Origin of the sequence: Bacillus hominis (assembly GCF_030348325.1) — a bacterium.
In the GTDB taxonomy this organism is placed as follows: Bacteria; Bacillota; Bacilli; order Bacillales; family Bacillaceae_G; genus Bacillus_A; species Bacillus_A hominis.
On sequence record NZ_JAUCFS010000005.1, the window covers coordinates 535686 to 593356 of the forward strand.

Here is a 57671-nt window from a genome sequence, read left to right on the forward strand (position 1 = left end):
GAAGCCATTAAGTAAATTGAACAAAGTTAGAGTATTAGATTTAATTGGTAATAAGATTGAAGATATTAAACCGCTATTTACAATGGCGTCTCTAGGTAATTTGTATGTAGCTAATAATAATATTAGTGATTTAACAGGAATGGAACAGTTAAATAAAGTAAAGGAATTATGGATTGGAAATAATAATATTACTAATCTTGAATCTATTAGTAGAATGGAGAGCCTTACTAACCTTGCAGTGAGTGATGCAGAAATTACAGATATTACACCGCTAGCTAAAATGAAAAACTTACAATCACTTGATTTAGAAGAAAATTATATTTCGGATGTTTCATCACTTAGTGGGCTAACTAATTTATACGAACTTAATTTAAGTTCAAATGAAATTTCTGATGTAAGACCTATTCAAGAGTTTGGAAAGCGTTTTGTCGTTCAAGTTCACAGACAAAAAATCTTTTTGAATGAAGGCGTAGTAAATGAAGATAGTAAAATTCCTATATACGATTTAAATGGCGAATCTCTTCAAAGTATTAAATGGATCAGCGAGGGGGGAACACAAAATAATGGTTTTGTAAAATGGGACAGCCCTGGAGAAAAATCATATGAGTTTAATTTAGAAACAGGCTCTTCAGAGAATAAATTACGTTTTAATGGAACTGTTATTCAAAAAATAGTTGAAAATCAAGAGGGGACGAATGTTGTTCAAGACAAGGAATTACAACGATATATTAATAAAAATAATTTGAATAGAACTGATTTAGAAGCTCCTATTACGAAAGAGGATTTATTAACGATTAAAACATTTAAGATAACTAATGGGCAGGGTAACGGTATAAAAGATGTCTCTGGCATAGAGTTTATGTCGAATTTAGAAAGTTTAGAGTTAGAAAACTTAGAGTTGAAAAATATAGCATTTATCTCGAATTTGAGAAGTTTGAAATCTGTAAGTTTAGCACATAATCAAATCGAAAATATTGAACCATTTTCTAAACTAGAGAAGTTGGAGAAATTAAATATAAGCAATAATAATGCGAAAAATATTGAACCATTATTTAAAGTCAATTCATTGAAAAAATTAACGGCCTCAAATAATAAAATTAATAATGATACTATACAAGGAATACAACAATTAAAAAACCTATCCGTATTAATATTAAACGATAATGAAATTAGTAGTGTAGAAGCAATTAGTGAAATAAGTATGTTGAATGAACTAGAACTAATAGGGAATCAAGTAGTGGATATTGAACCATTAAGTAAATTGAAAAATCTACAATGGTTAAATTTATCAGATAATCGGATTAAGGATATATCAATCTTTGCTTCGATGTTAGATTTAATTAGCTTAAAACTTCCTGGAAATGAGATTCAGGATATAAGACCGATTATACAATTGTCTCAATGGTCAACAATCGATATTAGAAGGCAAAAAATTTTTTTAGATGACGCACAAGTAAATCAAAAAGTGAAAATCCCTGTATATGATGTGGAGGGGGAACCGCTTGAGGATATTACATTAAAAAGTGAGAGTGGCACATTTAATGAGGACGAGAGTACAATCGTATGGAGTACTCCAGGAGAAAAGAAATACGATTTTGTTTTTGATGGAACGGAGTATTACGGGCTTGGTATATGGTTTAGTGGTGAAGTTATACAGAATATAGTAGAGGAACTGGAAGCAAAAGAAGAAGTGAAAGAACCAACAAAAGAAATTGAAGAAGCAAAAGAAGAAGTGAAAGAACCAACAAAAGAAATTGAAGAAGCAAAAGAAGAAGTGAAAGAACCAGCAAAAGAAGTTGAAGGGCCAAAAGAAGAAGTAAAAGAATCAGCAAAAGAAGTTGAAGAAACGAAAGAAGAAGTAAAAGAACCAACAGTAGAAGTTGAAGGGCCGAAAGAAGAAGTAAAAGAACCAGCAAAAGAAGTTGAAGGGCCGAAAGAAGAAGTAAAAGAATCAGCAAAAGAAGTTGAAGGGCCGAAAGAAGAAGTAAAAGAATCAGCAAAAGAAGTTGAAGGGCCGAAAGAAGAAGTAAAAGAACCAGCAAAAGAAGTTGAAGGGCCGAAAGAAGAAGTAAAAGAACCAGCAAAAGAAGTTGAAGGGCCGAAAGAAGAAGTAAAAGAACCAGCAAAAGAAGTTGAAGAAACGAAAGAAGAAGTAAAAGAATCAGCAAAAGAAGTTGAAGGGCCAAAAGAAGAAGTAAAAGAACCAGCAAAAGAAGTTGAAGGGCCAAAAGAAGAAGTAAAAGAATCAGCAAAAGAAGTTGAAGAAACGAAAGAAGAAGTAAAAGAATCAGCAAAAGAAGTTGAAGAAATGAAAGAAGAAGTAAAAGAACCAACAAAAGAAGATAATCAAGTTGGGCCAGTGAAAATCGTAGGGCAAGAGAGTGCGAAAGAAAAAGATTCAAATAAACAACATGCTAATAAGCAAGAGGGAAATAAGAAGTCTTTAGCAGCAACTGGTGGCCACGCTAACACAGCGACTTTACTTTCTGGATTAGCACTTGTTCTTTCAGCGTTAAGTATGTTTGTATTTAGAAAGAGATTATTTAAGAAATAAAAAACGTTTTATATAATTATTATATAAAATAATTATATGAGTTTTTGAGAAGACTTGATCATAGCAATTTCATGTTGAAATATGCTTATAATCAAGTCTTTTTGAATAGGGGAAGGATATTAATACGAGGATGTTTCGATCGCTTAAATAATGGAGCTAATGCCGCAAAAATTATAAGCCCTTTTCGCTCACTATATGTTCAAAATGTATGAAGAAATAATATGAAATATTGCATTTTATATCATTTCATCCAGATAATATGTTAACCTTTAATGGAATATAATAATGGTGATGGGACGTACTCATTATCAGTAAAATAAGCGTTTTTCCAATGTATGTTTAACTTTACTTTTTGTGGAAAATAGTATATTATATAGATATATAACATATCGGTTATTTTCTAGGAGGAGCCTGTCACAATAGGTTTCTCCTGTTCTTTTTTAGAGACCTGTCTTACAGGTTTTTCTTTAAAGGTTAAATAACTGAAAATTGAGAATGACAATCTTTGAAAGAGGTGAGGCATACACATAACAAAAAAGTGATTGTTTAAGAAAGGGGGATAAGAAATGGTCTTGTTTGGTTATCCACTTGAAACAATTTATTTATATGGATTTATTATTGCTACTATACTCACTGTTATTTATATTTTCTTTGGAGATATATTTGAATCAATATTTAGTTTTGGGGGCGGGTCTGTATCCGTTGTTACTTTATTACTTAGTTTCTTCGCCATGTTATGTGGACTTAGTTATATAGGAGAATATTTATTTTCCTTTAATAGTATTATTATTTTCGCTGGTTCATTTGCTATATCTTTTATTGGTGTTTTCATAATGAAAATATTAATTTTAAAGCCGATTGCAGAAGCAGAACAAAACACTGTGCAACGTATGGATGAATTTATTGGCTGCAAGGGAGAAGTCATTACGACAATTCCTACAAAAGGGTTTGGAGAAGTATTAATATCCTCTAAATTCGGAAGTAATGCAATTCCAGCTAAAACAGTTGGAAAAAAGGATATTTCACAAGGTACTGAGGTTATTATCGAGGGAGTCCAAGATGGTGTTTTGCTTGTACAGAACATCGCTTATTCTTTAAAAAAACCAAAATTATAAGGGGGAATTCACATGACGATTCCATTAATTATCGGTGGAGTGTTACTCGCAATTTTAATTCTACTCATTTTAGTATTCATTACGAAGTATCGAACAGTTGGCCCAGATGAAGCATTAATCGTTACAGGGAACTGGCTTGGTGGTGGGAAAAACGTTGTTACCACTGATGATGGAAAGAAGATTAAGATTATTCGTGGTGGCGGTACTTTCGTAGTTCCAATTATGCAAAGAGGAGAGCCTCTTAGTTTATTAAACTACAAGTTAGAAGTTGGAACACGTGATACGTATACGAAACAAGGTGTACCAATTACAGTAAACGGTGTTTCTATTATTAAAGTAGGATCGACAATTGAAGAAGTTTCTACAGCAGCTGAACAATATTTAGGAAAAGAAACGGAAGAGTTAAAAATAGAAGCAAAAGAAGTTTTAGAAGGGCATCTACGTGCTATCTTATCTTCTATGACAGTAGAAGATGCTTATAGTAATAGAGAGCAATTCGCACAAAAGGTACATGAAGTAGCTTCTACTGATTTGAAGAAGATGGGTCTTCGCATCGTTTCCTTTACAATTAAAGAAATAATGGATAAAAATGGTTACTTAGATGCACTTGGTCAGCCACAAATTGCAATGGTTAAACGTGATGCAACAGTTGCGAATGCAGAGCGTGAAAAAGAGGCACGTATTGAAAAAGCGCGTGCAGAAAAAGAAGCGAAAGAAGCGGAATATCAACGTGATGCACAAATCGCTGAAGCTGAAAAACATAAAGAATTAAAAGTACAATCTTATAAGAGGGACCAAGAACAAGCTCGTGCAGATGCGGACCTTTCTTACGAATTACAGCAGGCGAAAGCACAACAAGGTGTTACAGAAGAGCAAATGCGAGTTAAAATCATTGAGCGTGAGAAACAAATTGAATTAGAAGAAAAAGAGATTGCGCGTCGTGAAAAGCAATACGATGCAGAAGTAAAGAAAAAGGCAGATGCAGATCGCTATGCTGTTGAACAATCAGCCGAAGCAGAAAAAGTAAAACAAATGAAAAAAGCAGATGCGGATCAATATAAAATTGAAGCTGAAGCGAGAGCACGTGCAGAAGAAGTACGTGTTGAAGGTTTAGCAAAAGCGGAAATTGAAAAAGCACAAGGTCAAGCGAAAGCAGAAGTACAGAAAGCGCAAGGTACAGCAGAAGCAGATGTCATCAGATTAAAAGGTTTAGCAGAGGCCGAAGCGAAGCAAAAAATTGCAGAGGCGTTTGAACTATATGGGCAAGCCGCGATTATGGATATGGTTCTTAAAATGCTTCCAAGTTATGCAAAAGAAATTGCAAGCCCACTTGGTAACATTGATAAAATTACAGTGGTTGATACAGGCGGAAGTGGAAAGAATAGCGGTGCTGGAAAAGTTGCAGGGTATGCGACTGATTTAATGGCAACGATGCAAGAAACATTAAAAGCTTCTTCTGGTATTGATTTAAAAGAGCTATTAGAAGGATTTGCGGGCAAAGGTGCCGTGCAGCAGTTATCGAATGATAAACCTGTTGTATCTGTAGTAGAAGGTGAGAAAAAAGAAGTAGAGAAAGATAAGGAATAGTAAGGTGAAAAGCCCCTCTAGTAAATAGATACTAGAGGGGCCTTTTTGTGTTTATAGGACTCTCTGCTAACACTAAGGCAGAGTAGTGAATAATGATATAAAAGTAAAGAAATAAATGTGGTATGATTAAGTTGAAAAGTCTGTATATTCTTTGAATTCTATCTTCAGTAATGTTAGGGGAATGCTTTTGAAATTGAAGAAATTGAAACTACAACCGAGAATTACATTAACTATTAGTACACTTATTCTTGTTGTATTGCTGTTAACGAGTTATTTATTTTACTATATATTATCTGAAACAGTAGAAGAGCAAATTGGAAAAAGGGCGTTGCATGTTGCGAAAACAGTTGCTGCTATACCGGAAATTCAGGAAGCTTTTCAACAAGAAAATCCAGCTTCTATTATTCAGCCAATTGCAGAAAAAATTCGAATCGAAACAGATGCTGACTTTATTGTAGTTGGAAATAAAGATGGTATTCGTTATGCACATCCTAAGCGAGATAAAATAGGAGAAGCTATGGTGGGCGGAGATAACAAAGGGGTTCTATTAGAAGGGAAATCTTATGTTTCGAAAGCAACGGGGTCATTAGGGCCTTCATTACGCGGAAAAGTCCCAATTCGCAATCAGGATAATGAAATTATTGGTGTAGTATCTGTTGGTTTTTCAATGGATGATATTCATGGAGCGATAGAAGTGTATGGAAAGCGTGTGTTTTGGATTACAATAACAGGTCTGTTTATTGGGATAATTGGCTCTGTATATTTAGCAAAAAGTATTAAGCGAATGATGTTTGGAATGGAGCCAGAAGAAATTTCATCTTTATACGAGGAGCATAGTACAGTTATTCAATCTGTACGTGAAGGGATTGTGGTAATCGATAAAAATGGAATGGTTAGTTTAGTAAATCAAGCGGCATACGATATCCTTTCTTTAGATAAACAACAAAATATAATGGGAGAATTTATTTTAGATGTTATTCCTAATTCATCGATACTAGATGTACTTCAAACCGGAGAAGAACAATTTGATCGCCAATTAAATATAAAGGGGCAGGATGTTATTGCTAATCGTCTACCTATTAAAGTTAATCATAAAGTAACTGGTGTAGTATCCAGCTTACGCCTGAAATCTGAAATGGATCAATTAACAGCAGAATTGTCTCAAACGCGGCAATATACAGAGGCATTGCGGGCACAAACGCATGAATATAATAATTTGTTGTATACGCTTTCAGGTCTTATCCAATTAGAGTCGTATGAAGATGCTTTAGAGCTTATTCATAAGGAAACGGCAGTATATCAAGAGTTCGTTCAATTTATTATGAAACGAATTCAAAATCCGTGGTTAGGTGGGATTTTAATCGGATTTTATAATAGGGCGCGAGAGTTGAAGATTGATTTTATGTTAGATCGGGAAAGTAGTTTAGAAAAGTTAAGTCCGCATATTGAGAGTAATTACGTTGTTTCTATTTTAGGGAATTTAATCACGAATGCATTTGAAGCAATTGAAAGAAATCACGAGCATGATAAGAAAGTAAGAATGTTTGTAACAGATATTGGAGAAGAAATATTAATCGAAGTGGAAGATTCAGGACAAGGTGTTCATGATGAAATAATTACAAGCATATTCTATAAAGGTTTTTCGACGAAAGCGGGCGAAAAACGTGGATATGGATTAGCGAAAGTGAAAGAGTTAGTGGAAGGTTTAAATGGAAGTATTGCGATTGAAAAAGGGGATTTAGGTGGTGCTTTATTTATCATTGCATTACCGAAAGAGAGAGGCGAATTGTAATGAATGAGGGGATTGAAGTATTGATTGTAGAAGATGATATTCGGATTGCGGAAATTCATCGTCGTTTTACTGAAAAAATTGAGGGGTTTAAAGTAATTGGAACAGCAACGACTGGGGAACAGGCGAAAGAATGGTTAGAGTTTGTAAAGCCACAACTCGTTTTATTAGATGTATATTTACCTGACATGCAAGGGACCGAACTCGTCACATATATTAGGCATAATTTGCATGATACAGATATTATTATGATTACAGCCGCATCAGAGACGGATGTAGTGCGGCATGCTTTACGAGGTGGAGTAACAGATTATATCGTAAAGCCACTTACATTTGATCGGTTTAAAACAAGTTTAGAAAGTTATCAAAAGAAGATTACGAAGTTAAAGAAAAATGCTCAATTATCTTCAGAACAGATTGAACATCTATGGTCCCAAAGAGGGGTGCAGGCAAACCAAATAGAATATGCGCCAAAAGGAATCGACCCTTTAACGTTAGCAAAAATAAAAAAGCATATGTTAACTGTTAATGAGGAGGGAATTACTGCAGAGATGCTAAGTTCAATGGTAGGTGTAAGCCGGTCAACTGCGAGGCGCTATTTAGAGTATTTGATCTCTGGAAAGAAAGTACATGCGGAGCTTATATATGGAAGTGTGGGGAGACCAGAAAGAAGGTATTTCCGCTTTTCTTCATAGGGGACTTTCACAACAATAAAAACAGTAGAGGATTACATTTCCTCTACTGTTTTTCCTAATTTCATCTTATATTGGAATAATCCCAATTACAATTCCAGTAATCAGCATCACCATTGTAGTTCCAACCGCCCACAATAAAGTAAAGCGTTGGTGTTCACCAAAATCAACCTTTGCCATTCCGACTAATAAATAAGTGGAAGCAACGAGTGGGCTTAATAAGTGAACGGGTTGACCGAGCAAGGAAGCACGTCCCATTTCAGCTGCACTAATTCCGTAAGCGGCAGCCGCTTTCGTTAAAATAGGTAATACCCCGAAGTAAAAAGCATCGTTGGACATGAAAAATGTGAACGGCATACTAAGAAGAGCTGTAATAATTGGTAATTGTGGTCCAAGTGCATCTGGTATAAGAGTTACTACACTTTGAGCCATCGCATCTACCATTTTTGTTCCAGATAAAATACCAGTGAAAATTCCAGCGGCAAATACGAGAGAAACAACCGCTAATACGTTTCCTGCGTGAGAAGCAATACGTTCTTTTTGTTGTTCTAAGTTTGGATAGTTAATCATAACTGCAATAGCGAAAGCGATTGTAAATAAAACAGGTAACGGCATAACTTCTAGTATGAGACAGACAAGTAGTGTAGCGGTTAATAAAAAATTAATCCATAGAAGTTTAGGGCGCTTATGCACGGCAGCTTCTACTGTTGCAGCTTGCTCATCCATTGTTTGCATTTGTTTTAAATATTGTACATCCATAATGCCTAAACGTTTTCTTTCTTTTTTTCCAAGATAGTAGGCAACGAAAACTACCCAAATTGCACCAGCAATCATTCCTGGTATAAGTGGTGTGAAGAGCTCTGACGCGTCTAGTCCAAGCGCACTCATAACGCGAGCGGTTGGTCCACCCCAAGGTGTAAGATTTGTCACGCCTGCTCCTAACATAACAACCCCAGCTAATATAAGTGGATTCATGCCAAGGCGTTTATATAGTGGGTACATTGCGGAAACAGTAATCATATATGTTGTTGTTCCGTCACCATCTAATGAAACGATAATAGTAAGGATAGCTGTACCAACAACAATTTTTAAAGGATCGCCTTTTACAAATTTTAGGATTTTACTAATGACAGGATCGAATAGACCACTATCAATCATAATTCCAAAATATAAAATGGCAAACATAAGCATAATACCAGTAGGTGCTAATTTTTGAATTCCTTCTAACATCATAGGCCCCATGCCTGCATAAAAGCCGCCAATTAATGCGAAAGTAATTGGAACTAATATTAATGCTACCAGCGCTGACATACGTTTCGTCATAATTAAAAACATAAAGACACATACCATCGTAAATCCAAGTAGTGCTAACATGTAATCTCCCCCTCAAAAAAATGATTGCGCTTTCAAAATAAAATAAAAATTCAGATAAAAGGTTTTTTATTTATAATAGAAGGTTCAATTCGAATGGTAAATAATTTGAAAAATAACATCATTAGAAGCATAATCTTTATTTTGATCATTTTGTTCACGAGGTAATTTTGAATTTTTAAAAAGATAAATGCCTGTATGTAAGAATGGTAGAATAAGGTGAAAAAGAGAAGCGCGTGAAGTAGGGAGTAGATTTTGAATGCAAACAAGAATAGAAGAAATTTATAGTTCATGTACAGGAATAGTAGAAGAGATTTTTATTAATGAATCCTCTTACGTATATGAATGGGAAAAATTAATGATGATCCGAAAAAATGACGGTGAGATTGAAAAAATCGCAGTAGGGATCAGTGGAAATATAAGATTAGTAAATGTAGAAGTTGGACAGAACATTGATGCGGACACATTATTAGTTAAGTTAGAAGACGATTTATTAATTACTGGTTGTGAATGATGAGAGATGTGTAGAAGTAACTGCACATCTCTTTTTTGTTCCATATATTACAAAAAGAACATTGTTTTTTCACAAATCTCACACAAACTTTTGATATTCTTTTCGTGGAGTAAACGGTTTTTAGGGAGGAATATTGATGAGGATAAAATATGTCGTACTTGTTATATGTTTATGTTTCATATTTACGATAGTAGGATGTGGAAAAAAGGAACTAAAAGCTGTTGCGATTGATGAGAAACATGATAAGTGTGATATTTGCCAAATTGGGGTAATGGATAATCAATTTGCAACAGAAATCATTTTAGAAAACGGAAAAGCGTTAAAGTTTGATGATATTGGTTGTATGTATAAATGGATGGAGATTAATTCAGGTGAAAAGACGAAAGAAAAATTTGTCCGAGATTATGATTCGAAAGATTGGGTTTCGTTAGAAGATGCCACTTACGTATATGATAAAACAATAACGACACCAATGGCTTATAATGTCATTTCATTTAAAAATAAAAAAGATGCAGAGAGCTTTGTATCTAACTATAAGGGTAAGGTTCTTTCGTATAAAGAGCTAGCAAATCATAAATGGGAAATGAATAAAGAGATGATGGGGAAACCAACAAAAGGGAATAACGGTGGGCATTCCCATTAAAGTGAAGAAGTATTTATAATGTAGGACAGCCATGTATGGTTGTCCTTTTCTATTATTACTCAGGTGCAAATATAGAAAAGGTGTAAAATTTTCAGAAGAACGGTTACAATGGAATATAGTAACCTAAAGCAATCATTTATGTACTTTTTAGAAATGTATACAAATGCGGTAAAAACGTGCTAAACTAATTGCTTCATAATGTTAATGATGAGGCCATCAGGCGTATCATTCCAATAGGTTGAGAAACATAGTATAAGTTTAAGATAATCCGATTAAAGAAGGAATATAAAGGGCTTATGGATAAATGTACTCAAGAAGAGTTATTGTATGTCATGGAGGAATGGTTAAGAAAACATTATCTTTCATAGGAGCTGTAGTTGTGAGAAAACAAAAAATTTTATTATGTATGTTATTAGGACTTTTAATGACGGTAGTGGCTTGCGATAAGCAAGGAGAACCAGAATCGAAACCGGTTCATGTGAAAAGTGAAAAGAAAAAAGAAAAGCATAAAGAACAAGATGAAGTTAAAGAAGAAAAAAGTATAAATTTAATGGACAAACAGTTGCTACTTTCTGCGACGCTTGGAGACACAGAAACAGCTATGAAGCTAATCCAAGATGGAGCGAATATCAATGTAGAAGGTGACAACGGAGAAACGCCTGTCCTTGCAGCGACGTATCAAAATCATGTAGAGACAGTTAAAGCATTAATTGGTGCAGGTGCTAATATTGAAATTAAAGATGAGAAACAAAGCAATCCACTTCTTTATGCAAGTAGAGAAGGATATACGGATATTGTAAAAGTATTAATTAATGCAGGAGTTAATACGAAAGAAACGACTAAGTCAGGTGGAACAGCACTTATTTCTGCATCTGAGCGTGGCCATGTAGAGGTTGTTAAAGAATTATTAGAGCATACAGATATTGATGTGAATTATAAGAATGAACGTGGTGGAACAGCTTTATTAGAAGCAATTGTATTAGGAAATGGTAGTGAAAGTCATAAGAAAGTAATTCAAATGCTTATTGACCACGGGGCAGATGTAAATATGGCCAATAAGGAAAATATTACGCCGCTGCAATATGCTGAAAAAAGAGGCTTTAAAGATATTGCAAATATGTTGAGGATAGCTGGAGCGAATGAAGTAGTGCAGCCACAACAACCAATGGAGTAAAAAGAAGAAGAAATAAAGGGTACGAATTAATCCCATTTAGATAGACAGAATGAAGAAGTCATTTAGTATGATGGATTCAGTAATGTGTATTTAAATGGGATTTTTGTTTTGAACATGAAAAATAGAGTATGAATGGATAGTATATGGAGACTACACATAGTAACTAAGGAGGATATAAATGAGGCTTTCAGAACTTGAGTTAATAGCAATTCAGGCAGAGGTTTTATTTGTTCATAATCAAGTAGGAAAAATGATATGTGTAAATGAACAGGGAAATCCGAAAGCACCGCGTTTTTTTCTTGGCAGAACTCGTGAAGGGAATATAAAGAGATATCATTATAATCTGGATAGTGAAATGATAAGTAAGATTGAGAAATTAATTTTAGAATGTTCAAATCATATAGAGATAGCAAAGATTATTAAAGTATTAAATGATGAGAGAACGGTGGAGAATATTTGGATGGGTTCTGCTTACATGTTTCCAAATAATTCAAACAAGCTAACTAGGGCGATACAAATAACAGAAAAAAATAAAGAGCTTTTGCGAGAAAATTTCCCTAATTTAATAGAACAGATGGAATGGAGGCAACCTTATTTTGCGATTGTTAAAAATGAAAAGGTAGTTTCTATATGTTGCAGTGCCAGAAGTACGCCCATAGCTGCTGAGGCAAGTGTGGAAACTTTAGAGGCGTTCCAAGGAAATGGATATGGTGCTGATGTTGTTGCAGCTTGGGCAATATCAATACAAGAAGAAAAACGCATTCCGCTTTATAGTACTTCTTGGGATAACTTTGCTTCGCAAGCAGTGGCGAGAAAACTAAAATTGATTAAATACGGAATGAATTTACATATCACTTAAATTTTAAACACAGTTGTTTGCTGTTGGAGTTTATTCGAATATCTAGATTACTGTAAAGAAAGCCGCATCCTTGTTCAGGATGCGGCTTTCTTTACAGGGAGATAAGGGATCAAAGAAATGATGAACTCTTATCTCTTTTATATGAGTAAAGGGTCTAGAACGAATATTGTCCTTTTCATTATTTATTTAACTCCATTGCAACTTGTTTACCATTTACGAAAACCTCTGCCACCGCTACTACAACTTCCATCACTTTTTTCATATCTCATCTCTCCTTGTTTTTTGTTTCATTTCTTACTTTTAGTATAAGGAAATATAGTAATTGCAACTATCGAATTGAATGACAAGAGACTTACAGTGTTGTAAGGAAATTAGCTGCATTTGTAATAATAATACTTTCTAGTAGTTGAGTTCAGAAAATTCCTTTAAATAAAGTTATAATTAGAAATAACTTTATTTAGAAAGAAGGAGAAAAATGAATAGGATACTTGTCATTAGTGATATTCATGGAGAGATTGATAAATTTAAAAAGTTACTTGAGGAAATACAATACAATGCAAAACAAGATCAATTAATTCTATTAGGGGATTATGTAGATCGTGGCCCGAATGCAAGTGCTGTCATTGAAAAGGTAAAAGAGTTAAAAGAAAAGGGAGCCTTCGTTTTAAAGGGAAATCATGAAGATATGATGATTAAGGCGTTAACGACAGATGAGGAACGTTCATGGAACCATTGGGTAAAAAGGAATGGTGGAGATAAAACGTTATATAGCTATGGATTTGTAGAAGAAGACATTGCGGTTAATGAGGAAAACTTCCAAAAACCGATTTTACAATCTCATATATTAGAGGAACATGTAACGTTTATTCAAGGATTAGATCATTACATTGAAACAGAAGAGTATATCTTTGTACATGCTGGTGTTGAGCCAATGAAACGAGTTTCTGAATCTGAACCATATACGTTAATGTGGATCCGTAATGAGTTTCATAGTGGATATAGTGGCGAAAAGGTTGTTGTATTTGGCCATACGGAAACAAAAACGCTTCATGGTAGTGAGAATTGCGGAGTGTATTTTGGTAGTAATCGTATTATTGGAATTGATGGCGGCGCGGTTTATGGTGGTCAGTTAAATTGTTTAGAATTGCCGAGTAAAAAGGTGTATGTAGTAAAAAATTGAAAGAGATAAGGGAAATCTTATTTCTTTCAATTTTTTATTAAGCAAAACTTAAGAAAGAGCTTTTATAATAAAGGTTCAAAATTCTATATCGAGCAAAAACTTAGAAGGAAATAGTTAAAAATGAAATTACATAATAGGATTACATTCTTTCGTTATGAAGAGAAGAAATGTAATAATAAATAGAATTGAACTATATTATGGAAGGTGAGAATATGCGCTTACTTGTAGTAGAAGATAATGCTTCGTTATTAGAGTCTATCGTACAAATTTTGCGTGATGAATTTGAAGTAGATACAGCGTTAAATGGAGAAGATGGATTGTTTTTGGCGATGCAAAACATTTATGATGTAGTTTTGCTTGATGTGATGATGCCAGGAATGGACGGGTTTGAAGTAATTCAAAAAATACGTGATGAAAGAATTGAAACGCCAGTCCTGTTTTTAACAGCGAGAGATTCTTTAGAAGATCGAGTGAAAGGATTGGATTTTGGCGGAGACGACTATATCGTAAAGCCGTTTCAAGCACCAGAACTAAAGGCGAGAATTCGCGCTTTATTACGCAGAAGTGGTAGTTTAACAACAAAGCAGACAATTCGATATAAAGGAATTGAATTGTTTGGAAAAGATAAAGATGTTCAAGTAGATGGACAAGATATTAAGCTGACATTAAAACAATATGAGCTTTTAGAGTATCTCATTCAAAATAGCGGAAAGATTTTAATGCGTGAACAAATTTTTGATCGTGTTTGGGGATTTGATTCAGATACGACAGTAGCAATTGTAGAAGTGTATGTGCATCATTTACGTAAAAAATTAGAGCCATTCGGTTATCAGAAAGATATTCTAACTGTTCGTGGTATTGGATATATGTTAAAAGAACAATGAAAAAAGGAAGTATGTTTCAAAAAACACGCATCCGTTTGACTATAGTGAACTCATTAGTATTTATTCTATTAATAGGAGTATTAGGTAGTATTGTTTATTCGTACACATATAAGCGTATTTATAATGAAGTGGATCAATCTATAAAAATGATGGCTCAGTATGGAGAAAAACTAGATGTTAAAATACCACCAAGAAAACGCATGGAGAATATCCAAATTGGAGATCCGCGGGTAACTAGAATAACTTGGAATGGGAAAATAGTGAAAATAGAGGGCGATAACCGTAAATTTCGTTCTATTTTTGAAGAGAATTTGGAAAAGTTTTCTCCAAAAAAGTTAGAGGATTTGCAAGATATTGAAGTGCAAGGACGATATTTTAGAGCATTTGCGCTTCAAAAAGATGGAGAAATAGTTCAAATCGTGCGAGATATAACAGCGGAAGAAGGAATGTTAAATACTTTATTTTTAATTCTCGTTATAGGTTGTGGTATAGGAAGTCTCTGTGCAATAGGAATTGGCTTTTTCCTAGCTGGTAGAGCACTCATACCTATTCAAAATTCATGGGAGAAACAGCAGCAGTTCGTTTCGGATGCATCACATGAACTAAGAACACCGCTTGCAGTTATTCAATCAAAAACGGATGTGTTATTCCAGTCACCATCCGCTACGATAGAGGAAAAGGCGATGGATATCTCTACAATTTCAAAGGAATGTAGGCGGTTATCGAAACTCGTTAGCAATTTATTATTGCTAGCACGTTCTGATTCTAATCAAATTGAGATGGACAAGAAAACATTTGAAATGGATAAATTGTTGGAAGAAATCGTAGATCCATATAAAGAAATTGCTTCTTATCAAGAAAAAGAGATGATATTAAAAGTAGAACGTGACATATCGTTTATCGGGGATAGAGAGAGAGTCCATCAAATGATGGTCATACTATTAGATAATGCGATGAAGTATACGAATGAAGGCGGGCATATTCAAATCGATTGCACGCAAACGAGCAGTTTAATTCGTATACAGGTGAAAGATGATGGTATAGGAGTGAAAGAAGCGGATATTCCTAAATTATTTGATCGTTTTTATCAAGGGGATAAAGCGAGAAGTACATCAGAGGGCGCGGGATTAGGTCTTTCAATTGCAAATTGGATTGTAGAAAAGCATTACGGAAAAATATCAGTAGAGAGCAAATGGGGAGAGGGTACCTGTTTTGAAGTGATTTTCCCTAAAAATCAAAGAATGTAAGTGAGAAGACGATCTTGTTTTTACAAGGTCGTCTTTTTTAAGGGAAAGTTAAGGAATAACTTGTAGCATGTATTACATAATGGAAACTTGTGATGGAAAGAAAAGATGTAAGGTTTTTTTGAATGAACTGGATAAATCATAAGGTTATTTCTAACAGAGATGAAGTTTATGTATAGGATAAAAAAAATTATGGGAAAGCTTGAAAAAGAAAGCGTGAGAGGGAGGAAGAAGTCTTGAAAAAGAAAATGATGATGGTATTCGCTATTGGAGTAATGAGTTTAAGTATATTAGGGGGTGCCTCTTCTTCTGGACTGACAAAAGGAAAGACAGATTACACGCAGCGTAGTAAAGAACAATTAAATGATGGGAAAATACATGCAATGCATACAGAAGAAAAAGCGGAAAAGTTAGGCATTGAAACGGATGGGAAAGAACAAATTACGTTAGAAAAAGAAATTCATGAGACGGAAGTAGGAAGAGAAGCTGATCAATTAGGTATTTCGACAGAAGGAAAAGATGTTGGAATTCTTTCAGAAGAAATTTATGAAACAAAAGTGAGGCAAGAAGCGTTGAAATTAGGAATATCTATAGAGAATACGTCGATTGTAAGTTTAATTGATCAAATTAATAAGATTAAAATTAATAATGAAGCAGAAAAGCTTGGTGTTTCAACTGAAGGAAAAGAAATAGAAGAAATTGAGGAAGAAATCTACGGAACGAAAGTTAGAGAAGAGGCAGAAAAGCTAGGTATTGCTCAACAAGGAAAAGAGATGGAAGAGTTAGCACAAGAAGTGTACGAACAAAAAGTACAGGAAGAAGCGAAAAAATATCATATTGATTTATATGGCAAAGATATATATCAAGTATTAAGAGAAATAAATGAGCAAAAGGTAATAGAAATAGCAGATGAGCTTGGTATGGATAGAGCGAATTTGAATATTCAAGATTTAGCGGAGAAGATAAATCTTGAACAACCTGAAAAGGGAAAAGAGCTTAAGTTTGTTCCTATGGTTCAAACAGATGCTGATGCGTTTTATTCGTATTTAACGAATTAAAAGGGGCGTGAGAGTGATACGAAAATGGAAGTGGTATATATGTATGGCTGTACTATGTATAGGAATATGGGGTGCATATACAAATGGGATTACAACGTATGTGGAGAAAGTAAAGGGGTTACTATTCTCAAGTATACAAAGTCAAAAACGAATAGAGTTTAGTAATAATGATGAAAAAGTCATGTTATCAAATGTGCCTTTAATTCAGCAGTTACCAGAGCTAGAGAGAGGCTGCGAAGTAACAAGTTTAGCGATGATGTTACAATATGCGGGTGTGTCTGTAGATAAGATGAAATTAGCAAATGAAATAAAAAAAGTTAACTTTATAGAAGATGGTGTACGTGGGAATCCGAATGAAGGATTTGTAGGGAACATTTATACGTTTTCTGAATCGGGATATGGTGTATATCATGGACCACTTTTTCAATTAGCAAAAAAATATTTACCTAATAATGCTGTGGATTTAACAGGAAACAGTATAGAAGAAATTTATAAGAGTGTAAATAATGGGCAACCGGTAGTAATGATTACGAATGCAACATATGCCCCATTAGATGAGGATGAATTTACTATATGGAAAACAAATAGTGGGGATGTTTCTATTACTTATAATGAACATTGTGTCGTACTTGTTGGATACGATAAGGAGTCTGTCTATATTCAAGATCCACTTAATGAACGCCCGAATGTCAGTGTATCGAGAGAGAATTTTGAAAAGGCGTGGGTACAAATGGGGAGCCAAGCGATTAGTTATGTGAAAAGCTCGAAATAAATTAGGGGGAAAAGGGGTATGGACTTAGGAATAACGGGTGACGAAATTAAGTTAGTGAACTATACAGATGAGTGGAAAAAAGAGTTTTCTAAAGTGAAACATGAAATAAAAGAAAATACGCATATAGAGGCGAATCGTATTGAGCACATTGGTAGTACGGCTATTGAAGGTATGGTATCCAAGCCAGTTATAGACATATTAGTAGCTGTAGATGATTTAAATGCAGTAGAAAAGCGTATTACAGATGATTTTAAATCTATAGGATTTTTACGATTAAAGGTGGAACGACCTGGTGAAATTATCTTTGCAAAGTTTACGGATTCTACTTTTCAAAAACGCACACATTATATCCATTTAGTAGAGTATGAAAAAGGGATTTGGAATAATTTAATCTTCTTCAGAGATTATTTGAATGCCAATGAGGAAGCGAAAGTGGAGTACAAAAATTTAAAATTAGATTATGCTAAGAAGCATTCAGTCGGGATAAAGAAGTACACGGATCATAAAGAAAGTTTTGTGAAAGGTGTTTTTAAGAAGCGAAAGTGATATGAAACAAGAGAACTTCTATATGGGGTTCTCTTATTCTGTAAGTTAATCTTTTTAAAAATAACTAAATATGCAGAAATGCATAATTGAGCAAAATAATACATGTTATTATTATATATTGTTTCCTCAGTTGTTGAAATAACGAAGAGTGCAGCGGCTGTTGAAGAATAAGTTAATTTGATGGAAGAAGAAAAGAACTATAAGAAATGACTATTAAATTTAAAGTATAATAACAGCAAATAAGTAAGGTGAAAATAATATCACCTTACTTATTTTTCTATTCAGTAATTAGGGGAGTCATTAACGGGATGAAAAAAAGAAAAAGACTATGGAATTTATGGAAAACGATTACATTATTAGTGTGTACAGTTGTAATTTTTTCTTTACTCGTAACAGATATTTTAATTAGCCATAATGTTGAACGAACGACAGAAGAAAGCCAGGCAGAGAAGGCAAAAACGATTGCACGTATTGTGGCAAATGATTCTATTATAATTGATGGGTTGGCGGGGAAGGTAGATACCTCCTTGATTCAAGTGTATACAAATAAGATATTAAAGAGTACGGATGTTCAATTTATTGTAGTTATGGATATGAATGGAATCCGGAAATCTCACCCCAATCCTCAAAAAATAGGGCAACATTTCATTGGAGGAGATGAAGGAACGGCATTGAAGGGAAAGGAACATGTATCGCTAGCAGAAGGAACTTTAGGTATTTCAATGCGAGTATTTGTACCAATATTTTCTGAAACAGGCGAACAAATTGGAGCGGTGGCTGTCGGTATTTCAGCAGATAATGTAAAAGAGCGAGTTAAGGAAAGTAGACATATTATGTATATCGGTGTTGGAGTTGGAGTATTAGTTGGCATTATAGGAGCGATATTGCTAGCTAGACATATAAAGAAAAGTTTATTTGGTCTTGAGCCGCATAGGATAGCGAAAATTCTTGAAGAAAGAAATACGATGTTGCTTTCGGTGAAAGAAGGTATTATTGCTGTAGATAAAGAAGCGAAAGTAACGTTAATTAATAATGAAGCAAAACGGCTATTTAAGAAAAGTGGACTTAAAGAAGAATTTATCGGTAAAGATATAGAATTGTATATGCCAAATTCACGTATAAAAGAAGTGTTGCAAACAGGAGAGGTACAATTAAACGAAGAACAAAAAATTTATGGGATTACGATTGTTACTAATCGTGTTCCTTTATATGTAAAAGGAGAAATAGTTGGTGCAATTGCAACATTTCGTGATAAAACAGAAATTAGAAAATTGGCAGAAGAACTAACTGGTATCAGGCTATATGCGGAAGCTTTACGGGCACAATCTCATGAATTTATGAATAAGATGCATGTCGTGCTAGGACTTACACATATGAAACAGTATGAAGAACTCCAAAAATATGTGAGTAGTATGGTATCAGAGCATCAATATGAAATTGGGGGGATTATGAAAAAAATTCAAAGCCCAGTATTTGCTGGATTTTTACTAGGGAAACTTAGTTATGCTAGAGAGAAAAATATAAAGTTAATTATAAAAGACGATTCTTACTTACCAGAAATATATGATGAACGTATCATTCATGAACTGATCACCATTGTCGGAAATTTAATTAATAATGCATTAGACGCAGTGACAAATTGTGAGAAGAAGCAGGTTGAAGTTGCAATACAATATGGGGATACATTAATCATTACAGTACAAGATACGGGGAAAGGCATAAAAGAAGATGAAATTGATGCATTATTTATAAAAGGTTATTCTACAAAGGGTGATAATCGGGGATATGGTTTGCATCTTGTAAAGGAAAGCATACAGCGAATAAATGGGGAGATTCACATTTCCTCATTGTTAGGAACGGGAACGACAATAACGATCGAAATACCTAAAAGTAGGGATGAGAGATAAGATGATCAAAGTTTTGATTGTAGAAGATGATCCGATGGTAGCGATGTTAAATACGCATTACTTAGAGCAAGTGGGAGGATTTGAACTTGTTCATGCAGCTAAATCAGTAAAAGAGGCGATAGAAGTATTAGAGAAATCACGAGTAGATTTAGTATTACTTGATATTTTTATGCCTGAGGAGACTGGATTTGAGCTGTTAATGTATATTCGGAATCAAGAGAAAGAAATTGATATTATGATGATTTCAGCTGTACATGATATGGGAAGTATTAAAAAAGCATTACAATATGGCGTAGTAGATTATTTAATTAAACCATTTACATTTGAACGATTTAAAGAGGCATTAACTGTATATCGAGAAAAACTTACTTTCATGAAAGAACAACAAAAAATCAGTCAATCGGAATTAGATTCACTACTTTTGCAAAAAGAAAAAAGAGAGCCTTTCGTTAATAAAGAGCTTCCAAAGGGATTAACGAAGCAAACATTGCAACTCATTTGGAAGAAAATCGAATCGCTTAATGGACAAGCATTTACAACTGATGAAATGGCGCAATTAGTAGGGGTTTCGAGAGTTTCTATTCGAAAATATGTAATGTTTTTGACTGAAATCGGAGTATTAGAGAATGAAATGGTGTATCAAAATGTAGGAAGACCGGTGAGTAAATTAAGGTGTATTGACCGAAATAAAATAGATTTTTACGTATAAGCGACTTATTATAAGTCGCTTATACTTTTTTTAATTACAAAAGTAATTACAAAACTTACAAAAACTATTTTTACTATTGAAAGCGTTTTAATATTGTTATTAAGAAAACAAGGGGGTGCCATATGGGGATTCAAAAGAATGTGGAAGCGGTATCATTTTCTGAGGAAAACGAAGTACAAAGAGAATCTTTCGCTTCTAAAATTATGAATGTAAAAATCGGTGTTATACCTTTACCGTTATATGTAGTATTGGCAGCTATTATTTATGGGGCATCTGTATATAATAAATTGCCAGCAGATATGATTGGTGGATTTGCAGTTATTATGATTATGGGTATTTTCTTAGGTGACATTGGGATGAGAATTCCAATTTTAAAAAATATCGGTGGTCCAGCAATTCTCTCATTATTTATTCCATCGTTACTTGTATTTTTTAACTGGATGAATCCAGCTTCAATGGAAGCTGCGACTATGTTAATGAAAAAATCGAACTTTTTATATTTATATATTTCTTGTTTAGTAGTAGGAAGTATTTTGGGAATGAATCGTAAAGTGCTAGTACAAGGTTTCGTTCGCATGTTTATTCCTTTAGTAGTAGGAACATTAGCTTCTATCGCAGTAGGCTTATTAGTAGGTTCACTATTTGGATTTGAAATGAAGCAGACATTCTTCTTTATCATCGTACCAATTGTGAGTGGTGGCATTGGGGAAGGGATTTTACCGTTATCACTCGCGTACGGTGATATTTTAAATGAATCATCAGCAACATTTGTATCACAGCTTATTCCTGCAGCTATTATCGGAAATATGTTTGCAATTGTGAGCGCAGGATATATGAAGCGTTTAGGTGAGAAGAGACCTGAGCTTAGTGGGAATGGTGTATTAGTAAAAACAGATAATCAGGCAGAGTTATTAAAAGAGCAAAATATAGAAAAACCAATTGATTTCTCATTAATGGGAGCAGGGTTATTGATTGCATGTACATTCTTTATTTTTGGAGGATTTGCTTCTAAGTTTATCGGTATTCCAGGAGCAATCATTATGATTTTCTCAGCAGCACTTGTGAAGTACTTTAAATTAATGCCAGCAAAAATGGAGCAAGGAGCATTCCATTTATATAAATTTATTTCAAAAAATTTAACATGGCCGTTAATGGTCGGCTTAGGATTGCTATATATTCCGTTAAAAGACGTAGCTGCAGTTCTTTCTGTAGGATATGTTGTTGTTTGTGCATCAGTTGTTCTTACAATGGTAGCATCAGGTTTTCTTGTAGGGAAAGTGATGAAAATGTATCCAGTTGAATCAGCAATTGTAACTGGATGTCATAGCGGTTTAGGTGGAACTGGAGATGTTGCTATTCTATCAGCTTCAAATCGTATGGAATTAATGCCGTTTGCGCAAATTTCAACGCGTTTAGGCGGGGCAGCAGTGGTCGTAACAGCGACAATTTTATTAAAAATGTTTTCGTGATCAACAAGCTAGCTATATTCATATAGCTAGCTTGTCAAATTAAGGGGAGATTATAAGTATGTTAGAAAATCAAATTAATGAAAGATCATTGTTATTGCATAAAGAGTTAGTAGGGAAAATTGAAATTACAAGTAAGGTGGAAGTGAATTCAGCGGATGATTTAAGCCTGACTTATACACCAGGCGTGGCGGAGTCTTGCAAAGCAATTGCAGCAGATGAGGAAACAGCGTATGACTATACAGCACGTGGTAATATGGTAGCGGTCGTCTCAGATGGAACTGCAGTACTTGGTTTAGGGAACATTGGACCGAAAGCGGCTATGCCTGTTATGGAAGGGAAAAGTATTTTATTCAAGAAATTTGCGAATGTAGATGCTTTCCCGTTATGTCTAGGGACGACGGATGTAGATGAAATCGTTACCCTTGTGAAAAATCTAGAGCCTACATTTGCAGGTATCAATTTGGAAGATATTGCAGCGCCACGTTGCTTTGAAATTGAAAAACGATTAAAAGAAGAAACGAATATTCCTGTATTCCATGATGATCAACATGGAACAGCTATTGTCGTTTTAGCAGCTGTTATTAATGCACTAAAAGTTGTAAGTAAACAAATGGATGATGTGAAAATTGTTATTAACGGTGCTGGTTCGGCAGGAATTGCAATTGGAAAATTATTATTAAAAGCCGGTGCAAAACATATTACGTTAGTTAGCTTAGAGGGTATTGTTTGTGAAGGTGAAACATGGATGAATGAAGCGCAGATCGAAGTTTCAAAGAAGACAAATCGAGAATTCGTGCGTGGAGCATTAAAGGAAGCGATTCATCAGGCTGATATTTTCATTGGTGTATCTGCCCCTAACGTATTAACGAAAGAACTTGTACAGACGATGAATGAGAAGCCAATTGTGTTTGCAATGGCGAATCCAATTCCAGAAATATTCCCAGAAGATGCATTAGAAGCTGGTGCAGCTGTAGTAGGAACTGGACGTTCTGATTACTCGAATCAAGTAAATAATGTATTGGCGTTCCCTGGAATATTCCGCGGTGCGTTAGATGTGCGCGCGACTGATATTACAGAAGAGATGAAATTAGCGGCAGCATATGGAATCGCTAACATCATTACGGATGAAGAGCTTCATGCGAGTTATGTAATTCCAAATCCATTAGATAAAAGAGTTGTTCCAAGTGTCGCAGAAGCAGTAGCAAAAGCAGCTATTGATTCAGGAGTGGCACAGATTACAAAAATGCCAAGTTATAGATAGTCAAAAGCAGTGCCTTTTAAGGCACTGCTTTTTTGGAGATAAGAAATTAAAATAATGCAGAAGAAGTGTAGAGTTATTCGTGTCCCCTCATTATTTATCTTGCCTCAAAATTCGGCAGATGCAAAGAAGTAGATTAGTTTTGACAACTTACTCGGCATTGATCACAAATTGATCATAATATCTTTCATTTACATATATGTTTAATACCCATAATCCAGATGAAGGTAGTGACATTACGAGAGGGAGTTCCTTTATGGTTGTATCGACTGTATTTGAAGTAGTCCAAGTTTGTTTGGAAGTTTCTTTTTGAAAGAGTACGGGTGTTGGAGTTGTAGTTCCTTGTTTTAACGCGATAATAGATAGTTTTCCAGTTGGCATTTCAGGATCTAGGAAGAACCACATTATTTCATTTTGTTCATTTACGATAATAGAGCTATCAGCCATTGCAATTTTTCCTTCAATGCCTTTTAACGGTATTTTTCCTTCTACGAAGGATGGGGCTTCTTCCCAATTTACATCTTTTAAAACACTAAGATGAAAAAAGGAAGGTGCGTTAATTTGAGAGGATGACGTTTCTAGTACTTCTTTTTTAGGTACATTTGAATCGGGTTGTACTTGCGCACAGCCAGTAATGAGAAAGGAGAGAAGTAGCATAGTTCCGATTTTTTTCATGGTGCCACACTCCTAATTTTTATTGTTAGTGTAATTGTATTTGCTAGCAGGCGGGACAATTCCTTTAAATCATAAAAAGAGGTCGTAAGTTTTGTACGACCTCTTTTGACATTTTCTATCCCGATTGGTGAGGGATAATAATCAGTGGGGGATGGCCCCCCTGCTGATTAAAGTTTCACTTTATATTTGTTCAGTTGAAAAGGTAGGTTCTCTCTCTTTTTGAGGCATCGTTAAGAAAATAACAGACAGAACGATACATACACCGCCTAATAATTGATATGATCCAAAAGATTCATTTAGCCAAGTGATTGAAACAATAGCGGCCACAAGTGGTTCAATGCTAGATAAAATACTTGTTTCTGTTGCTGCTAAATATTTAAGACTCCCGATATAAAGAAGGAAAGAAAGAGTGCCACTTATAATGATAAGAATAAGCATAGAAAAAGTTTGAAGTGTGAAAGTTTGCGAAATCTGATTCCATTCAAAAGAACGATTACAAATAAGCAGTGCAATCCCTCCAATTAACATCCCCCAACCAATTACGACAGTAGTTCCGCATTCTTTAATAAGAGAAGCCGGATGAAGGGTATAAAACGCAAAGCCAATCGCTGTTAATAGGCCGAAAGTAATAGCTGCTTTAGATAAAACAATATTTTCAATTGAACCGTTTGTAATAATAAAGTATGTCCCTGTTAGAGCAGTTATAATTGCGAGTATTTGCATAGAAGCAGGGAATTTCTTTTGTTCAAACGCAACGTAAATGGTAATAAGAACAGGACCTAGAAATTGAAATAGTGTTGCCGTTACGGCATTACTAATATGAACTGTTTCGATAAAAGCGTACTGCGCACCAAGCATGCCAAGAATAGAGAAAATTATAAGTTGTATAAAGTGTTTAGGATGTTTCCAAATGTGAAATATGTTTTGGTTTTTAATAAGCAAGAAAGATAAAATGAATATTCCTGCAAGTAACAGGCGAATTGTTAAAAAATCAATTGATGATACGTTAGTATGTTGAAATAGCCACTGAATCATGGGACCAGATAATCCCCATAGGGTAGCTCCTGTAATAATCATCGTAAGTCCGATGCGTCTACCATTGTTCATTATCATGCATCTCCTCTCTAGTATTTGATTATTAATGTGTTACATGATAAAAGGAATTATATAGAACTTCTGGTACTGTAAAAAGTATCAGTTATGTGTTTTTGGAAGGGGTCAGATGTTGTGTTAGAACTAACACCTAATTTGAATGCAAATAGTAAAATGGCATTGTATGTGCAATTGTATGAGTATATAAAAAAAGAGATTAAAGATGGAACGATTCTGGCCTTTACGAAATTACCGTCTAAGAGGAAGCTGGCGACATATTTACAAGTGAGTAAAAATACAGTTGAAGCTGCTTATGAGCAACTTCTTGCCGAAGGATATATTGAGTCGATTTCTAGAAAAGGCTATTTTGTATGTGAAATCGAGCAAATGGTTCATGTGGAAGGCAGCGAAGAGGTAATAGGAGAAGCGCCTTTTCAAGATAAGGATTATAAATTTGATTTCACTCAAACGGGTGTGGATACTAATATTTTTCCGTTTCATGTATATCGAAAAATTACGAACGAGGTATGGCAATTTGAAAATAAAGATTTACTTTTTATTGGACATCCACAAGGGGAGGTAAGTTTACGAGAAGAAATCGCGAGCTATTTGTATGAATCTAGAGGTGTACGATGCGTAGCTAGTCAAATTGTAATAGGAGCGGGTACGCAAATGTTAGTAAAAATGTTATTTCAGTTGTTAAAGGGAAGTCGTTATGCGGTTGAGAATCCTGGGTACCATCGGAAAATGGTTGTTTTTGAGCAAGGAGAACAAAATGTACAAATGTTATCTTTAGATAGAGATGGAATTCGTATGTCACAGTTAGCTGATAGCCATGCAAATGTTGTATTCGTTACACCTTCGCATCAGTTTCCTTGCGGGATGATTATGCCAATTACGAGAAGAATGCAGCTTTTACAATGGGCGGAAAAAGAAGAAGGAAGATATATTATTGAAGATGATTATGATAGTGAATTCCGCTATTCAGGAAAGCCGATTCCAGCGCTGCAAGGGTTAGATAGAGATGGAAAAGTAATTTATATGGGGACGCTCTCTAAAGCGCTATTGCCATCATTACGGATGAGTTATATGGTGTTGCCAAAATCCCTCATTAAGCAGTATCAGGAGCAATATTTATTTTACACACAAAGCGTTTCAAGAATGGATCAAGAGATCATTAGGAAATTTTTAAATGACGGGCATTGGGAAAAACATATTCATAAAATGCGTGTCGTGTATCGAAAGAAGAGAGACCGTCTTGTTTCTGTGTTAGAAAAAATTTTTTCTAATCGTATTGAAGTAATAGGGGAAGATTCTGGCCTACATATTTTATTAAAAGTGCATAATGGGATGGAAGAGAAAGAATTATTGGAAGCTGCAGCTGAAAGGGGTATTAAAGTGTATCCTGTTTCGATGTATTATAAGGAAGGGACTTCTCCCAAAAATACAGTATTGCTTGGATTTGCGACTTTATTGGTGGAAGAAATTGAAGAGGCCATTCAATTATTATATACAGCATGGTTTACGAGAAAGTAAAAAACATCCTCATAAATGGAGGATGTTTTTAATTATTTTTCTTCATCTAGGAAAAGAACCATATGCTCTTCATCCCAATATTGTCCGTTATATTTTAATGAACGTTCTTGCACACCAAATGTTTTAAATCCTAATGACTCATAAAGTTTTTTTGCACCATCGTTTCCGACAACAACGTCAAGCATAACTTGCTCTACTTCTAAAGATTTAGCAAGCTCAAGACATTCTTTAATAAGTGCTTTTCCCGCTCCAAGTCCGCGTGCTTTTGGAGACACGTATACTGAACCAATTTTTGCTTTATGTTCTTGTTTTACATATGGTTTCGTTTCCAATGTTGCAACGCCGATTAATTCTCCATCTTTAAATGCACCTAGTGTATAGTTTTCATCTTGTGCTAATTTTTGGGCTTTATATTCAATAGCACACTCTTTATTAATAATATCTTCGTAAGAAGAGCTGAAGGCTTCCGGGTTTTGTTTTAATCCTTCTACTCGAAGTTCTAAGTAAATTTCTGCTTCGTCTTTTGTTAATACATGGATATCCAATTATATCACCCTCCAAATCTTTGACAGTTGTACCTATATTTTATATTGAAATAAGAATAATTTCAAAAGCTTAGCTTATATGAGCTGGTTTTATAAATAAAATAGCACCAGTAGTGTTGACTACTACTGGTGATTTCACACATATATTATTCAAATGGTAATTCAATTATAAAGTTTGTTCCGACTTCTAATTCGCTTTTAACTTCGATAGAACCATTATGAAGTTCTACAATTTCCTTTGCAACAGCTAGTCCGATACCTTTTCCTCCTGTAGCTCGTGTTCTAGATTTATCGACACGGTAAAAGCGATCGAAAATGTGTGGGATATCTTCCTTTGGAATACCTTCACCTTCATCTTGTACACTTATTGTAAAAGTATTCGCACTGGTTAGTACACGTATTGTTATAGAAGTGTTTTCTGGCGAATGTTGATAAGCATTATGCAATAAATTTAACATCACTTGTTCCATACGCCTTTCATCTATACAAACTTCTAAATCATTTTTACAGTATACATGAATTTCTATTTGCTTGTTGGTTAATGTTGTTTTTGTTTTTTCAACCATTCGTTCTAAAAATGGCCTAAGGAGCATTTTTTGTTTTTTAATAACGAATTGATGTTGCTCTAATTGTACGAGCATAAATAAATCTTGTACGAGATCAGTTACACTATCGGTTTCATCCTCGATGATTTGTAAATACTCTTCACGTTCGTCCTTCGTTAAAGAATCTCTCTTTGCCACTTTCGCATAACCTTTCATATAAGTTAGTGGAGTTAGTAACTCGTGCGCTACACTGGCAAGAAATTCGCTTCGCTCTTTTTTCATATACGTAAGTTCACTAGACAGTTCCTCGATGGTTTTGGCTAAACTTCCAAGTTCATCATTTCGTTTAATCCCTAATTGAATTGGTTTGTTTAATTTGGACATTTTTTCTGTTGCTCTCTTCATCTTTATAAGAGGATCTGTAATAAATCGAGAAAAAACAAAGACAGAAATAGTTGTTAAAATAAGTGTTAAAATACTCACGATAATGAATTGATTCATGAGTTTAAGGAGCATATCTTCTAAGAAGGATGTTTTTAAGAACATGTGTAATTTGCCTTGAAAGTCTTTTGTGTCAATTGGTGTTACTGTTGAGATGGATTTTGATTTTTTCCAATCCTTTTCTACTATTAATCCACCCCTTTTAACGGGGGGGATTTTACAATGAAGTTGTTTTTGCATATCTTTTGTTACTGTTTCTGAGGTCGAAGTGATGTTTCCATTACTGTCAGTTATAACAATGGCTATATCAGAGTTAGTAAGTGCTTCTGTCTCCATTAAATCTTCAGCGGCATCTTCAATAGAGAAGCCAGAAGAGGCAGGGCGGTTGAAATGTTCAGCACGTTTTTTTTGCTCAGCGTCTTTGCCGTATTTGCTCCATTTTGCACGCCGTTCAATCGTATCACGATAGCGATTTCCTTTCTCTAAAAGAGCAACGGTTTCCTCTTCAACCCGCATTTTTGAAAGGCTTTTATAAAAAGATACGAAAGCAATTGTTTCAATACATAAAGCTAATATTAAAAAGTATGTCCCAACTTTAAGGGAAAGTTTGCTCATTTTCTCACCATACCTTATTTCATATAAAGGGCCAGTGGTCAACTATTGTCCACTGACCCAATTAATTATTCACTTTTCCATTTATATCCGACTTTATAGACAGTTTCTAAGTAATCTTCAACTGGAAATCCTTTTTTGCGTAACTTATCCCGTATATTACGAATATGTGAATCGATAGTTCTGTATTCGATGTCTGTTTGATAGCCCCAAATCTTCTCGATTAAATCGTCTCTGCTGTAAGCGCGGTTTGTATTTTGTAAAAATAGTCCGAGCAACGAAAACTCAATAGGAGTTAGTGAGATTTTTTCATTATAAACTGTAACAGTATGTTTCGTTTTATCCCACTCAATACCATTGAAGCTAACAAAGCCATCTTTCTTTGTGCGGCGTAATATAGCCTCGATTCGCGCGACTAATACATGTTCATCGAATGGTTTTGTAATATAGTCATCTGCTCCCATTGTTAGGCCTTTGACCATATCGTAGTTTTGGTTGCGAGCTGTTAGCATAATAATTGGAACGTTGGAAATTTGACGGATTTGATAGCAAGTATCCCACCCATCCATATTCGGCATCATAACATCTAATAAAATAATATCGAAGTCCTTTTGTTCGATTAATTCTAGCGCTTCAAGGCCAGAAGTAGCTTTCATACAAAAATAGCCACGAGGGCTTAAGAACAGATCTAATAATCGTAACATACGTTCTTCATCGTCTACTAATAAAATTTTCACCATAATCTTGTGCACCCCAAACTATTCATTCTACTTGTATAGTTTACATGAAAATAATAAAAAACTCTTTTTATGTGATTGAATGGATGGCTGATTTTTTCAATCAGGGCAATTGACATAAAAAATGCACTAGTTTTGCACAACTATTTTTTATAATAGAAAACGTAGCGACACAAATACCCTATGTTGCGACATAACGTCATGTCATTTTATTTATAAAATGACAATTCCATTCTATTGTGTATGTGAGATAGAGAGGGTTTTCGTATTCACCTCGCATCGGATAAGAAAAATTTCCTATCTCACACTTTTTTTTAATATAAAGGGGATTGTACACATGAGTAAAAAAGTAGAACTTTTACAAAAAGAAAAGCAAGATCGTAATGCGATTGTAATGTGTGTTGCGGTATCTATGCTTATTATGATAAGTTGTGTAAATAAATTTTTCGGGATTTTATAATAGAAAAAAAGCTTATTGCTTCTTAAGAAGCAATAAGCTTTTTTAATGTGTTCTATATAATCAACCAAGGTAGAATTGCCAATCCAGAAGTTACAATTGCTGTAGCAAATATTAAAAAGATAGCTTGTTTGTTTTGTTTCATGTTACATTCTCCTCTACATATCAATTGCATGCTATACGTTCATTTAATAAGATCCTCTTTCTGAGTAAAGTTTCACTTTATCCCGCATTAACGGGCAGTAAGACTCCCATCCAAGAATTTAGTGGGTGCGAAGAAGTTAGATGGGAGATCAACTGCCCATAAACGCCCGATTGGTGAAGGCTAATACTCAGTGGGGGATGGGGCTCCCCACTGAGTAAAGTTTCACTTTATATTTTTAGTATAACGAATGGAAAGGATTGGAACGATCGATAAAGGTGACATGAAGATTACATTGTTGTAATGAAAAAAGCATCTTAATTAATAAGAAGATGCTTTTGAAAAATTATATTAAAATGTTAATCATTTAAGAATAAAACCATATGCTCTTCGTCCCAATATTGGCCATTATGCTTTAAGGACCGTTCTTGCACACCGTAAGTTTGGAAGCCGAGGGAATCATATAATTTTTTTGCAGCAGTGTTATCAGCAACAACATCGAGCATGAGCTGTTCTACATGCAATTTATCGGCATTTTCAATAATCGCTTTAATTAAAGCTCGTCCTGCACCGAGGCCACGCGCTTTTGGAGAAACAAAAACGGAGCCGATTTTTGCCTTATGCTCTTGCTTAATAAATGGCTTTGTTTCTAGAGTAGCAATACCGATTAAATCGTTATCCTTGAAAACACCTAGAGTATACTTATCCGGATTGCTTAATCGTTTTGCCATGGCAGATACAGGATCCTCATGTTTAAGAACATCTTCATAAGAAGAGCTAAAAGCTTCAGGGTTCTTCGTTAAACCTTCCATACAAACTTTTAAATATATTTCTGCGTCCTCTGTTGTTAATAAGCGAATTTCCATAGTTGTAACCTCCTTGGTTGATCCAAATTTAATTCATTATCTTCATAAGAGTGAGTATAGTTTTACTTTTGTAAATGCATGCTGCGACTATTCTTTCTTAATTTGTAAAAGAATGAAAAGATTATGCTACTATGTTTTCATTGTTGTTTATGTAATGAAATTATATATTAACTTCATTAACTATTCAAGTGTTTAATATATTGTATTTTTATAACTAAAATGACTCCTATGCAAAGGAGTCATTTTGTGTTTCTTATTTAATTTTTTGTTTTATATCCATCGATTCGTTCTGGATGTGTATAAATATTGCAAGATCCAGAACGAATAAATCCTACTACGGTAATACCTAAATCATGGGCGAGTTGCAGAGCTAGTTTAGTTGGAGCTGACTTAGATAGGACGATTTCGCAACCGATTTTTGAAACTTTTAACAAAATTTCAGATGAGATGCGTCCGCTAAACGCGATGATTTTCCCTCTAACAGATATATTATTTCGTAAACAATGACCGTATATTTTATCTAGTGCATTGTGTCTTCCGATATCCATTCTTGATACGAGAATATTTTTTCGATCACATAACGCGGTATTGTGCACACCACCAGTTTGGCGAAATGTAGTTGAAGATTGTTGTAAGGAAGTCATTAGGTGAAAACATTCTTCTGGAGTAATAGTTATATGTATATCGTGTAACTCTTTTGCTTTTGCGGCATCATTGACGAAAACAAAACCTTGTCTACTTTTTCCGCAACAAGAAGTTACGTATCTTTTATTATATAAAGTTTGATAGAGTGGATTAATTTTTGATGATTTTACATGAGCAATTCCGTTTTCCTTTTGGACCCATAATTCTTCAATATCTTTATAAGAAGAAAGAATTCCTTCAGAAATTAAAAAACCAATTACCATATCTTCAATGTAATTAGGCGTGCATACAACTGTTACGTATTCTTCGCTATTTAACTTAATTGTAATAGGAAATTCTGTAACAACATCATCAGTTTGTTTTGAAAATGTACCGGATTGATAGCGTACAATTGTATGCGTTTCTTGAGTAGGCCTCATATTAAATTCCCCTTTATATGTATTTTTCTCCATATTTATCATAAAACATCGAAAAAATAAAAGCATCTACTATCAGAAAGATGGCAGATTATTTTGGTTATTATTGTATGTGTACGATATAATAGATTTGTAGAATAGTGATATTTTCAAGCTTACGTAGCTATACCTTATAACATCGAGAATCGACTTCACAAGAAAAGTATTCGGGCAGAGCGTTTCAAAAATATGTACAGAAATACGTTTTTGAAAACGGATTCATAATCGTATTGTACAGTGAGTTGTAAGGAGAGGGGAAACTATGACAGAACAGACAGTCCGTGTAACCGTTGATGGTAAAGAGCTTTTTGCATCAGGTGAAAAGACGATACTCCAATTATTTAATGAAAGTAATTTAGAACATCCTCAAATTTGTCATGTACCAGAGGTAGATCCTATTCAAACCTGTGATACATGTATTGTAGAAGTAGATGGGAAGTTAATGCGTGCTTGTTCAACAAAGCTAGAAGAGGGTATGCATATTGAAAGACAATCGCAGCGTGCTAAAGAGGCGCAGACTGAGGCAATAGATCGAATATTAGAGAATCATTTATTGTATTGTACAGTATGTGATAACAATAATGGTAACTGTAAAGTCCATAATACAGTACATATGATGGAGATTGAAGAACAGAAATATCCGTATGAACCGAAAGTAAGTGCATGTGAAGTGGATACATCGCATCCATTCTATCGATACGATCCAAATCAATGCATTGCTTGTGGGCAGTGTGTAGAAGTATGTCAAAATTTACAAGTAAATGAAACTTTATCAATCGATTGGAGTTTAGACCGTCCACGTGTTATTTGGGACAATGGTGTGAGTATAAATGACTCGTCTTGTGTTAGTTGTGGGCAGTGTGTAACAGTTTGTCCGTGTAACGCATTAATGGAAAAAACGATGCTAGGAGAAGCTGGATTTATGACTGGTTTAAAACCAGATGTGCTAAATCCGATGATTGATTTTGTAAAAGATGTAGAGCCTGGATATAGCAGTATTTTAGCGATTTCAGAAGTAGAGTCCGCGATGCGTAAGACGAAAATTAATAAAACAAAAACAGTTTGTACATTTTGTGGCGTAGGTTGTTCATTTGAAGTATGGACGAAAGAACGTCAAATTTTAAAGGTGCAACCTGTTTCAGATGCACCGGTTAATGGTATTTCCACATGTGTAAAAGGCAAATTTGGATGGGACTTTGTGAACAGTGAAGAGCGTATTACAAAGCCGTTAATTCGCCAAGGAGATATGTTTGTTGAGGCTTCATGGGAAGAGGCTCTTGAAGTTGTTGCATCTAATATGCAACATATTAAATCAGAGTATGGTAACGATGCGTTTGGGTTTATTTCTTCTTCGAAAGTAACAAATGAAGAAAACTATCTTATGCAAAAACTAGCTCGTCAAATATATGGAACAAATAATGTAGATAACTGTTCCCGTTATTGCCAATCACCAGCAACAGACGGTTTATTTAAAACTGTCGGTATGGGCGGAGATGCTGGAACAGTGAAAGATATTGCTGAGGCAGGTCTTGTTATTATTGTTGGTGCAAACCCAACAGAAGGACATCCTGTACTTGCAACGAGAGTGAAGCGTGCTCATAAATTACATGAACAAAAACTAATTGTAGCAGACCTTCGTAAACATGAAATGGCTGAGCGTGCTGATATATTTGTTCATCCGAGTCAAGGAACTGATTACGTATGGCTTGCTGGTATTACGAAATATATTATCGATCAAGATTGGCACGATAAAAAGTTCATAGCTGAAAATGTGAATAACTTTGATGAGTATAGCAAAATGCTAGAAAAATATACGCTTGATTATACAGAAAAAATTACGGGGATCTCTAAAGCTCAGTTAAAAGAAATGGCCCGTATGGTATATGAAGCAGATGGTACTTGTGTACTTTGGGGAATGGGTGTAACGCAAAATACAGGAGGAAGTACAACGTCGGCAGCAATTTCAAATTTACTTCTCGTTACAGGTAACTACCGTCGTCCTGGTGCCGGTGCGTATCCGTTACGCGGGCATAATAACGTACAAGGTGCTTGTGATATGGCGACATTACCGAACTGGCTTCCAGGTTACCAAGCGGTTTCAGATGATGTGCATCGTGCGAAATTTGAAAAAGCATATGGTACTACCATTCCAAAAGAACCGGGATTAAATAATATCGCAATGTTACTTGCGGCCGAAGAAGGAAAACTGCGTGGTATGTATGTTATGGGAGAAGAAATGGCTTTAGTAGATTCAAATGCCAACCATGTACAACATATATTATCGAATCTAGACTTCCTTGTTGTGCAAGATATGTTCTTATCGAAAACAGCTCGTTTTGCTGATGTTATTTTGCCAGCAGCACCAAGCTTAGAAAAAGAGGGAACATTTACGAATACAGAGCGTCGTATTCAAAGATTATATGAAGTGTTGCAGCCGCTTGGTGATTCGAAACCAGACTGGTGGATTTTACAAAAAGTAGCCCGTGCACTGGGCGGAGACTGGAATTATGGAAGTCCAAGTGAAATTATGGATGAAATTGCATCGCTTGCCCCGTTATACTCACAAGCAACGTATGACCGTTTAGAAGGCTGGAATAGTTTATGCTGGGGTAGCCATGATGGTAGTGATACACCATTATTATATGTAGATGGGTTTAATTTCCCGGATAAGTTAGCACGTTTATCACTAGATGAATGGGTTCCGCCAGTTGTAGCACCGGATGAGTATGATTTACTATTAAATAATGGACGTATGCTAGAGCATTTCCATGAAGGAAATATGACGAATAAGTCGGCTGGAATTTTATCTAAAGTGTCTGAAGTATTTGTTGAAATTTCACCTGAACTTGCTAAAGAACGCAATGTAAAAGATGGTGGTCTTGTAGAGTTAGCATCACCATTTGGAAAGATTAAAGTACAAGCGCTTGTTACAGATCGTGTAACTGGAAATGAGTTATATTTGCCGATGCATGCGACAGTAAATGAAGAGGCAATCAATATTTTAACAGGAACAGCAACAGACATTTATACGTGTACACCAGCTTATAAACAAACAATGGTGAAACTGCGCGTATTACGTGAAAAAGGAAAGCGTCCGTTACCATCTTCAAACCCGAGAGATAAAAAACGTCATCCGCAAAATGGTGTTGAAATCGAGCAAAAGTGGCAAAGAAAACAATACGTATCACTTGTGGACCAGAATTAGGGGGCGGGGATAATGGCAAAAGAGATTACTTTAATTAAAAAGAAGATTGTAACAGAAGAAGAAAAAAAACAGCAAGTAACAGATGAACTGTTAAATGATCTAGCTGAAAATAGAGAAGCAGTAGAAGAGACGATGCAGCTATTAGCGCAGTTGCAAAAAGCTGGAATTTTAGATGCAGCAATTAGTTTACTTGCTGCAAAAGAAGATGTTTCCAAAATAGCTGTTGAACAATTAAATCGTGAACCAGTAAAAAACGCATTAAACAATATGATGGGGGCAGGAGAGGCATTATCTTCAGTGGACCCAGAAATAACGAAACAAATAACATCTAGTTTAGTCACTGGATTACAATTTGCAACGGATGAGCTGAAAAACGGAAAAAAAACAAAAGTGATGGATTTCTTTAAAGTATTAAAAGATCCAGATATCAACAGGGCGATTACATTTGGTTTTAGTTTCTTAAAAGCATTTGGACAAGGGTTAGAGAAAAAATAGAGGAAATGAAAAAAGTGATGGGAAGTAACCATCACTTTTTTCGTTGTATGTATAAGAGTGTTCATGTTAAGCGGAATATATTATTATTAAAAAGATGGATTGGAACTGGAAATGTGGAATCCATCTCAAATACCGTTTTAGAATTTGGAGGAATATATGCAACACCGTAAAAAACTATCTATACCAGGAGTAATGGGACATTCCTTTCAAACCGTTAGATTTGCTTTTTGGAATGTATTAACCTTTCAACTTGCTTATAAATTATTAGCAGCGATCGTATTTGTCCCGCTATTTGGGATCATTTTTAATAAGTTATTGTATTTTGGTGGTTATGCAAATGCAACGAACGATGAATTATTAGCGTTTTTAAAGACACCATACGGCATCTTGGCAATCGTAATTTTGTCATTGTTAGCACTGTTTCTTATTTTTACGGAATTTGCGGTACTTATTATTATTTCGTATTTCGCTCATAAAAGACAAAAGGTGAAATTACGTCCGATTTTATATAAAACGGTAACGTATTTACCTACTCTTTTCACATATTGCTTACCAGGATTTATTTTATATGCTGTCGTATTGTTACCTCTTTTAAATATGGGGTATGAAACAGCATTAATCCCGCAAATTCAAATTCCTAACTTTATTACAGGAGAACTGTTTAAGACAACGATGGGACAAGTGGGTTATTACACGTTCTTTGCTGTAGTTGCGTATTTGAACCTTCGTTGGATTTTTGTCCTACCTATTGTTGTATTAGAGCAAAAGTCATTTCGCATGGCAGCACGTAAAAGTGCAGTTTTAGTAAAAGAAAGCTTTTTTAAAGTATTGTTCTTTTTAGTAGGATTTTTTATTTCGATAGGGATCGTGTATATTGTATTTTTTGGAATATATTTATTGTGTCTATGGGGCGTTTATGAGTTTACGAATCCGCAAGGAACATTTGCATTATTAGCTGAATCAACAATCTCTGTATTTTTAACGAGTACATTGTATTTATTTAGTTTTATCGTGACACCGTTTTATATTATGGCGATTACGCGATTGTATTTACAAAAGGTTCCAGTCGAAGATGTTTTACTAGAAGAAGGGTTAGATTATTCAAAATCGAAAGCAGATAAATGCTTCTTTAAAAAACACCGTTGGAAATTTATCGGTGTATATATAGTAGGAATTATTACTGCTGGAATGGTCGTTGCCTTCATTGTGACCTTTATTTCAAACACATATAAAGAACCAATTATTATGGCGCACCGTGGATATATATCAAAAGGTGTAGAGAATACGAAAGAAGCAGTGCAAGGTGCCATTGATGCAAAAGCAGACTATGCTGAAATAGATGTCTTGCAAACAAAAGATGGCGAACTAGCAGTCATACATGATTTGAAGTTGAAACGTCTTGCGAATGCGAATGTGCATGTATCAGATTTGACGATGGACGAGTTAAGAAAGCTTACTCTTAGTCAAGATGGGCTCACAGGAGAAATTAGTACATTAGATGAGATTATTAAGCTTTCAAAAAATAAAATAAAACTCAATATAGAAGTGAAGCTTCACGGTAATGAGAAGGACTTCGTAAATAAAGTATTAAAAACAATTAAAGATAATGAATTTGAGAAGCAATGTGTAATTCAAACGTTACACTATCCGCTTATTAAAGAGTTTAAGCGTGCGAATCCAGATATAAAAGTAGGGTATATATTGTATGCAAGTAGAGCTAACTTAAAGAATGTGAAGGCTGACTTCTACGTAGCAGAAGAATATATGTTAAATAAGAAATTAGTAAAAGAAGCAAGGAAGTTAAACAAACCAATTTACGTATGGACAGTAAATGATATGGAAAGTTTAAAGGCATATTATAAGTTAAACGTAGATGGTATCATTACCGATTATCCTGAAGACGCACGTGAAACAATTAAGATGTTAAAAGAACAAGAAGCTGAAGAAAGCGATATATTTGATAAAATTACAGAAACGACAGAAGACTTGTTTTCAAAATTATTTATAAGTTACCCAGCTGCTGGCTAAATGCTAGTAGCTGTTTTTTTATGAAAAGAATATATTTCTAAAGTATTGTACAAAGTAATAAGTGTATATGTATACGTAACTACTTAGTTTTTTTGCATTGTTACGTTATTGTCAAATAATAAATAATAACTATGCGTTTTGAATGCATATAATAGAAATAGAGTGATAGATGATGAAGTGGTACGGATAACCCAATAGAATCAATGTTTTATATATTTACACTATTCTAAATATATAAACTTTAAAAAAATAGTATGTTAGCGTTTTCATAACTTTTAAGTTATGCTAGAATAAGGACATAAGTTATTAATTATTACAAAAAGAAAAAAGAATTCCTTTTTTCTGTTAATTATAAGGGGGCATTTCATTATGCGTATTGGGGTACCAGCAGAAATTAAAAACAACGAAAACCGTGTGGCAATGACACCAGCAGGTGTTGTACATTTAGTTCGTAACAATCACGAAGTATTCATTCAAAAGGATGCAGGTGTAGGATCTGGTTTCACAGATGCTCAGTATGTTGAAGCAGGAGCGAAAATTGTTGATACAGCTGAAGAAGCTTGGAACATGGAAATGGTTATGAAAGTTAAGGAACCAGTTGAAAGCGAATACAAACACTTCAGTGAAGGTTTAATCTTATTCACATACTTACACTTAGCTCCAGAACCAGAATTAACAAAAGCGTTAATTGAAAAGAAAGTTGTCGCTATCGCATATGAAACAGTACAATTAGAAAACCGTTCATTACCATTACTTGCACCTATGAGTGAAGTAGCTGGTCGTATGGCTGCACAAATCGGTGCGCAATTCCTTGAGAAAAACAAAGGCGGTAAAGGTATCTTACTTGCAGGTGTTCCAGGAGTTAAGCGTGGTAAAGTAACAATTATCGGTGGTGGACAAGCTGGTACAAATGCTGCTAAAATTGCAGTTGGATTAGGTGCGGATGTAACAATCATCGACTTAAGTGCAGAACGTCTTCGTCAATTAGATGACATTTTCGGAAACCAAGTAAAAACTTTAATGTCTAATCCTTACAATATTGCAGAAGCTGTTAAAGAGTCTGATCTTGTAATCGGTGCAGTATTAATTCCAGGTGCAAAAGCGCCAAAACTTGTAACAGAAGAAATGATTAAATCAATGGAACCAGGTTCTGTTGTTGTTGATATCGCGATTGACCAAGGTGGTATTTTCGAAACAACTGACCGTATTACAACTCATGATAACCCAACTTACGAAAAACACGGCGTTGTTCATTATGCAGTTGCAAACATGCCAGGTGCGGTTCCACGTACATCAACTCTTGCATTAACAAACGTAACAGTACCATATGCAGTACAAATTGCTAACAAAGGCTACAAAGAAGCTTGCCTAGGCAATACTGCATTATTAAAAGGTATCAATACATTAGATGGCTATGTAACATTCGAAGCAGTTGCAGAAGCTCACGGTGTAGAGTACAAAGGTGCAAAAGAATTATTAGAAGCAGAAACAGTATCTTGCTAATAGAAGCATTATACAAAACAAAATCGAACAATATATAAAACAACATGATAAGAGCTAAGAGATAATACCTCTTAGCTCTTATTGGTAAAGGGGGCATTCATCGTGGCCAACCTATTCAAAAAGAAATCCGTTACGCAATTGTTAGGGGAAAGTAAAAGTAAAACTTTGACGAAAACGCTAGGGGCATTTGACCTAACAATGCTAGGGATTGGTGCGATAATTGGTACAGGAGTTCTAGTATTAACTGGATTAGTAGCAGCAAGAGATGCTGGTCCGGCAGTTATTTTTTCATTCATGATTGCAGCAATTGTTTGTGGGTTTGCAGCTTTGTGTTATGCAGAGGTTGCATCTACACTTCCTGTTTCAGGTAGTGTGTACACATACTCATATGCGACAATTGGTGAGTTTGTTGCCCATTTAATGGGATGGACATTGTTATCCGTATATGTCGTAACAACTGCCGCGGTAGCTGGTGGATGGACAGGTTATTTCAATAACTTAGTGAGTGGATTAGGAATTGAAATTCCAAAAGCATTGTTAACGATTCCAGCGCAGGGTGGTATGGTGAACTTGCCAGCGGTTATCGTTACGTTAGTGATAACTTGGTTGTTATCCCGAGGTACGAAAGAAAGTAAGCGTGTGAATAACATAATGGTATTAATTAAAATTGGTATTGTTGTTTTATTCATTGCAGTTGGTGTATTCTACGTGAAACCAGAAAACTGGATACCATTTGCACCGTACGGTTTAAGTGGAGTGTTCGCGGGGGGAGCAGCAGTATTCTTTGCTTTCTTAGGATTTGATGCATTAGCAACTTCTGCTGAAGAAGTAAAAAATCCGCAACGTGATTTACCGATTGGTATTATTGCTTCGTTAGTTATTTGTACAATCATTTATGTTGTAGTTTGTCTCGTTATGACAGGTATGGTTTCTTATAAAGAGCTAGATGTACCAGAAGCTATGGCATATGTGTTAGAAGTTGTAGGACAAGATAAAGTAGCTGGTGTAATCGCAATTGGAGCTGTAATTGGTATTATGGCTGTAATTTTCGCTTATATTTATGCGACAACACGTGTATTCTTCGCAATGAGCCGTGACGGTTTATTGCCAAAATCTTTTGCGAAAATTAACAAGAAGACTGAAGCACCAACATTTTCAGTTTGGTTAACAGGAATTGGTAGTGCTTTAATTGCTGGATTTATCGATTTAAAAGAATTGTCGAATTTAGCGAATATTGGAGCATTATTAACATTCGCTATGGTGGGTGTAACTGTTATCATTCTTCGTAAAACGCATCCGAAATTACAACGTGGATTTATGGTACCACTTGTACCAACCTTACCGATTATCTCAGTTGTATGTTGTCTATTCTTAATGGTAAATTTACCATTAACAACATGGATATACTTCGGTATTTGGTTAGCAATTGGAGTAGTTGTATACTTTGTTTATTCGAAAAAACATAGTCATTTAAAAGACGATGGAAGTTCGCAGGATAATTTAGAAGAAGCTAATTAAAGGGATATAAAGTTAGTAAGCCTTGTGCGTCTAGGGAGCGCGCAAGGCTTTTTCTTTTGGCGGAAAAAGGAAATGATTGTTATTTTGTCGAATTTTTATGATCGGAATATGAAAAAAGGAGCGGGAGCAAATTGCAAGAAACGAAAGTGGTTGTTGGAGCAGAGGGTTATAATAATAACCCTGGTTGGTTACATACGAATGAAGAAGAATTAAATTTATTACGAAGAGAAACATGGCTTGATAAATTTCAATCTAATTCTTTATCAGTAATTTTAGCGGAGCGTGTATGGGAGCATTTATCGTACGAAGAAGGAATCGAAGCAGCAAAGATTTGCTACGAGTTTTTAAAAGATGGTGGATACATTCGCTGTGCAGTCCCTGATGCGTATTTTCTAGATGAAGAATATCAACGAGGTGTACAAGTAGGTGGGCCAGGCCCATTAGATCATCCGGCCGCTAGTCATAAAATTGTTCATAACTATAAAACGATCACGTCCATGTTTGAATCAGCAGGTTTTCAAGTGAGAATCTTAGAATATTGTGATGAGAATGGCGAGTTTCATTATAATGATTGGAATGAGAAAGATGGGTTTATTTATCGATCGAAACGTTTTGACCATAGAAATCAGGATAATAAGTTAGGGTTTGTCTCTTTAATTGTGGATGCGATAAAAAATGAAAAGTAAGTAAAAAGGGTGTGCAAATTGTACATCCTTTTTTGTATGAGAATATAATGGATGCGAAAAATATGTGTACGTCTTTTTAAACTGTGAACGAAATATTCGAAAAAAATGTATCAGATTTCATTGACACATATGAATAGACGCTCATATAATAAAGGTATAAGACGTATGAATGATTGTTCATATGTTCAAATGAAGAGGTGAGCTGTGATGGCTGAAAATAAAGTAGAAATGCAACAGGAAGCATGTTCTCAAACGGTAATTCACGAGGAAATCGTGGATCAAGTAAAACAAACAATTCCGACTGATGAAAGTTTAAGTAAAGTAGCAGAATTATTTAAAGTATTAGGTGACCGTACACGTACGAGAATATTACATGCATTATTTGAAGCTGAAATGTGTGTTTGTGATTTAGCTTATTTATTAGGAATGACGCAATCTTCAATCTCACATCAGCTTCGTGTATTAAAGCAAGCAAAGCTTGTAAAGAACCGTAAAGAAGGAAAGGTAGTTTATTATTCATTAGCTGATCAACACGTAATTCATATCTTCGAGCAAGCGTTTGAACACGTGAATGAGGAAGAATAAAAACGCGAGGAGGGAGAATGATGGCAGAAGCATTAGTGAAAAAGAAACTTATGCTAGAAGGTTTAGATTGTGCAAATTGTGCAATGAAAATTGAAAAAGGTGTTGGGAATATAGAAGGAGTAACGTCTTGCTCTGTAAACTTCGCAACAAAAACGATGCTTTTAGAAACACCGCAAAATAAAGAAAACGAAGTTGTTACGGAAGCAAAACAACTCGTTACAAAATTAGAACCGCATATTAAAGTGCAAGAAGAACAAAAAACAAAATCAATAAAAGAAGTATTTATATTAGAAGGTTTAGATTGCGCAAATTGTGCAATGAAGATTGAAAATAAAGTAAAGGAAATGCCAACAGTTTCAGAAGCGACTGTTGATTTCGTATCAAAGAAATTACGAGTAGAAGTTGCGAATAAAAGAGAAGTAGAAGCGACTATAGAAGACATAAAAAATGTAGTTCAAAAGTTAGAGCCAGATGTAAAAGTTGTTCGTGAAGAGAAAACTGGACACGGGCACAGTCATGATCATGGCGATGGAAATGTGAAAAAGATGATAGGACGGTTAGTAGTCGGTGGAATTTTGACAGGAATTGCTGCGCTAGCCGGATTACCGCAAATGATAACAATTCTATTATTCGTCCTTGCGTATTTATTAATTGGTGGAGATATTGTTTGGAGAGCGGTAAGAAACATAACTCGCGGCCAAGTGTTCGATGAAAACTTTTTAATGGCAATTGCAACTGTAGGAGCTTTTGCAATTCAACAATATTCAGAAGCTGTTGCAGTTATGCTATTTTATCAAGTAGGGGAACTATTCCAAAGTATTGCGGTAAATCGCTCTCGAAAATCTATTACTTCATTAATGGATATTCGTCCTGATTATGCGAATGTGAAAGTTGGAAATGAAACGAAACAAGTATCACCAGAAGATGTGCAAATCGGTGATTATATTATCGTAAAACCAGGTGAGAAAGTACCATTAGACGGAAAAGTAGTCGAGGGAACATCGATGATGGATACTTCAGCACTAACAGGTGAATCTGTACCACGTGAAGTAGAAGTCGGAAATGATGTATTAAGTGGTTTTGTGAACCAAAATGGTGTATTAACAGTAGAAGTTACAAAAGAATTCGGTGAATCTACTGTATCAAAAATTTTAGATTTAGTACAAAATGCAAGTAGCAAAAAAGCACCGACAGAAAACTTTATTACGAAATTTGCGCGCTACTATACTCCTGTTGTAGTTATTACAGCGGCGATTATGGCGTTTATTCCACCACTTATTTTAGAAGGTGCTACATTCTCTGAGTGGATTTATAGAGCGTTAGTATTCTTAGTTATCTCTTGTCCATGTGCGCTCGTTGTATCTATTCCTCTTGGATTCTTTGGAGGTATCGGTGGTGCATCTAAAAGTGGGATTTTAGTAAAAGGAAGTAACTATTTAGAAGCATTGAATGATGTGAAATATATCGTCTTTGATAAAACAGGTACATTAACAAAAGGTGTCTTTAAAGTTACGAAGATGGAGCCTAGTGAAGGTATTACAGCTGAAGAGTTATTAGAATATGCAGCATTTGCAGAAGTATATTCTAATCATCCGATTGCACAATCTATTCGAAATGCATATGGAGAATCAATCGATGAAAATGCTATTGAAGACTATAGTGAAATTTCTGGTCATGGTACGGTTGTAAAAGTACAAGGAAAAGAAATTTTCGCAGGTAATGCTAAATTAATGAGAAAAGAAAACATTACATTTAAGCAACCAAATACAGTAGGTACACTAGTTCATGTTGCTGTAGATGGTAAATATGCGGGTTATATTGTTATCTCTGATGAGGTAAAAGAGGATTCAAAACAAGCAATTCAAAAGTTAAAAGAACTAGGTATTAAGAAGACAGTCATGTTAACCGGTGATGCAAAATCAGTTGGTGAAGTTGTTGGTAAAGAATTAGGTTTAGATGAAGTTCATGCCGAATTATTACCACACCAAAAAGTAGAAGAAATCGAAAAAATTGATGCAGCAAAACGCGGTAAAGAAAAGATTGCATTCGTCGGTGATGGTATTAATGATACACCAGTATTAGCGCGAGCAGACGTTGGTATTGCGATGGGTGGCTTAGGATCAGATGCAGCAATTGAAGCTGCTGATATCGTTATTATGACTGATGAGCCTTCAAAAATTGCAACGGCAGTAAAAATTGCAAAACGTACACGTAGCATCGTATGGCAAAATATTATATTTGCATTAGGGGTAAAAGGGTTAGTGTTATTACTCGGCGCCTTTGGTATTGCAACAATGTGGGAAGCAGTCTTCTCAGATGTTGGTGTGACACTACTTGCAGTTTTAAATGCAATGCGTGTACTGAGAGTGAAAGATTTATAAACAACATTCTTATCATTATGTTAATATATTTTCAACTCATATATGTAAAGCATTGAAAAAAACAGAGAAGGAGAAACTTCTCTGTTTATTTTTGTATATTTTTCGCAACCTTTTCTCGAACAGTTTGAATGTAATTCATTTTATGATCCCAACATTCTTGGCTTAAATCTACAGGGTACTCTTCAGGATTTAAAGTTCGCATATATTCTTCCCAAAATAGTGAGAGGCTGCGTTCGTTATATTTTTGGATATCAAATATATTGGGTAACTCATACGTTCTTTTACCGTTAACGAAAATATCTTGATGTAGTTCGCGTGCTTCAAAGTTTGTTACGAATTTACTTATATATGTATGAACAGGATGGAACATTTTTAAACGTTCTTCTGTTCCTGGTTCTTCAGCATCTAATGCAATATAATCGCCTTCTGCATGATTGTTAACTCGATTGATAATGCGATAAATTCGTTTAAGTCCTGGAGTAGTAATCTTTTCTGGGTTAGATGAAATTTTAATCGTATCATTTAATTTTCCGTCGGTATCTTCAATAGCAACTAGTTTATAGACAGCACCTAATGCTGGCTGCTCAAAGGATGTAATCAGCTTTGTGCCAACACCCCATACATCAATTTTTGCCCCTTGAGATTTCAAGTGCATAATCGTATATTCATCTAAATCGCTAGAAGCGATAATTTTTGTGTTTGTAAATCCAGCTTCATCAAGTTGTTTTCTTGCTTCCTTTGATAAATATGCCATATCACCACTATCCAGGCGAATGCCATAAAAATCGATACGATCCCCGAACTCTTTTGCAACACGAATCGCATTTGGAACACCAGATTTTAAAGTGTCGTATGTATCGACGAGAAATACACATTTTTTATGTGTTTTAGCATATTTTTTAAACGCAACATATTCATCACGATATGCTTGAACGAAAGAGTGGGCATGTGTGCCAGCTACAGGGATGCCAAAACGTTTCCCTGCCCGAACGTTACTTGTAGAAGAAAAACCGCCAATGAAAGCAGCGCGTGTGCCCCAAAGAGCAGCATCAAACTCATGAGCACGCCTTGTACCAAACTCTAAAAGTTCATCGTTATTTGCAGCGTGCTTCATACGTGCAGCTTTTGTAGCAATTAATGTTTGGTAATTTACAATATTTAAGAGGGCGGTTTCAATTATTTGTGCCTCGCCAAGTGGTGCATCAACACGTAATAAAGGCTCATTATTAAAAACAACTTCACCTTCTTGCATACTACGAATCGTGCCAGTAAATTTCATGTTTTGTAAATAATGAAGGAAGTCTTCTTCAAATTGCAGCTCTGCTAAATAAGCGATGTCACTTTCGGTAAAGCTGAAATTTTCTATGTACTCTACAATTTTTTCAAGACCAGCAAAAACAGCATAGCCGTTTTCAAACGGAAGCTTTCGAAAGTATAGATCAAAAACAGAACGGCGAGTATGAATACCATCTTTCCAATATGTATAAGCCATGTTGATTTGATATAAATCTGTATGTAAGGCGTAACTATCGTCTTTATAATGATTCATTGCGAAAACACCTCCGTAATTTGGTTATAGTATACCAATTTTTCCCCCTCCGTAGCAAAGAAGTAATAGGGATTGAAGTCAAGAGAGAAAAAAATGAAATAATGCATATTTTTTAGAAAATTTACATTTATCAATTTATATTTCTCTAGATTTTATGTATTATTAGAGTAATGGGGGTAATGAGAATGGAGGAGGACAATGCAACAAACATTAGAAAAAATAGGCAAACAAGTCTTTTACAAACGGCTACAGCAAAAAATGACACAAGAAGAATTATGTCAGGGCATTTGTTCTGTCTCATACTTAAGTAAGATCGAAAATGGAAAGATTGAAGCATCAGAAGAAATTCTACAATTGCTCTGCACAAGACTAGAAATTGCCGTGACGGATTTGAGAGATGTAGAAGAAGATGTGAAAGTGAAGTTGGATGAGTGGTTGAATGCATTAATCCATTTGGACAAGCAACAGGTAGAACGCATATATGAAGAGTTACAAGGTGAAATGAAGCATGTTTTAGATTTTGAAATTATAAATTATTATAAGTTACTGTATACGCGGTATTTAATTATGAAAAGGGATTTTCCTGCTGTTGAAGAAGAATTAGAGAGCTTAAAGAAGATGTATAAAAAGTATTCACCATTCCAGAAATTATTATATACGTATAGCAAAGGATTATATTATTTCTTACAACATAAATATAAGACGGCATTGGAGTACTTGGCTCGAACAGAAGTAATGGCGAAGGAGCAAGGGTATCACGAAAATGGAATATATTTCAATTTAGCTCTTGTTTACAATGAATTAGAAGTTGAACATATGACTTTACATTTTGCTAATGTAGCAATGGAAGGATTTAAGAATGAATATAAGTTTCGATATGTAATAAATTGTCAATTGCTTATTGCGTTGAGTTATATACAGAAGAAGCAATATAATGAAGCGCTTTCTATTTATAATAATATTTTGAGAGAGGCAAATTCTTTTGCTGATAAAGAAAGCATAACAGCTATTGCTTTAAATAACTTAGGATTTTTGTACTATAACTTAAAAGATTATGCAAAGGCTAAAGATTATTATTTGCAATGCTTACAGTATAAGACGGAAGAGGATTTAAATTATATTGATGCAGTATATGAGATTGCTTTACAGTGTATTGAATTAAAAGAATTTGAAGAAGCAAAAGAGTGGATCAGTAAAGGGATAGATGTCGCGAAGAGGGATGAAAAGTATAGAAGTATGCTATATATACTTTTAGTGCTTAAGCATAAATACTTTGAAACTAAAGATGTTTATAGAAAATTTTTAGAAGTTGAGGCGATCCCATTTTTTAGAGGTGAAGAGAATAAAAAGGAATTAAAAATGGTGTATTTAGAACTAGCGGGGTATCATGAAGAATTATTAGAGTTTCGAGAAAGTAATAACTATTATAAATTAGCAATTAATTTATTAGAAGAAAAGGGAGGAAAATAATATGAAGAAAATAATTATTGGTGCTTTGGCTTTGATAGCTGTATTAGTGGTATTGGAACCTCAATATGCTTGGACATCGGATATCTATGGTCAAGGAGAGAATGTAGTTGAAGTGGTAAACTCTTAATAAAAACCCCTTTCCAATCGGAAAGGGGTTTTTTCAACATTTGTTCATCAAAATTCTACAAAACTTGAGAAAATAATTATTTGAATTTTTAGTATATTAATAGTGAAAACATAGTGCTACGATAAAACTACTCTTTTTCAAAAATTTTTTATTAGGGGGAAGGTTATATGAAAAGGAAGAGTTTAGCGTTAGTGTTAGCGACAGGAATGGCAGTTACAACATTTGGAGGGACAGGCTCTGCGTTTGCGGATTCTAAAAATGTACTCTCTACGAAGAAGTACAATGAAACGGTGCAGTCACCTGAATTTATTTCTGGTGATCTAACTGGAGCGACTGGCAAGAAAGCGGAATCTGTTGTGTTTGATTACTTAAACGCGGCAAAAGGTGATTATAAGCTAGGAGAAAAGAGTGCCCAAGATTCTTTCAAAGTGAAACAAGTGAAAAAAGACTCTGTAACTGATTCTACAGTAGTACGTATGCAACAAGTTTACGAGGGAGTACCTGTATGGGGGTCTACTCAAGTAGCTCACGTAAGTAAAGATGGTTCTTTAAAAGTACTGTCTGGAACAGTTGCGCCTGATTTAGACAAGAAGGAAAAGTTAAAAAACAAAAATAAGATTGAAGGCGCAAAAGCAATTGAAATCGCGCAACAAGATTTAGGTGTAACACCGAAATATGAGGTAGAACCAAAAGCGGAATTATATGTATACCAAAATGGTGAAGAAGCAACATATGCATACGTTGTAAATCTAAACTTCTTAGATCCAAGTCCAGGAAACTACTACTATTTCATTGAAGCAGACAGCGGTAAAGTGTTAAATAAATATAATAAAATTGATCATGTAACGAATGATGATAAGTCACCAGTTAAGCAAGATGCTCCTAAACAGGAAGCGAAAGCAGCTGGAAAACCTGTAACAGGAACAAATAAAGTAGGAACTGGTAAAGGTGTATTAGGAGATACGAAGTCGCTTAATACAACATTATCTGGGTCATCTTATTATTTACAAGATAATACGCGTGGTGCAACAATTTTCACGTATGATGCAAAAAACCGTTCGACATTACCAGGAACGTTATGGGCAGATGCAGATAATGTTTTCAATGCAGCGTATGATGCAGCAGCAGTAGATGCTCATTACTATGCTGGTAGAACATATGATTATTATAAAGCTACATTTAACCGAAACTCTATTAATGATGCAGGAGCGCCACTGAAATCAACCGTTCATTACGGAAGTAAGTATAACAATGCATTCTGGAACGGTTCACAAATGGTATACGGAGATGGTGATGGTGTAACATTTACTTCATTATCTGGTGGAATAGATGTAATTGGTCACGAATTAACGCATGCTGTTACGGAAAATAGCTCGGATTTAATTTATCAAAATGAATCAGGAGCGTTAAATGAAGCGGTTTCTGATATTTTTGGTACATTAGTAGAGTATTATGATAATCGTAATCCAGATTGGGAGATTGGTGAAGATATTTACACACCTGGTAAAGCAGGAGACGCGCTTCGCTCTATGAGTGATCCAGCGAAATATGGTGACCCAGACCATTATTCTAAGCGTTACACTGGTACTAGTGATAACGGTGGCGTTCATACAAACAGTGGCATTATTAACAAACAAGCTTATTTATTAGCAAATGGCGGTACGCATTCTGGTGTAACTGTAACTGGTATCGGAAAAGATAAATTAGGTGCAATTTACTACCGTGCAAATACACAATATTTCACGCAATCTACTACATTTAGTCAAGCTCGTGCTGGTTTAGTACAAGCTGCTGCTGATTTATATGGTGCGAGCTCTGCTGAAGTAACAGCAGTTAAGCAATCATTTAGTGCTGTTGGTGTAAACTAAGACTTTAAGAGATAGTTATTAATAAAATACCTCAAAAATAAAGAAGGAGCATAGGCTCCTTCTTTATTTTTTTCTCCATTTTTTCCACAAATAAAACAATCCAATGCAACCTGCGATTGTTACAATCCACTTCGCTTCATTCGTCCCATTCATGACATGATATGCAGAATATACCTCGATCAATAAAGCCGGTATTTTACCTATTGTGCTGGCGATACTGAAGGAGAGTAATGACATTTTTCCTAGAGCTGCAAATAAAGTAACGATACTTGATGGAATGAAAGGGATGAAACGGAAAGATAGAACGAGTAGAAAGGCCTCTTTACCTTCTACGTAAAGGAGCCTTTCTACCTTTGGATACTTATTTATTTTATCGTGGGTGAACTTTTGAAGGCCTATGCGATAAATATAAAACGAGATAATAGCTCCGAATGCTTCACCTGCGATCGAAATGATTGTGCCATTTGTTACACCGAAGAGCTGTATATTAATGGCGGTTAAAAAGATGCTAGGGATAAAACCTAAAAGACTAATGATGATATTAATTACGATACTAAGTGGAATTGCGATTGAATAATAGTCTATTAAGAAGTTTTGAATTGTTTCTGCCATCGTATAAAATCCTTTATCTTTTTTTGCATTACACCATATTTCTATTGTATAGGCAAGGGTAAATTTACATAATGTAGAAAAGAGTTGATAGAAACGGGTTTTTATACCTTATATAGGTATTGGGTATATAAAAGTAGGGGTATATTTAATTTGTTTAAAAAATACTCCATAAACCCTATGTTTAAAGGGTTTATGGAGTATTATGATTGGTGTTTTCATCCGGGAAATAATTATAAAGACATGGGGGTATATTTTGAGGTGGGCGAAAAATAGTGATTTGATGAAAGTTGATTGGAAAATATAGAAAAATGAATGAGGGATTTTAAAACTGTATCCATTTTTTCTTTGTGAAATTGACTTTTAGTGGAGTTACGATAATAATCATGGAAGAGGTGATACGATGAAACGACTAAATAGTCTTTTTTTGAGTAGTTTATTGGCACTAATGCTGATCTTAAGTGGATGTGCAGGAAAAGAACAAAAAACAGAAAAACCAAAAGAGGATCATTCTACATCAGTAGAAAAAATTAGTGACAATATTTTAGATGAAATGGAAGGACCACCTAAAAATGGTCATACGATTGAAAGGCATGTTGGAAAAACAGAAGAAGAGCTGAAAAAACGTTTGAGTACAGATAAAGTTTCAGCGGCAAGTACATACTATGATAAGGAAACAGCGACAAAGGCTGTGAAAGATAGTTTAAAACAACATGATAAAGAAATTCAGGATTGGTTAAAAAACTCTAAAGAGGCTCGCCTTGTATTGAATACAACTCATTCATTCCCAGTTGGAAAAACGGTAATAAAGAAAAATATGAATGTAAAAGATAAACTAGTAAAGACTGTTACTGTTTTAGCGAGAGATAAATCAGGAGATCTAGGATTTAAGATTATTACTTCTTATCCATCAGATAAATAAAGGGGGGAGTATATATGTATCCAACATTACAATACTTTTTAAAATCATACTGTACGTTAAGTATTCATGAAAATGAAATAGTTAGTGTAATGGAAGAATTTATAGAACAAGAAGAAAACGAAACTGTTACGAAGTTACGAGATGAATTATTATATATGAAGAAAAAGAACGCGTGGGAAGAAGCGTGCGTATTAGCTGCAAGACAAGGAAATCGTATATGGTCTTTAGAAGAAACGCAAGACCATCTTGGAGATTTTTTACTATTATTGCAAAAGAAAAAGGCGTGAGTAGATCACGCCTTTTTGTATATGCTTTTTGAAATTTGTCCGTTTAATGTTATCTCATTGTTTTGGGGCACTTTTATATACGCTTTTTGAAATTTGTCCATTTGATATTACTTCACCATTTTGTGTTACTTTTTTATACGTAACCGCTGTAATTTTATCACCAGTATTACTAATTACTTGAGAAGAAACTTCAACATTTTTACCAGTATTTGTACCGAAAATACGTGTAGTAATACTACCTCCATTTGAAAATGCTTGAATATAAATATGATTACCTGTATTGTTTTTAAATTTTAAATCCGGACCATAATCTGCCACTGCTGCATCTTGCCCAAGTGGTAAATAATTTACGGGCATAGAATGATTGCTTCGAGAAACAATTCCTAAATCTGCCCTTAAAGCTGCGCTATATAAAGTACTACTGACTTGGCAAACACCTCCGCCTGCACTTTGTATAACTTTACCTTGTGAAAATACTGCTGCGGATTTATAACCATGTGCAGCATCAGTTACGCCAACACGGCCATTAAAACTAAATGTTTCATCAGGTGCTACAATAACTCCACTTAAAGTGTTAGCTGATTTATTTACGTTATAAGACTGATTTCCATTACGACCAGCCATTGGAGTAGAGTATTCAGCAATTACTTCTTTAATCCCCATTTTTTGTATATCTTCTGTAGATCGTTCAGGTTTTATTAGTGTAACTGGTAATGCAACATCGGATGTGCCAGAAGTAATAGCTGCGCTTGTTAAATCGGTTAATTTTCCTTTATCAATTTTTTCTCCATTTTGACTTGGGCTAATATTTACTGTAGAACCTTCAACACTTAATTCGGCGTTGACAGGATTTTTTAATGTTTCATTATATTTATCCTTTATAAAGGTTTCATAAGTTGTTGTATTTAATTTTGATGTTAATTTATAGTCGCGTTTTAATTCGCCATTTTCAGCTTGTTTACGCATTTTATAACGATTAATCATATTGCCTTCTTGTTCTTTAAAAATAGTGTCGGTAATTTCTTTTTCATTATACTCCACACCTAAATCTTTCCATACATATGTTTGTTTATCATCTTGGAATACGTAGTTAAGAAATTTTTGATCTAATTCATTCACCTTTTGACTAATAATAGCTTGAATATCTGTTTTATTTTTTCCATCAAGAGAAATACCTTCAAATGTAGTGTTTGGTAGTGCAGTTGTATTTAGTTGATTATTTAATTTGGATACATATTGATATCCACCAATACCACCTACACAAAGTAATATGCCACCAGCGATTGCGGAACCGATTAGTATTTTACTTCTCTTCATTTATTTCCCCCCAGAAAAATTTGTATAAATATATGTATTACATTTTTTGTATAAAAATGATGAAAATAACAGTATGTATGTCCTAGTATACTATTATTTTCACTATGTGTGTAATGTTTTTATAAAAAATGTTACATTCCTGTAATAATTGTCTTTTTTTGTCACAATATGTGTGAAAAATATGTTGAAAATTATAATAAAAAGGCTGCTTAGAAAGATCTAGCAGCCTTTTTATTATAATTTTTTATGCTCATTTTTATTCGTAACACCGAGATGTTCTTGAAGGGTTGTCGATATATCATTGACGCTTTTTTCGTCTGGAACGTAATAATAAATACCACCTATATATTTGTCAGTACCTTCTACTTGCATTTTGTCCATTTTTAAATCTGAACCCATTGAATTTTTTGCAATCGTCATCATATCATCGAAAGTTAAATTTGTTTTTAAGTCTTTGTCGACAGCATCTAATAGGCCACCGATTTTATTAATGGAATTAAGGGACAGTGCTTTTTCAGCAATAGCTTCTAAAACAAGTTGTTGTCGTTGACCACGCATATAATCACTGTCGATATGACGAGTTCTCGCTAGTGCAAGTGCTTCTTCTCCATTTAAATGTTGACGCCCTTTTTTTAGGTGAATAGCATCTGCCTCGTCGCTACTATTTTGTTCTGTGAACTCAACTGGAACGTCGACAGTTATACCACCTAGAGAATCAACAATCTTGATAAAGGATTTGAAATTAAATTTTACATAGTAATCAACTGGGACATCTAAAAAGTTTTCTACTGTATCAATTGTGCTGTCTACACCACCAAATACGTGCGCATGTGTAATTTTATCATATTTATCACGTGATTTAATGTAGACGCGTGAATCACGTGGAATGCTGACCAGTTTAACAGATTTATCATTTTTATTAATTGTTGCAAGTAGTAATGCATCTGTACGAGTCGCTTTTCCGTAACCTTTTTCCCTGATATCACTTTCATCAACACCCATAATTAGGACAGAAATATTGTCAGTCATAGGTTTAACAGCCTTTTCACGTTTGCTGGATTTATCTCCTCGGCCGAGTTCAGAATAGGCGTTGCTTAAGACAGATTTTGCTTTACTGTATATATGGAAGGAGTAGCCTCCTGTCCCAAGTGCTACAATCAGTAATGGAATAAGAAGGAACCAAAGTAGACGTTTTTTCTTGAATCGTCCTTTTTTGGCTCGAGTATCTTTGTTCATGTCGGATTTCATCATTTTTTCTCCTTTAAAACTATCAAAGTGTATACATCTAGGTGTATTAAAACACATAAAAAATATTTTACGCTAAATAAAAGCGATTGTACATGTATAAAAAATAGATGTCTTGATTATTTATTCCGCTATTTGTGGGCAGTAAAACTCCCACCTCAAAGTCCAGCGAATGCAAGGAAGTTAGGTGGGAGATAACTGCCCGTAAAAGCCCGATTGGTGAAGGCTAATAATCAGTGGGGGATAGCCCCCCTCTGATTAAAGTTTCACTTTATAAGACACCTATTCGTTATTGTATACAAAAGACAGGGATAAGAAAATGATAAAATTTTACCTAATTAAAGCATAATGCTTACGATAATCGCAGATAAAATACTGACGAGAGTAGCTCCGTATAGTAATTTTAAACCAAATTGTGCAACGACGTTTCCTTGTGCTTCGTTTAACCCTTTTACCGCACCGGAAATAATTCCAATGGAAGAAAAGTTGGCAAAAGAAACGAGGAAGACAGAAATAATACCAACTGTACGGATAGAGAGAGTGCTGGAAATTTTACTAAGATCCATCATTGCTACAAATTCATTTGTCACAAGCTTTGTTGCCATAATGCTACCAGCTGTGACAATCTCAGAACTTGGTACGCCGATAAGAAATGCAATAGGGGCGAATACATAGCCTATTAGTTGTTGGAAAGTAATGCCGAATATAATGAGGAATAGGTCATTAATGCAACTAATTAATGCGACGAATCCAATGAGCATAGCGCCGACGACAATTGCTACGCGAAAACCATCAAGAATGTATTCTCCAAGCATTTCAAAGAAACTTTGTTTTTCCCCTTTTATTTCCAAAATGTCTTCATCATCGTTAACGTCGTAAGGATTAATAATGAGTACGATAATAAAACCACTAAATAAATTGAGAACGAGTGCGGTTACTACATATTTTGGTTCGATCATTGTCATATAGGCACCGACAATGGACATAGATACTGTTGACATAGCAGAGGCGCAAAGTGTATATAGTCGATGTTTTGGAATTTGGGCTAATTGTTTTTTTACCGTAATAAAAACTTCTGATTGGCCGACAATAGCGGAAGCGATGGCGTTGTAAGATTCTAATTTCCCAAGACCGTTTATTTTACTAAGAAAGAAACCAATCCACTGAATAAAGAATGGTAGTATTTTGAAATGTTGTAATATGCCGATTAAGACGGAGATAAAGACAATCGGTAATAATACGTTAAGGAAAAATGGCATTTCCCCTTTATTTGCAAGACCGCCAAATACAAAGTTTATACCACTGGCAGCATACTCAAGTAGCCTCGTAAACAGGTTGGAAATTATCGTAATAAGTATGAGACCAATTTCTGTATTTAATAATAAATAGGCTAAAATTAACTGTATAATAATCATGATGAAAATTGGTTTGAATTTAATGTGTTTTTTATTGTTGCTAGCAATGTAGGCAAGGAAAAAAACAACGATAAGTCCAACGAAAAAAGTGATAAATTTCATAATAAGCCCCCTAAAAGAGATATTCTGATATATATGTTTTTCATTTAAAGTGAGAATATGCATGTTTGGTAAAGAGAGGAATAGAGGAATCATGAATATATGTAGAGTACATCACGTTGCAATTATTTGTTCAAATTATGAAGTGTCAAAGGATTTTTATACACGAATATTAGGTTTCAAAGTGAAGAATGAAGTATATAGAAAGGAACGAAATTCTTATAAGTTAGATTTATGTGTAGGAGGAGAGTATCAAATTGAATTATTTTCATTTCCAAGTCCGCCTGACCGCGCAAGCTTTCCAGAGGCTGCTGGACTTAGACATTTAGCTTTTGCGGTTACTGATATAGAAGAAGCTGTTAAACATTTAAACCGATGCGATGTTGAGACGGAATTGATACGTATTGATGAGATAACGGGAAAAAAATTTGTCTTTTTCCAAGATCCTGACGGTTTGCCATTAGAATTGTATGAGGGCTGAAAATTGGTGAATTTTATATAGGGTTGCTTTCAAGTAAATGAAGAAACTAAAGTGAAACTTCTTTTTTAAAGGAGGTGTAACTTTAGCTAAGAAAAGCTAAAGGACATATGTGGATATTTTAAAATTATTGATGGTAGCTGTTCTTATTGCGCTAACAGGTTTCTTTGTAGCTGTAGAGTTTGCAATTATAAAGGTGCGTAGCAGTCGTATCGATCAACTCGTTAGTGAAAAAAGACGAGGCGCATTGGCAGCTAAAAAAGTAACTTCAAATTTAGATGAATATTTATCGGCATGTCAGTTAGGAATTACGATTACTGCTTTAGGGCTCGGGTGGTTAGGAGAACCGACGATTAAACATTTACTCGAACCTCTGTTTTTAAAATTGGATGTATCTCCTGCAATTGCAAGTACAGTTTCATTTATTATTGCATTTGCAGTTATTACGTTTTTACATGTTGTAATTGGTGAACTAGCTCCAAAGACTTTTGCAATCCAAAAAGCAGAGCAAGTTAGCTTATTATTATCAAAGCCCCTTATTTATTTTTACCGAGTTATGTATCCATTTATTTGGGCTTTAAATGGCTCTGCACGATTTGTAACAGGCTTATTTGGCTTACATCCGGCTTCTGAACATGAAGTTGCGCATTCAGAGGAGGAACTAAGATTAATCTTGTCTGAGAGTTATGAGAGTGGCGAGATTAATCAAACTGAATTTAAATATGTAAATAATATCTTTGAATTTGATAACAGGGTAGCAAAGGAAATCATGGTACCTCGTACTGAAGTTGTTGGTTTATATGAAGATGAGCCGTTTGAGACACATATTAAAGTAATCGCACAAGAAAAATATACGAGATATCCAGTATTGGGTGAAGATAAAGATGAAATTATTGGGATGGTTAATGTAAAGGACTTATTTATTCGTTATATGGATGGTAATCGAGATGAAGAGTGTTCGATTACACCATATACACGTCCAGTTATTGAAGTGTTAGAAAATATCGCAATCCATGATTTACTATTGCAAATGCAAAGAAGACGCATTCCATTAGCTGTATTATATGATGAATATGGTGGCACAGCAGGGATTGTTACATTGGAAGATATTTTAGAAGAAATTGTTGGAGAAATCCGAGATGAATACGATGAAGATGAGAATCCACCTATAGAACATATAAGTGAAATGTGTAAAATTGTAGAGGGGAAAGTACTTATTAGCGAAGTAAATGATTTATTTGGCATACACTTGGTCGCTGCTGATGTTGATACAATTGGTGGCTGGATTATGGTACAAGAGCAAATCGTTGCTGAGGGAGATATTATTGAGAAACACGGCTTTTCTTTTAAAGTTCTTGAAAAGGATATGCATCAAATTAAGCGAGTTGAAATAAAGAAAGTAGAAGAATGAATGGCTTTTCTATTATATAAACTTTAATAAAAAGGATATATAGAAAAATAAATGTTTGCGCTTTCAAAAAGGGTACTATATAGTGAAGGTGGATACTGAAGAATTCTTTTAATGATACTCGTATTTTATAGAGCGAATTCTTTAGATAAGGATTTAGAATGAAAAGTATAGGTGATGAAAAATGGTAGCAACGAAGGATATACGTATAGAAAAAGATTTTTTAGGTGAAAAGGAAGTACCGAGTGTAGCTTATTATGGTGTACAAACATTACGTGCCGTAGAAAACTTTCCGATTACAGGATATCGCATTCATCCGTCACTCATTACGGCAATGGCAATTGTAAAAAAAGCGGCAGCGCTTGCGAATATAGATACAGGTTACTTAGCTAAAGATATCGGA

Annotated in this window: 51 protein-coding genes (2 of these 51 cut by a window edge); 38 read left to right on the forward strand and 13 right to left on the reverse strand. The window is 34.8% G+C overall.

The window, feature by feature from the left end; genetic code table 11:
* The 5 genes from QUF93_RS05210 to QUF93_RS05230 all read left to right on the forward strand — a co-directional run.
* On the forward strand, positions 1-2554 hold the 3' portion of the coding sequence (locus QUF93_RS05210) for a leucine-rich repeat domain-containing protein (RefSeq protein WP_289358046.1). It extends 896 nt beyond the left edge of the window; only the last 2554 of its 3450 coding nucleotides appear in the window; the start codon falls outside the window, past its left edge; the stop codon is at positions 2552-2554.
* A 566-nt stretch (positions 2555-3120) separates the two neighbouring features.
* Positions 3121-3669, forward strand: coding sequence for an NfeD family protein (locus tag QUF93_RS05215; RefSeq protein WP_289358047.1), 549 nt, complete (start codon positions 3121-3123; stop codon positions 3667-3669).
* Positions 3670-3681: 12 nt separating this feature from the next.
* Positions 3682-5256, forward strand: a complete 1575-nt coding sequence (gene floT, locus QUF93_RS05220; protein ID WP_289358048.1) for a flotillin lipid rafts scaffold protein FloT — start codon at positions 3682-3684, stop codon at positions 5254-5256.
* A 181-nt stretch (positions 5257-5437) separates the two neighbouring features.
* Entirely contained in the window at positions 5438-7048 is a 1611-nt protein-coding gene (locus tag QUF93_RS05225) for an ATP-binding protein (protein WP_289358049.1), read from the forward strand.
* Positions 7048-7740: a response regulator gene (locus QUF93_RS05230; protein WP_289358050.1), complete on the forward strand. Its 693-nt coding sequence runs from the start codon at positions 7048-7050 to the stop codon at positions 7738-7740. Before QUF93_RS05225 ends, QUF93_RS05230 begins: the two co-directional genes overlap by 1 nt.
* 66 nt (positions 7741-7806) lie before the next feature.
* Here QUF93_RS05230 and QUF93_RS05235 read toward each other — a convergent pair whose 3' ends face one another.
* Entirely contained in the window at positions 7807-9111 is a 1305-nt protein-coding gene (locus tag QUF93_RS05235; RefSeq protein ID WP_289358051.1) for a CitMHS family transporter, read from the reverse strand.
* A gap of 256 nt (positions 9112-9367) precedes the next feature.
* Between QUF93_RS05235 and QUF93_RS05240 the strand changes: the two genes are divergently transcribed.
* The 14 genes from QUF93_RS05240 to QUF93_RS05305 all read left to right on the forward strand — a co-directional run bounded on the left by QUF93_RS05240 (position 9368) and on the right by QUF93_RS05305 (position 23328).
* Entirely contained in the window at positions 9368-9622 is a 255-nt protein-coding gene (locus QUF93_RS05240) for a hypothetical protein (RefSeq protein ID WP_128282751.1), read from the forward strand.
* A gap of 136 nt (positions 9623-9758) precedes the next feature.
* Positions 9759-10265: a nitrous oxide reductase accessory protein NosL gene (locus tag QUF93_RS05245; protein ID WP_289358052.1), complete on the forward strand. Its 507-nt coding sequence runs from the start codon at positions 9759-9761 to the stop codon at positions 10263-10265.
* Positions 10266-10569: 304 nt separating this feature from the next.
* The gene (locus QUF93_RS05250) at positions 10570-11439 is read left to right on the forward strand and encodes an ankyrin repeat domain-containing protein (protein ID WP_289358053.1); all 870 of its coding nucleotides are present in this window, start codon (positions 10570-10572) and stop codon (positions 11437-11439) included.
* 178 nt (positions 11440-11617) lie between these two features.
* Positions 11618-12298 carry a GNAT family N-acetyltransferase gene (locus QUF93_RS05255; RefSeq protein WP_289358054.1) on the forward strand — a complete coding sequence of 227 codons (681 nt, stop codon included), beginning with the start codon at positions 11618-11620 and terminating at the stop codon, positions 12296-12298.
* Positions 12299-12773: 475 nt separating this feature from the next.
* Positions 12774-13478, forward strand: coding sequence for a metallophosphoesterase family protein (locus QUF93_RS05260; protein ID WP_289358055.1), 705 nt, complete (start codon positions 12774-12776; stop codon positions 13476-13478).
* Between the two features lie 212 nt (positions 13479-13690).
* A complete protein-coding gene (locus QUF93_RS05265) occupies positions 13691-14362 on the forward strand; it encodes a response regulator transcription factor (RefSeq protein WP_289358056.1) in 672 nt (223 codons plus the stop codon).
* Between the two features lie 11 nt (positions 14363-14373).
* Positions 14374-15609: a sensor histidine kinase gene (locus QUF93_RS05270; RefSeq protein WP_289358057.1), complete on the forward strand. Its 1236-nt coding sequence runs from the start codon at positions 14374-14376 to the stop codon at positions 15607-15609.
* Positions 15610-15842: 233 nt separating this feature from the next.
* On the forward strand, positions 15843-16664 hold the full coding sequence (locus QUF93_RS05275; protein WP_289358058.1) for a transporter: 822 nt from the start codon (positions 15843-15845) through the stop codon (positions 16662-16664).
* Positions 16665-16707: 43 nt separating this feature from the next.
* Complete coding sequence (locus QUF93_RS05280) at positions 16708-17436, forward strand: C39 family peptidase (RefSeq protein WP_289360959.1); 729 nt, start codon at positions 16708-16710, stop codon at positions 17434-17436.
* Between the two features lie 18 nt (positions 17437-17454).
* Positions 17455-17982, forward strand: coding sequence for a GrpB family protein (locus QUF93_RS05285; RefSeq protein ID WP_289358059.1), 528 nt, complete (start codon positions 17455-17457; stop codon positions 17980-17982).
* A 308-nt stretch (positions 17983-18290) separates the two neighbouring features.
* Positions 18291-19889, forward strand: a complete 1599-nt coding sequence (locus tag QUF93_RS05290; RefSeq protein WP_289358060.1) for a sensor histidine kinase — start codon at positions 18291-18293, stop codon at positions 19887-19889.
* Position 19890: 1 nt separating this feature from the next.
* Positions 19891-20598 carry a response regulator gene (locus QUF93_RS05295; protein ID WP_212936467.1) on the forward strand — a complete coding sequence of 236 codons (708 nt, stop codon included), beginning with the start codon at positions 19891-19893 and terminating at the stop codon, positions 20596-20598.
* A 122-nt stretch (positions 20599-20720) separates the two neighbouring features.
* Positions 20721-22067, forward strand: a complete 1347-nt coding sequence (locus tag QUF93_RS05300; RefSeq protein ID WP_289358061.1) for a 2-hydroxycarboxylate transporter family protein — start codon at positions 20721-20723, stop codon at positions 22065-22067.
* 58 nt (positions 22068-22125) lie between these two features.
* Positions 22126-23328 carry an NAD(P)-dependent malic enzyme gene (locus QUF93_RS05305; protein ID WP_002116031.1) on the forward strand — a complete coding sequence of 401 codons (1203 nt, stop codon included), beginning with the start codon at positions 22126-22128 and terminating at the stop codon, positions 23326-23328.
* Between the two features lie 147 nt (positions 23329-23475).
* Here the strand turns inward: QUF93_RS05305 and QUF93_RS05310 are convergent, their stop codons facing one another.
* Positions 23476-24000, reverse strand: a complete 525-nt coding sequence (locus QUF93_RS05310) for a DUF4871 domain-containing protein (protein ID WP_289358062.1) — start codon at positions 23998-24000, stop codon at positions 23476-23478.
* A 180-nt stretch (positions 24001-24180) separates the two neighbouring features.
* A complete protein-coding gene (locus tag QUF93_RS05315) occupies positions 24181-25107 on the reverse strand; it encodes a DMT family transporter (protein WP_002116036.1) in 927 nt (308 codons plus the stop codon).
* 120 nt (positions 25108-25227) lie between these two features.
* On the opposite strand from QUF93_RS05315, the gene pdxR reads away from it, so the two are divergent.
* Entirely contained in the window at positions 25228-26628 is a 1401-nt protein-coding gene (pdxR, locus tag QUF93_RS05320) for a MocR-like pyridoxine biosynthesis transcription factor PdxR (RefSeq protein ID WP_289358063.1), read from the forward strand.
* A 32-nt stretch (positions 26629-26660) separates the two neighbouring features.
* On the opposite strand, the gene QUF93_RS05325 is transcribed toward pdxR, so the two are convergent.
* From QUF93_RS05325 to QUF93_RS05335, 3 genes are all read right to left on the reverse strand, one after another.
* Complete coding sequence (locus tag QUF93_RS05325) at positions 26661-27173, reverse strand: GNAT family N-acetyltransferase (protein ID WP_000351210.1); 513 nt, start codon at positions 27171-27173, stop codon at positions 26661-26663.
* Between the two features lie 146 nt (positions 27174-27319).
* The gene (locus QUF93_RS05330; protein WP_289358064.1) at positions 27320-28774 is read right to left on the reverse strand and encodes a HAMP domain-containing sensor histidine kinase; all 1455 of its coding nucleotides are present in this window, start codon (positions 28772-28774) and stop codon (positions 27320-27322) included.
* A gap of 65 nt (positions 28775-28839) precedes the next feature.
* Entirely contained in the window at positions 28840-29511 is a 672-nt protein-coding gene (locus tag QUF93_RS05335; protein ID WP_000238947.1) for a response regulator transcription factor, read from the reverse strand.
* Positions 29512-29845: 334 nt separating this feature from the next.
* On the opposite strand from QUF93_RS05335, the gene QUF93_RS05340 reads away from it, so the two are divergent.
* Complete coding sequence (locus tag QUF93_RS05340) at positions 29846-29968, forward strand: hypothetical protein (RefSeq protein ID WP_002010441.1); 123 nt, start codon at positions 29846-29848, stop codon at positions 29966-29968.
* 498 nt (positions 29969-30466) lie between these two features.
* Here the strand turns inward: QUF93_RS05340 and QUF93_RS05345 are convergent, their stop codons facing one another.
* Both QUF93_RS05345 and fdhD read right to left on the reverse strand, forming a co-directional pair.
* The gene (locus QUF93_RS05345) at positions 30467-30973 is read right to left on the reverse strand and encodes a GNAT family N-acetyltransferase (protein WP_088057491.1); all 507 of its coding nucleotides are present in this window, start codon (positions 30971-30973) and stop codon (positions 30467-30469) included.
* 257 nt (positions 30974-31230) lie between these two features.
* A complete protein-coding gene (fdhD, locus tag QUF93_RS05350; RefSeq protein ID WP_289358065.1) occupies positions 31231-32037 on the reverse strand; it encodes a formate dehydrogenase accessory sulfurtransferase FdhD in 807 nt (268 codons plus the stop codon).
* Between the two features lie 298 nt (positions 32038-32335).
* Here fdhD and fdhF point away from each other — a divergent pair, with 298 nt between their 5' ends.
* The 9 genes from fdhF to QUF93_RS05395 all read left to right on the forward strand — a co-directional run bounded on the left by fdhF (position 32336) and on the right by QUF93_RS05395 (position 44474).
* Positions 32336-35278 (forward strand): formate dehydrogenase subunit alpha, encoded by a 2943-nt coding sequence (gene fdhF / locus QUF93_RS05355; protein ID WP_289375221.1) that lies wholly within the window; start codon positions 32336-32338, stop codon positions 35276-35278.
* A 12-nt stretch (positions 35279-35290) separates the two neighbouring features.
* Positions 35291-35773: a helical membrane plugin domain-containing protein gene (locus QUF93_RS05360; RefSeq protein ID WP_002010449.1), complete on the forward strand. Its 483-nt coding sequence runs from the start codon at positions 35291-35293 to the stop codon at positions 35771-35773.
* A gap of 47 nt (positions 35774-35820) precedes the next feature.
* Positions 35821-35943 carry a hypothetical protein gene (locus QUF93_RS05365; RefSeq protein ID WP_265340972.1) on the forward strand — a complete coding sequence of 41 codons (123 nt, stop codon included), beginning with the start codon at positions 35821-35823 and terminating at the stop codon, positions 35941-35943.
* On the forward strand, positions 35930-37801 hold the full coding sequence (locus QUF93_RS05370; RefSeq protein ID WP_289358067.1) for a glycerophosphodiester phosphodiesterase: 1872 nt from the start codon (positions 35930-35932) through the stop codon (positions 37799-37801). The genes QUF93_RS05365 and QUF93_RS05370 overlap by 14 nt, the downstream gene beginning before the upstream one ends.
* A gap of 369 nt (positions 37802-38170) precedes the next feature.
* Positions 38171-39304 (forward strand): alanine dehydrogenase, encoded by a 1134-nt coding sequence (gene ald / locus QUF93_RS05375; RefSeq protein WP_002116056.1) that lies wholly within the window; start codon positions 38171-38173, stop codon positions 39302-39304.
* A 102-nt stretch (positions 39305-39406) separates the two neighbouring features.
* Entirely contained in the window at positions 39407-40822 is a 1416-nt protein-coding gene (locus QUF93_RS05380) for an amino acid permease (RefSeq protein ID WP_002116059.1), read from the forward strand.
* Positions 40823-40953: 131 nt separating this feature from the next.
* Positions 40954-41508 (forward strand): class I SAM-dependent methyltransferase, encoded by a 555-nt coding sequence (locus tag QUF93_RS05385; RefSeq protein ID WP_289358068.1) that lies wholly within the window; start codon positions 40954-40956, stop codon positions 41506-41508.
* A 207-nt stretch (positions 41509-41715) separates the two neighbouring features.
* Positions 41716-42093: an ArsR/SmtB family transcription factor gene (locus tag QUF93_RS05390; RefSeq protein WP_098766476.1), complete on the forward strand. Its 378-nt coding sequence runs from the start codon at positions 41716-41718 to the stop codon at positions 42091-42093.
* A 20-nt stretch (positions 42094-42113) separates the two neighbouring features.
* On the forward strand, positions 42114-44474 hold the full coding sequence (locus QUF93_RS05395) for a heavy metal translocating P-type ATPase (RefSeq protein ID WP_289358069.1): 2361 nt from the start codon (positions 42114-42116) through the stop codon (positions 44472-44474).
* Positions 44475-44559: 85 nt separating this feature from the next.
* Here QUF93_RS05395 and QUF93_RS05400 read toward each other — a convergent pair whose 3' ends face one another.
* Positions 44560-46023, reverse strand: a complete 1464-nt coding sequence (locus QUF93_RS05400; RefSeq protein ID WP_289358070.1) for a nicotinate phosphoribosyltransferase — start codon at positions 46021-46023, stop codon at positions 44560-44562.
* Positions 46024-46221: 198 nt separating this feature from the next.
* On the opposite strand from QUF93_RS05400, the gene QUF93_RS05405 reads away from it, so the two are divergent.
* The 3 genes from QUF93_RS05405 to QUF93_RS05415 all read left to right on the forward strand — a co-directional run bounded on the left by QUF93_RS05405 (position 46222) and on the right by QUF93_RS05415 (position 49488).
* Entirely contained in the window at positions 46222-47493 is a 1272-nt protein-coding gene (locus tag QUF93_RS05405) for a tetratricopeptide repeat protein (protein ID WP_289358071.1), read from the forward strand.
* Between the two features lies 1 nt (position 47494).
* Complete coding sequence (locus QUF93_RS05410; RefSeq protein WP_000720171.1) at positions 47495-47620, forward strand: NprX family peptide pheromone; 126 nt, start codon at positions 47495-47497, stop codon at positions 47618-47620.
* A 167-nt stretch (positions 47621-47787) separates the two neighbouring features.
* On the forward strand, positions 47788-49488 hold the full coding sequence (locus tag QUF93_RS05415; protein ID WP_289358072.1) for a M4 family metallopeptidase: 1701 nt from the start codon (positions 47788-47790) through the stop codon (positions 49486-49488).
* Positions 49489-49551: 63 nt separating this feature from the next.
* Here the strand turns inward: QUF93_RS05415 and QUF93_RS05420 are convergent, their stop codons facing one another.
* The gene (locus QUF93_RS05420; protein ID WP_289358073.1) at positions 49552-50100 is read right to left on the reverse strand and encodes a TVP38/TMEM64 family protein; all 549 of its coding nucleotides are present in this window, start codon (positions 50098-50100) and stop codon (positions 49552-49554) included.
* Between the two features lie 400 nt (positions 50101-50500).
* On the opposite strand from QUF93_RS05420, the gene QUF93_RS05425 reads away from it, so the two are divergent.
* Both QUF93_RS05425 and QUF93_RS05430 read left to right on the forward strand, forming a co-directional pair.
* Positions 50501-51019, forward strand: coding sequence for an RNase A-like domain-containing lipoprotein (locus tag QUF93_RS05425; protein WP_002116074.1), 519 nt, complete (start codon positions 50501-50503; stop codon positions 51017-51019).
* 14 nt (positions 51020-51033) lie between these two features.
* The gene (locus tag QUF93_RS05430) at positions 51034-51306 is read left to right on the forward strand and encodes a hypothetical protein (RefSeq protein ID WP_289358074.1); all 273 of its coding nucleotides are present in this window, start codon (positions 51034-51036) and stop codon (positions 51304-51306) included.
* Positions 51307-51360: 54 nt separating this feature from the next.
* Here QUF93_RS05430 and QUF93_RS05435 read toward each other — a convergent pair whose 3' ends face one another.
* The 3 genes from QUF93_RS05435 to QUF93_RS05445 all read right to left on the reverse strand — a co-directional run bounded on the left by QUF93_RS05435 (position 51361) and on the right by QUF93_RS05445 (position 55385).
* Positions 51361-52623 (reverse strand): VanW family protein, encoded by a 1263-nt coding sequence (locus QUF93_RS05435; protein ID WP_289358075.1) that lies wholly within the window; start codon positions 52621-52623, stop codon positions 51361-51363.
* Between the two features lie 234 nt (positions 52624-52857).
* Positions 52858-53874 carry an LCP family protein gene (locus QUF93_RS05440; RefSeq protein WP_289358076.1) on the reverse strand — a complete coding sequence of 339 codons (1017 nt, stop codon included), beginning with the start codon at positions 53872-53874 and terminating at the stop codon, positions 52858-52860.
* A 332-nt stretch (positions 53875-54206) separates the two neighbouring features.
* The gene (locus QUF93_RS05445; RefSeq protein WP_289358077.1) at positions 54207-55385 is read right to left on the reverse strand and encodes a NupC/NupG family nucleoside CNT transporter; all 1179 of its coding nucleotides are present in this window, start codon (positions 55383-55385) and stop codon (positions 54207-54209) included.
* 91 nt (positions 55386-55476) lie between these two features.
* Between QUF93_RS05445 and gloA2 the strand changes: the two genes are divergently transcribed.
* The 3 genes from gloA2 to aspA form a co-directional block, all read left to right on the forward strand.
* Positions 55477-55863 (forward strand): SMU1112c/YaeR family gloxylase I-like metalloprotein, encoded by a 387-nt coding sequence (gene gloA2 / locus QUF93_RS05450; RefSeq protein WP_289358078.1) that lies wholly within the window; start codon positions 55477-55479, stop codon positions 55861-55863.
* Positions 55864-55972: 109 nt separating this feature from the next.
* A complete protein-coding gene (locus QUF93_RS05455) occupies positions 55973-57271 on the forward strand; it encodes a hemolysin family protein (protein WP_289358079.1) in 1299 nt (432 codons plus the stop codon).
* Between the two features lie 181 nt (positions 57272-57452).
* Positions 57453-57671: the beginning of an aspartate ammonia-lyase gene (gene aspA, locus QUF93_RS05460; RefSeq protein WP_289358080.1), read on the forward strand. 1218 nt of this gene lie beyond the right edge of the window; the window shows 219 of its 1437 coding nt (coding positions 1-219); the start codon lies at positions 57453-57455; the stop codon falls past the right edge of the window.

Coding starts and splice junctions, on each gene's coding strand:
- QUF93_RS05410 (WP_000720171.1), top strand. CDS start 47,495: ATGAAGAAAATAATTATTGGTGCTTTGGCTTTGATAGCTGTATTAGTG.
- gloA2 (WP_289358078.1), top strand. CDS start 55,477: ATGAATATATGTAGAGTACATCACGTTGCAATTATTTGTTCAAATTAT.
- QUF93_RS05415 (WP_289358072.1), top strand. CDS start 47,788: ATGAAAAGGAAGAGTTTAGCGTTAGTGTTAGCGACAGGAATGGCAGTT.
- QUF93_RS05305 (WP_002116031.1), top strand. CDS start 22,126: ATGTTAGAAAATCAAATTAATGAAAGATCATTGTTATTGCATAAAGAG.
- QUF93_RS05240 (WP_128282751.1), top strand. CDS start 9,368: ATGCAAACAAGAATAGAAGAAATTTATAGTTCATGTACAGGAATAGTA.
- QUF93_RS05235 (WP_289358051.1), bottom strand. CDS start 9,111: ATGTTAGCACTACTTGGATTTACGATGGTATGTGTCTTTATGTTTTTA.
- QUF93_RS05365 (WP_265340972.1), top strand. CDS start 35,821: ATGTATAAGAGTGTTCATGTTAAGCGGAATATATTATTATTAAAAAGA.
- QUF93_RS05250 (WP_289358053.1), top strand. CDS start 10,570: ATGTACTCAAGAAGAGTTATTGTATGTCATGGAGGAATGGTTAAGAAA.
- QUF93_RS05260 (WP_289358055.1), top strand. CDS start 12,774: ATGAATAGGATACTTGTCATTAGTGATATTCATGGAGAGATTGATAAA.
- QUF93_RS05425 (WP_002116074.1), top strand. CDS start 50,501: ATGAAACGACTAAATAGTCTTTTTTTGAGTAGTTTATTGGCACTAATG.
- QUF93_RS05255 (WP_289358054.1), top strand. CDS start 11,618: ATGAGGCTTTCAGAACTTGAGTTAATAGCAATTCAGGCAGAGGTTTTA.
- QUF93_RS05400 (WP_289358070.1), bottom strand. CDS start 46,023: ATGAATCATTATAAAGACGATAGTTACGCCTTACATACAGATTTATAT.
- QUF93_RS05245 (WP_289358052.1), top strand. CDS start 9,759: ATGAGGATAAAATATGTCGTACTTGTTATATGTTTATGTTTCATATTT.
- QUF93_RS05435 (WP_289358075.1), bottom strand. CDS start 52,623: ATGAAGAGAAGTAAAATACTAATCGGTTCCGCAATCGCTGGTGGCATA.
- fdhF (WP_289375221.1), top strand. CDS start 32,336: ATGACAGAACAGACAGTCCGTGTAACCGTTGATGGTAAAGAGCTTTTT.
- QUF93_RS05395 (WP_289358069.1), top strand. CDS start 42,114: ATGGCAGAAGCATTAGTGAAAAAGAAACTTATGCTAGAAGGTTTAGAT.
- floT (WP_289358048.1), top strand. CDS start 3,682: ATGACGATTCCATTAATTATCGGTGGAGTGTTACTCGCAATTTTAATT.
- QUF93_RS05420 (WP_289358073.1), bottom strand. CDS start 50,100: ATGGCAGAAACAATTCAAAACTTCTTAATAGACTATTATTCAATCGCA.
- QUF93_RS05310 (WP_289358062.1), bottom strand. CDS start 24,000: ATGAAAAAAATCGGAACTATGCTACTTCTCTCCTTTCTCATTACTGGC.
- ald (WP_002116056.1), top strand. CDS start 38,171: ATGCGTATTGGGGTACCAGCAGAAATTAAAAACAACGAAAACCGTGTG.
- QUF93_RS05300 (WP_289358061.1), top strand. CDS start 20,721: ATGGGGATTCAAAAGAATGTGGAAGCGGTATCATTTTCTGAGGAAAAC.
- QUF93_RS05330 (WP_289358064.1), bottom strand. CDS start 28,774: ATGAGCAAACTTTCCCTTAAAGTTGGGACATACTTTTTAATATTAGCT.
- QUF93_RS05295 (WP_212936467.1), top strand. CDS start 19,891: ATGATCAAAGTTTTGATTGTAGAAGATGATCCGATGGTAGCGATGTTA.
- QUF93_RS05215 (WP_289358047.1), top strand. CDS start 3,121: ATGGTCTTGTTTGGTTATCCACTTGAAACAATTTATTTATATGGATTT.
- QUF93_RS05315 (WP_002116036.1), bottom strand. CDS start 25,107: ATGAACAATGGTAGACGCATCGGACTTACGATGATTATTACAGGAGCT.
- QUF93_RS05360 (WP_002010449.1), top strand. CDS start 35,291: ATGGCAAAAGAGATTACTTTAATTAAAAAGAAGATTGTAACAGAAGAA.
- QUF93_RS05225 (WP_289358049.1), top strand. CDS start 5,438: ATGCTTTTGAAATTGAAGAAATTGAAACTACAACCGAGAATTACATTA.
- QUF93_RS05335 (WP_000238947.1), bottom strand. CDS start 29,511: ATGGTGAAAATTTTATTAGTAGACGATGAAGAACGTATGTTACGATTA.
- QUF93_RS05290 (WP_289358060.1), top strand. CDS start 18,291: ATGAAAAAAAGAAAAAGACTATGGAATTTATGGAAAACGATTACATTA.
- QUF93_RS05370 (WP_289358067.1), top strand. CDS start 35,930: ATGCAACACCGTAAAAAACTATCTATACCAGGAGTAATGGGACATTCC.
- QUF93_RS05280 (WP_289360959.1), top strand. CDS start 16,708: ATGGCTGTACTATGTATAGGAATATGGGGTGCATATACAAATGGGATT.
- QUF93_RS05390 (WP_098766476.1), top strand. CDS start 41,716: ATGGCTGAAAATAAAGTAGAAATGCAACAGGAAGCATGTTCTCAAACG.
- QUF93_RS05230 (WP_289358050.1), top strand. CDS start 7,048: ATGAATGAGGGGATTGAAGTATTGATTGTAGAAGATGATATTCGGATT.
- QUF93_RS05440 (WP_289358076.1), bottom strand. CDS start 53,874: ATGATGAAATCCGACATGAACAAAGATACTCGAGCCAAAAAAGGACGA.
- QUF93_RS05270 (WP_289358057.1), top strand. CDS start 14,374: ATGTTTCAAAAAACACGCATCCGTTTGACTATAGTGAACTCATTAGTA.
- QUF93_RS05345 (WP_088057491.1), bottom strand. CDS start 30,973: ATGGAAATTCGCTTATTAACAACAGAGGACGCAGAAATATATTTAAAA.
- QUF93_RS05430 (WP_289358074.1), top strand. CDS start 51,034: ATGTATCCAACATTACAATACTTTTTAAAATCATACTGTACGTTAAGT.
- QUF93_RS05445 (WP_289358077.1), bottom strand. CDS start 55,385: ATGAAATTTATCACTTTTTTCGTTGGACTTATCGTTGTTTTTTTCCTT.
- fdhD (WP_289358065.1), bottom strand. CDS start 32,037: ATGAGGCCTACTCAAGAAACGCATACAATTGTACGCTATCAATCCGGT.
- QUF93_RS05265 (WP_289358056.1), top strand. CDS start 13,691: ATGCGCTTACTTGTAGTAGAAGATAATGCTTCGTTATTAGAGTCTATC.
- QUF93_RS05285 (WP_289358059.1), top strand. CDS start 17,455: ATGGACTTAGGAATAACGGGTGACGAAATTAAGTTAGTGAACTATACA.
- QUF93_RS05405 (WP_289358071.1), top strand. CDS start 46,222: ATGCAACAAACATTAGAAAAAATAGGCAAACAAGTCTTTTACAAACGG.
- QUF93_RS05340 (WP_002010441.1), top strand. CDS start 29,846: ATGAGTAAAAAAGTAGAACTTTTACAAAAAGAAAAGCAAGATCGTAAT.